Raw genomic sequence first — 57671 nt, forward strand, 5'->3', positions numbered from 1 at the left:
CGACCCACGGAGCAATGCCGGAGAGAGGGCATGCCGAGCCCTAGCGAGGCACCGAGTGGTGGGGCAAAGCCTTTTGCTTCCTTTTTGGCGTTTGAAAAAGGGAGTCGCTGTAAGAGCGAAACCATAAGTGGCCGTTACCGTAACAACGGATATGTACTCAGACAACAATCTCCCAGAGGCTTTGACGCGGCATGGATCAACGTTGGTAGAGGCTCCGAAGGAGGTCGTCACAAGTTGACGGACAGGCTCAGGGTGTGAGGGGGCAAGAAAAATTGATGTGATCTTCTGTAGGAGCCCGGCTTGCCGGCGAAGGCGCCCGAAAGACCGACCCAGTATTCAAGGCCGCCTTCACCGACAATCCGGCTCCTACAAGTGCATGTCAAACGCCGTATGATGCTGGCTTCATTGTCGATAAGGACGTCGCCATGTCACCCAACAAGGCTTGCCCCGTCATCCTCTCCAGCATTGCCGGGCCCCGCATCCTTCTGTTCCGCCATCCCCTGGCAGGCGTGCAACTGGTCAAAGGCACCATCGAGTCCGGTGAAACACCCGCCGAGGCTGCTCTTCGTGAATTGAGCGAGGAGTCCGGCATTGACGACGCCACGGTTGTCAGTGACCTGGGTTGCTGGAACGCCGAACATCTCAAGCAGGTATGGTCATTTCACCTGTGCCAGGCACAGGCGCCGCTGCCGGAGCAATGGACCCACCAAACACTCGATGACCAGGGCCACGCCTTCAGCTTCTTCTGGGCGCCGCTTGATGAATTGCCGATCGCCGATTGTCATCCGCTCTTCCGCCGGGCATTACGGTACCTGACGGTCACGCTTTCGGACTGAAGCACAGGAGAGTTGATGCATGGACACATTCACGATTCGCGAGCTGAAAAGTACAGACGCTCAAGCCTTGCTGGCATTCGAAACCCGCAACCGCGAATGGTTCGAATCGCATATCGATGCGCGCGACCCTTCTTTTTACACATGGCAAGGTGTCGCCGAACATATCGAAGGCTATTTATCCGGTTTTGCCCTCGGCACCTGGCACCCGTTCGTTATTGAAGACAGCAGTGAACGGATCGTAGGGCGGGCAAACTTGAAAGGCATAGACCCATCGACGAGATCTGCAGAGGTGGGCTATCGGATCGGTCGCGACGCTTGCGGCAAGGGACTGGCGACCCAGGCGCTCAAACATCTGATCGAGGAGGCACAGGGGCGTTGGCAACTCACGCAACTGGTGGCTTATGTGTTCAAGGACAATGTAGGCTCGAGAAAAGTACTAGGCCGCTGCGGATTTGTGCTTGAACAACCCTCCAGCAATGAAGCGTCGGAAGCCGAATGCCGATTCGTCCGCGGGCTTGTTCCAGACCCTAATGCACGGTAATCGCCCAGGTGATGAACCCAGCAATGGCCGTGGTACAGGTCAAGGCGATAAGGAAGAGAACGTCGACCAGTTTTTCCAGAAAATGATTACGGTTAAAGTTGCTGGTGCGCAGCGCCCAGTAGGACAGAAGTGTCGTAATCAGATACAGGATGGCGTTCATCGCAAGAAAGTCATCACCCAGGGAGTCTTCACTTCTCAGCGTGGTCACCACCTGGAAAATGCCGATGACCGTAATGCACACGCCCACCATGGCCGCTGAAGCGGTAAAGACATGCACGCAGATATCTTCATTCAAACTGATCGGCGACTTTTTATCGTTCATGTCATGCCCCGTCAGCCAGCGCAGTGACCACCTGTTGCTCTATGTCCTTCTCATCCATCGCTCGCCCGAAATGCTTGAGGTAGCGGCCCTGGCTGTCGAGTAAAAACAGGATGGTCGAGTGGTCCATCATGTACTGGTCCGATTTGTCGCCCGATGGCACTTTCTTGTAATACACGTGGTAGGCATCGGTGATATGGGCGATTTCTTGCGCCGAGCCGGTCAGGCCGACGAAATCGCTGGCGAAGTATTTCACGTAGGCCTTGAGTTTGCCGGGGGTATCACGCTCCGGGTCGATGGTGACGAAGACCGGCCGCACCTTGATGCCTTGCTGTTGTTGCAATTGTCGGCTGATGCGGGCCATCTTCGCGAGGTCCGTAGGGCAGATGGCCGGGCAGGTCATGAAGCCGAAGTAGAGCAGCACCGGCTCGCCGAAGCTGCGCTCGTTGACCCGCTGGCCATTCTGATTGGTCAGCTGAAACGGCCCGCCGATGTCGCTGCGGGTTGCGGCGCCGGTACTGCTTACCAGCCCCACCAACAGCAGGGCCGCTGCCGCGTATAGCCACCTCATCGATCAATACCCTCCGGAATACGTCAGCGCCAGGCCGACAAGTTCGGACATCTGGCCATCCTCTTTCTGGGTGCCGGCGGACAGCCCGAGCTTGATCTGCCCGGTGATGTTGTAGGTCAGGCTCAGCTCGTTCAGGTAATCCTGCCGATCGGCGCCCCCCGTCGATTGGCGATGCTTGTCGGTGCGGGTCGCGCCGAAGGACCAGTCACCGAAATCGAACGTCAGCGATGTGGTGAGGTAGCGGGTGTCGTTGCCCTTGATGCCATCTTCATTGTCGACATCGGCGAATTCGATGAAGGGCACGATATCGAAGTAACGCCCCTCCAGCGTCGGCTCAAGATCCGTACTCGGTTCATAGGCCCAGATGTAGCGGGCGGAAGCGATCTTGATGGTTTCGTCGTCTTCCCCCGGCGGATCGGGTTGCGTCTGGTCCTCGGCCTTTTTGTTGAACATGTAGCCGGCCTGCATTTCCAGATAAGGCACCGCCGGGATCGCAATCCAGTTCACCGTCAGCGCCCAGGAGTCGAGCTTGCCGGTATTGGAGGGGCCACCGTCGCTGCGTTGCAGTTTCTCGCCATGGCGCAGATAGGGGCGACCGAGAAACGAATTGTCCGCGGTGTAGAGGCTCAGGTTGGGCTCGATCATGCCCAGCTTCTGGTCGAAAAAACGGTACGCCACGGTGCCGCCGAGCATGCCGTCGAGGTCGTAGGTGCTGACGTAATCATTGGTGTAGAGGCCCGGCGCCTGATCCTGCGCACGCCCGAACGGCACGTGGAACTTGCCGATCGAGAACGCCGAGTTGGCATTGTTCTGGTAGTAGTTGAGGTCGTTGATCACCAGTCCCACGTCTTCGAAAAAACGCTTTTGCCCGGGCTCGGGCCCGGCGACGGGATTGATCTCGGTGGATAGCTGGATCTGCTGGTCGTGGGTGAAGCGAAAGTAGAACGTGCTGTTGATGTCCGGGTAGGCGTCCGTGCTGTTGCGATTGCCGCCCTGGGGCGAATCGGCATGCACGTGGTCATATTGAAAGGTCGCGTCGTAATCCATGCCAACGTTGGGGTACTGCCCGTCATCGGCCAGCGTCGCCTCGACGCCGCACACCGATCCCAGCAACAACACAGCCAAGCGATAGTTGCTCATGGCGCCCCCCCTTTATTTGATGAGCGGGCTGGACGCTTTCGGGTCCTGTCCGGTGTTGCGCAGGTAGGAGCACAACTGGTTGTTTTCACCGTACAGGCCGCCCAGGGGCTCGAGCTTGACCGCCTGCTCGTAGTCCTCGGGCTTGACCACCTGGATCGCCTGCATCATGCCGCCGTCCTCGTGTTCGAGGATGTGGCAGTGATAGACGAACTTGCCGAGGATCACCGGATCGCGGAAGGGGATGCGTACGGTGATCGACCCCGTGGCGGGAATGAACACGTTGTCCCGATAACCGCTGAACTGCACCGCCTTGCCATTGATCTCGGTGACCTGGAAGTCCACCTGGTGGATATGGAACTGGTGCAGTTCCTGGGACGGGTTGAACAGTCGCCACTCTTCCACATCGCCGAGTTTCACCGTGGTATTGACCCGGTCCAGCTCGAAGCGCGTGCCGTTGATCAGGAACGCATTGGGGTCGGTGTCCGAGTCCTGGAAGGCGAACTGGCGGGTCTTGTTCACCGCGATCTTGCTGAAGTCCTCGGCGGGCGGGTAGGGGCTGGTGATCTGCTTCGTCGCCACCTGTTGACCGCTGGAGCGCAGGACCGCCAGTTTGGCCGAAGGGTAATCATCGCCTGCCGGCCCGGTATTGCCCGAACCCGCTTCAACTTCGTAGGTGCCCGCTGGCGGCCCGACAACCAGCACGCTGAAGCGCGCCGATGGCCCGATCAGCACCTGTTTGGTGTCGACCCGGCGGGTCACGGTATTGCCGTCTCGGGACAGCACCTGCATCGTCTGGCCGTTGATGCGGATGCGGAAGTACTGGTTGGCGGCAATGTTGATGAAGTGCCAGAGCTGGGTTTCGCCCGGCTTGATGTCGATGGTGGGGACTTCCTGGCCGTTGATCGTGCGAATCGACGGGGCGCTGGTGATGATCTCGCTGGCGACTTTACCGGTCAGGGTTTTCTGGAAGTTGCGCAGCACCAGCACCTGTTCCTTGATGCCCTTGAGTTCGGGGAACGGATCGAGCATGCCGTCGACCAGGATCGGCCCGGCAATGCCCGCCGACACCTGGCGCTGGGAACCGCCATGGAAATGACTGTGATACCAATAGGCGCCGGGGCTGTGCTCGGGCGGCAGCTTGACGTTGTATTCCCCCACCTGGTGTGGCCGGGTCACGCGGAAAATATTGTCTCCCTGGTCCAGGGGCGAGACCTGCATGCCATGGAAATGCAGGTTGGTGATTTCGTCCATGCGGTTATCCAGGCGAATCGCCATGGTCCCGCCTGGGCGTGTGCGAATCAGCGGCGAGTCGTATTCGCCGTTGAACACCAGGGACACGTAACGCTCATTGCCCACATTGACCTGCTGCTCGGCCGCCGTCAGCGTGGCGTGGGTCACGCCGCTGGCATCGTAGGTGAACTCGGGATTCTGCCGCAGGGGCGGGGACACAGGTTCAGTGGAGCGCTGGGTCGCACAACCGCTCAATGCCAGAGCGAGCGCGCTCGCGCAGAGTGCAAAGGAACGGACGCTGAGAGCTCTGGGCATGATCGCGACCTTCGTTGGCTTGGCGAGGAACGACCTGTGGGGTCCGCCCGTGCGTTGCCGAAGGTGACCAGGAGATTCACCGGGCAATGCGCAAGGCCACGTCCGGTGTGGCGTTCAGTGTAATTGCGAACCTTTCGCAGTGTAGAACAGGCCGGGTGGCTCGCAAGTTTTTTGGATCCAGCGTCATGCCAAAGCGACAAAATGCACTTATCTGCCAGGAAAATGCCGTCTCAGAGTTGTTTTTCTCTTCTTTATCCAGATGACGATCGTCCTTGTGACGTTCCTTATCCAGTTCCCTGGCTTGCTTATCCGTCTACGCTGGATACAGGCCTGCCACGTAAATTCATCCGCCGGAGCGTGAAGACATGCCCGAACATTTTGCCGCGGTGATTGTGGGTTCCGGTTTCGGCGGATCGGTAATGGCTTACGAATTGGCGAAAGCCGGGATGAAAGTTTGCCTGCTGGAGCGTGGCCAGGCCTTCCCTCCGGGCTCTTTTCCGCGCAGCCCGCGCGAAGTGGCGCGCAATTTCTGGGACCCCAGTGAGCGTCTCTACGGCATGTTTGACCTCTGGTCATTTCGCAAGAGTGAGGCTGTGGTGGCGAGTGGGTTGGGCGGTGGCTCCCTGATTTACGCCAACGTGCTGATTCGCAAACCCGCGGCATGGTTCGAGCGTGACCTGGCGGATGGGACGCGGGGGCCATGGCCCCTGGGCTACACGGCGCTCGAACCGCATTACGATGAAGTCGAGCGGATGCTGGGGGGGCAGGTCTATCCATCAAGCGATCTGCCGAAGCAGGCAACCACCAAGGCCCGAGCTTTCGCCGAGGCCGCTGCCAAGGCGGGGCTCAATCCGTATCACCCCTTGTTGGCCGTGTCGTTTGCCAATCCAGGCGGCCGGCCAGCCATGGGCGAACCCCTCAGGGAGGCCGAGCCAAACCTGCACAATGCACCTCGTTCCACCTGCAGGCACTGCGGTGAATGCGATATCGGCTGTAACCACGGAAGCAAGAACTCACTCGACTTCAACTACCTCAGCGCGGCAATGCGCTTGGGGGCAGAGTGTCGAACGCTGTGCGAAGTACGGAGTATCAGCCCGGTCGATCACAGCGATCCGTCGCTCGGCTACGAGGTCTCTTGCGTTCGACATACGCCTTTGGTTCAGGTGCCTTCGAGTCATTTGCCCCTTGATGTGATCACCTGTGATCGGTTGATACTCTGCGCCGGTACGCTGGGAACAAGCTATCTGCTGCTCAAGAACCACCATCGTTTTCCGCGAATCAGCCACCTGCTTGGCAGCGGATACTCAACCAACGGCGATCTCCTGGCGTTTGTCATGCGCTGCCGCGACGGCACCACCCGCCCGGCGCAACCACGCGTCCTCGACCCTAGCCGCGGCCCGGTGATCACAACGTCCGCGCAAATCGAATTCGGCCCGGGGAAGGGCGGCATGATCCAGGACGCGGGCTATCCGGAGTTCGTCAACTGGTTGGTCGAAGCAAGCGACATGGGTGGGGTCATGCCGCGAGCGCTGCGGTTCGTCATGAACCGTATCCATGCCTGGTGGTCGGCCAACCCGCGCAGCGAGTTCGGCATCGAGATATCGAAGCTGCTGGGGCCGGCGGCGTTGAGTAGCAGCTCCCTCCCGCTGCTGGGCATGGGATGTGACAGGGCAGACGGCCGTCTGAGGCTGCGCAAGGCCCGACGTGGGAACGCGTATCTCGATGTTGACTGGACGTCACGAAACTCGGCTGAGTGCTTCGATACGCTGACCGAATGGTGTCGCAAGATCGCTGTGGAGATGGGCGGCACGCTCGCTTCAAACCCCTTGACCCGGTATCTGCAACGCATCATCACCGTCCACCCGCTCGGTGGTTGTCCGATGGGCAAGGATGCCGACTCGGGGGTGGTCGGTACCGATGGTGAAGTATTCCATTATCCCAATCTCTACATAGCTGACGGCTCGATCATGCCCGGCCCCGTCGGCGCCAATCCCAGCCTCACCATTGCAGCAATGTCGCGCCTGATTGCACTGGGCATCATCGAAAGCTGGAAGGGTTGCAACACCTCGCAGAAGGGGCCTGCGCCATGACCAATGACAGGGCAAAAGAATCGGCCAGGCCGTCACTGCAGTTTACCGAGACCATGAAGGGGTATGCAGGGGCAGGGCAGAAGGACTTTCAAAGTGGCCACGACGCGGGTAAAGGCGTTGCGTCGTCCATCACCTTCACGCTCACGATCGGCATTGAAGACGTCGACCGCTTTATCGACTCGCCTTTGCACCAGGCCGATGCGACTGGCCATGTCGATTGTGACTTGCTGGGCGGTCGTGTGCCTGTAGAGAAGGGACGCTTCAACCTCTTCGTGGACAGTGTCGGTGATCACCTGCGCAAAAAGATGTTGTACCGCTTGTTCGTCCGCAACGGGCAGAACGAGCCGCTGACTATTGCAGGCCATAAAGACATTTTCGATGACCCTGGTCCTGACCTGTGGTCCGACACGACGACCCTCTACGTGTCGATTCTCCAAGGTCACGTCGAACCGGCAGATGACTCCAGGGCGGATGTTGTCGCTGCAGGCGTCATGCACCTGGGCTTACTCGATTTCATCAAGCAGATGGCGACGTTCCGTTGTTTCGCCGCCACCAGGTCCGAGCGCTGGGCAGTGCTGGAACGCTTCGGTCGGTTCTTTCTGGGAAACCTCTGGGACGTGTACGGGCGCCCCGGTTTTTCGCTGGCGAATACCCGGTACGAGCGGGAGATTGCGCTGTTCACCACAGAAGGCGTGCCGGATGCACAGTGCACACACCACGCCATCACCACGGCAGATAAACTCGGGTTGGGAATGCTACGGTTCACACGCGCCGCGTGCGATGACGTGGTGTTGCTGATACATGGGCTGACCTCCTCCAGCGACATGTTCATCATGCCGGAGCACTACAACCTCGTCAGCTATCTGCTCGACCACGGTTTTACCGACGTTTGGACACTCGATGGCCGCATGAGCAACCGCTTGCCCTACAACCTGCTGCGACACCGCCATACGTTGGACGACGTCGCGCTGTTTGATTATCCGCCAGCGCTGGAGCGGATCAGGGAGCAGGTGGGGCAGTCGACACGGATCCATGTCATTTGCCATTGTCTGGGGGCCGTGTCCTTTACCATGAGCCTTTTCGGCAAGGCCGTTTCGGGTGTGAGCAGCGTCGTGGCCAACAGCGCGGCACTGACACCACGGGTACCCAACTGGTCAAGGATCAAGCTGACAGTCGCGCCGTTCGTGACCGAGTACATTTTGGGGATGACCTACCTGGACCCTTTGTTCAGTGAGCGACCAGGGCTGACCATTGGCAAGGTCATGGGCAAAGTCACGAGCTGTTTTCACCGCGAGTGTGATGTACCCGCGTGCCATATGCTGAGTCTCATGTGGGGTGCCGGCAGCCCGGCACTCTACAACCACAAGAACCTCGCAGACATCACCCACCGGCGTGGGGGTGACCTCTATGGCCCGACGAGTGTGCATTACTACCGCCATGTGCTGAAGATGGTGAAAGCGGACAACACCGCGGTGAAGTTTGATCCGTTGAACACTGGGCACAGTACGTTACCCGATAACTACATGACGCATGCCCACGAAATCGAAACACCTGTCCTGTTCATGACGGGCCAGGAAAACCATGTGTTCAGCGATTCCAACATCCTCTGCCATGCCAGGCTCGAGCAGAGGGTTCCAGGCCGCCATCAACTTCGCGTCATTCCAGGGTACGGGCATCAGGACGTGTTCATGGGCATCAATGTCCATCACGATGTCTTTCCCCATATCCTTGAGTTTCTGACTGCCAATGCTCGTCCGGCGCCGGACTCGATGCAACAAGCGGAATTCAGCTCGCCAGTGTGTTATCAGAGCGATTTTCCTGATTATTAGACCCGCAAATCACAGCGGTTCGCTGCTGGCAAAGGTCTGATCGACCAACCGTATGCTGTCACGTCCACCACGCTTGGACTGGTAGAGCGCCGCATCGCCTTGTTCGATCAGTGCCGCCAGGCTGGCTGGCGGATGGTCGAACAGGTTGGCACCGATGCTCAGGGTCACCGCTGCAGGTGTGGCGAACGCCTGTGCGGCAGCGTGGTGAAACTGCTCACGCAGGGCGTTGCCCAGCCCGACGATTTGCTCATTCGATGCGTTGCGCAGCAGGATCACGAATTCGTCACCGCCCAACCGCGCCGCCAGTGCGCCTTCGGGCAGCACCGATCGGATCAGCCCGCTCAGCGTGACCAGAAGACGGTCGCCTGCGGTATGACCGTACAAATCGTTGACCTGTTTGAAGTTGTCGATATCGATCAGCAGCAGGGCCCCGGGACGTGCCGTCGACACGTCATCGAGCAGGCGCGGTGCCCGCACTTCGAGGGCGCGGCGGTTGTACAAAGAGGTCAACGGATCACGTGCGGCCAGCCGGGCGATGCGTTTCTCGCGCCTGTAGCGTTCGGTACCGGTCATGGACAAGGCAATCAGCATGATCGCCATCGCGCCCTCGACCAGGGAAATCTGAATGATCTCGCCACGAAACGCGGCAAGGTCGATCAGTGTGCCGGGAACGATGGCGGTGATCGACTTGGCCAGATAGAACAGCCCATGGACCAGCAGCACATAGCGCAGTTGCACCGCTCCCACGCTCAACGACTTGCCATGGGGGCGCAGGAGGAAGCTGGCCCTGAGCGTCACCAGGGCGACCAGCAGCGAATTGGCCAGCAGCATGACCTTGGACCACGACGGCTCGTCCGGCAACAGCAGCAAGGCTATCCATGCGACGAAGATCAGGTACCAGGCACGCGATAGCCGCGTCTGCGTGAAGCGCGCGACACCCAGCAGGAAACACCAGTGGGCCACCACCAGCAGGCCATTGGCGAACCAGATGCCGACCAGCAGAAGGCCGGCCCCGCGCAGCAAGGCGAGTGTCGACCCCAGGGTGATGGTTGCGAAGCCCGCGCTCCAGAACAGCAGCGAGGGCTCGCGAATGCTCCGCCATTCGATCGCCAGGTACAGCGCGGCAGCGGCTGCGAGGGCGATCGAAATTGTCAACATCGTGGGAGGGTCGAGCGCCATAACCTGTAGAACCTTTCTGATCTGCGGTGAAAGGCGTGATTGTAAATGCTGGGCCGGTTTTTCGCAGATCCCGGTGCATTGAAAAAGGTCGTGCCAGGATTGATATGGCTGCACGCTACTGATTCAGCGAGCCTGCCAATCGCGCAACCATTGCAACCCCTGGCTGGTGTTGCCGCGTGGCCGGTACTCGCAACCCACCCAGCCGCTGTAGCCCAGTTGATCGATCAGCTCGAACAGGTAGGGGTAGTTCAACTCGTTGCGCAGGTCCGGTTCGTGGCGATCCGGCACGCCCGCGATCTGGATATGACCGATGCCGGCGAAATCCCGGCGCAGCTTCGTCGCCACGTCACCCTCGACGACCTGGCAATGGTAGATGTCGAACTGGACCTTGAGATTGTCCTTGCCCACGGCTTTGCAGACGGCCTGGGCCTGATGCTGGTGGTTGAGGAAAAAACCCGGCATGTCGCGGGTGTTGATCGGCTCCAGCAACACGGTGATGCCGACCTTGGCCGCTTGCGTGGCCGCGTGGCTGAGGTTTTCCAGGTAAGTCTCGTGGTGTCGGGCACGGTCTGCTTCGCTCGCCAGCAGCCCGGCCATGACGTGGATGCGGTCATTGCCCAGGATCGCGGCGTATTCCAGGGCCTGGTCGAAACCTGCGCGAAACTCCGCTTCGCGCCCAGGCAAGGACACGATGCCTCTTTCGCCTGCCGCCCAATTGCCGGGCGGTGCATTGAACAGGGCCTGGACCAGACCATTGTCGTCCAGCCGCTGTTTGATTTGTTGCGCGCTGAAGTCGTAGGGGAACAGGTATTCCACCGCCTGGAACCCATCGGTGGCGGCCGCGGCGAAGCGGTCGAGAAAATCGTGTTCCGGGTAGAGCATGCTGAGGTTGGCAGCGAAACGAGGCATGATGACTCCTGAAATCAAAAATATACTGTAGGAGCGAGCCTGCTCGCGAGAAACCTGGGAGCGCCGCGGGGTGTCAGGCTGCCAGTGTTATCGTTGGCGACCATCGCGAGCATGCTCGCTCCTACAGGTGTCGCGCAGTCTTTGTAGGAGCGAGCCTGCTCGCCCGAGAGCGCTGCGGGGTGTCAGGCTGCCAGCGTCATCGTTGGCGACCATCGCGAGCATGCTCGCTCCTACAGGTGTCGCGCAGTCTTTGTAGGAGCGAGCCTGCTCGCGAGAAACCCGAGAGCGCTGCGGGGTGTCAGGCTGCCAGCGTTATCGTTGGCGACCATCGCGAGCATGCTCGCTCCTACAGGTGTCGTGCAGTCTTTGTAGGAGCGAGCCTGCTCGCGAAAAACCTGAGAGCGCTGCGGGGTGTCAGACTTCCAGCGTTATCGTTGTCGTCCATCGCGAGCAGGCTAGCTCCTACAAGGGTAAGGCCTGGAGGGTTACCACTGCACGCCAAACACTTCGCGCAGTTCATCCAGAGCGGCCTGGTCGAGCGGGGCTGGCTTGGGGTTGCTCATCAGCCAGAGGCGCGCCGTTTCTTCCAGCTCCTCCAGCGCATAACTCGCCCGCGACACCGAGCTTTCCCACACCACCGGACCCAGGCGCTCGAGCATCACCCCGCGCACGCTGTTGGCCAGTTGCGCCACTCGCTCGGCCACCTTCGGCGAGCCGGGACGTTCATAGGCGATCAACGGGATGTGCCCGACCTTCATCACCTGATAGGGCGTCAGCGGCGGCAGGATGTCATCCTGCTGCCAGACCCCGGCCAGCGTCAATGCCACCAGGTGCGTGGAGTGAGTGTGCACCACGCCGCCGACACCGGGGTTGCGATCGTAGACCTCACGGTGCAAGGCCAGGGTCTTCGACGGTTTGTCGCCGCTGACCCATTCCCCTGCCAGGTTGACCTTGGAGAGGGCGGCCGGGTCCAGGCGGCCGAGGCACGCGTCCGTGGGCGTGATCAGCCAGCCATCGTCGAGCCGGGCGCTGATGTTGCCGGCACTGCCTACCGTGTAGCCACGGCTGTACAACTGGCCGCCGACGTCACAGATTTCTTCGCGCAGGGCGTTTTCGTTGCTCATGCTTGATCTCCCGCCAGGTGTTTCAGCGCCTTGGCGAAAAAGTCGGGGCCACCGAAGTTGCCGGACTTGAGCGCCAGGGCCAGGGGTTCCCCGGGTGTGCTGACGCAAGCGGGTACGCCCGGGTCAATTTGCGCACCGATCTGCAAGAGCTGGATACCCAGCGCCTGCACCACGGCCCCGGAGGTTTCCCCGCCAGCGACCACGAAGCGCCGCACACCGGCCTGGCGCAGCCCGCTGGCTATCCGGCCCATGGCCTGTTCGACCATATTGCCCGCGCGCTCGGTACCCAACTCTCGCTGTACGGTCTTGACCTCATCCGGGGAGCTGGTGGCGTAGATCAGTACCGTTTCTGCCGTGTCTGCGGCGAAGGCCAGTGCCTGTTCGACGACCGGTTCCCCCGCAGCCAAGGCCAGCGGGTCGATCCGAAAGGCCGGGCGACCTGCCTGCAGCCAGCTCGCCACCTGGCCGTTGGTGGCCTGCGAAGCGCTGCCCGCGAGCACCACTTCGCCGCCGTCGACGTTTGGTACCCGGGCGGCGTCCAGCTCGCGCAGTTTGCCGGCCCGCCGGAAGTTCTCCGGCAAGCCCAGCGCCAGCCCCGAACCGCCCGTCAGCAGGGCTAGACCGGCGCAGGCTTCGCCCAACAGATGCAGGTCGGCATCGGACACGGCATCGGCGATTGCCATGCGCACACCCTCGGCGCGAAGCTGCGTCATGCGGGCGCGAATGCTCTCCACGCCCCTGGACACCGTGTCATGGCGCAGCAGGCCGACTTTGCCCTGGCTCTGCGCTTGCAGCACCCGGACCAGGTTGGCGTCGGTCATCGGTGTCAGCGGGTGATGCTGCATGCCCGACTCGCTGAGCAGTTGGTCCTGGACGAACAAATGCCCGCGAAAGACCGTGCGCCCGTTTTCCGGGAAGGCGGGGCAGGCCAGGGTGAAATCACTGCCCAGCGCGTCCAGCAGGGCTTCACTGACCGGGCCGATGTTGCCGGCGGCGGTAGAGTCGAACGTCGAGCAGTACTTGAAGAAAATCTGTTCGCAGCCACGCTCACGCAACCAGCGCAGCGCTTCGAGCGAGGCCTGCACGGCGTCGGCGGCTGGCACGGTCCGGGACTTCAGGGCGATGACGATCGCGTCGGCATCGAGTCGTTCGGCAACCTCGGCACCGGGTATGCCGATGCTTTGCACGGTGCGCATACCGCCGCGCACCAGCATGTTGGCAAGGTCGGTGGCACCGGTGAAATCGTCAGCGATGCAGCCCAGCAGAGGGCGGGCAGGGGCATTCAACATGTCGAGCTCCTCATTCGGGTTCATCCGGGCAGATATTCGGTCATGTACTGCTTGATCACGGCGCGGAAATCCTCATCCGCGGTGAAGCCCAGGTCCCTGGAATAGGTGGCGCAAAAGGACCCTGGCCACGAACCGACGATGCGCTCGATCGCCGGATTGCGCTCCAGGCTGATCCGCGCGGCCACGTGTTCACCGGCGACCTGGCGCAGGGCATCGATCATCTGTTCGACGGTAATCGACAGGCCCGGCATGTTGATCACCCGACCCTCGGTCATCTGCTCGCCGGCCAGCTCATGACCATGGATCAGGTTGGCTATCGCCTGTGCTGGCGACATCAGCCAGAGCCGCGTATCGAGGGGCACTGGGCACACGCTGGGCAGGCCGTTGAGCGGTTCGCGGATGATGCCGCTGGCAAAGCTTGAAGCGGCCAGGTTGGGTTTGCCCGGGCGCACCACGATGGTCGGCATGCGCAGGCTGCGACCATCGACAAAACCGCGCCGGCTGTAGTCGGCGAGCAGCAGGTCGTTCATGGCCTTTTGCGTGCCATAGGAACTCTGCGGTGCCCACACCTGATCATCACGCACGCGTTCCGGCAGTTGCCCGCCGAATACCGCGACGGAGCTGGTCATCACCCATTTCGGGCTGGTGCCGAGCAGGCGAATGCGTTCGAGCATGTTCTGGGTCGCGGTGAAGTTGATGCGCATGCCCAGTTCGAAGTCGGCCTCCGCCTGGCTGGAAACCACCGCGGCCAAATGGAAGATGCTGTCGGTGCTGGCGTCGATCAGGCTGTCCAGGACTTCAGGGGCGGCGATATCGCCACACACCACCGTTACCCGCGGATCATCGATGCCCTCGAGCGCGACCATGTCGAAGGCGACGATTTGCCCGATCGGCTGGGACTGGCCTGCACGGTCGGTGAGCGAGCCGCGCAGCAGCAAGGCTTCGATCAGACGGCGGCCAAGGAAGCCGGCTGCGCCGGTCACGAGAATTTTCATGAGTTGCTCCAAACGTCAACGGTTGACGAGTTTTCCGGGAATTCTGAAGACCAGCAGGGCGCCCAGGAACAGCGCGCTTGCCATCACATACATGCCGATCGTGGTGCTGTGGGTCGTGTCTTTGAGGAAGCCCATCAGGTACGGCGAGACGAAGCCCGCCAGGTTGCCCCAGGAGTTGATCAGGGCGATGCCGGCGGCCGCGGCGGTGCCGCCGAGGAAGGCCGTTGGCAGGCTCCAGAACAGCGGCAGGGTGCTCATGGCGCCCATGGAGCCCAGGGTCAGGCCGATCATCGAAATGGTGAAGTTGTCGCTCCAGGTGGCGGAGATGAACAGCCCGATACCGCCAAGCACCGCGGTCAGTGCCAGGTGCCAGCGACGCTCGCGCAGCCGGTCGGCGCTGCGCGACACCAGGATCATGGTCATCGCGGCGGCGGCATAAGGGATGGCGGTGAGCATGCCGACCTGCAAGACATCGCTGACGCCGGCCTGGCGGATCAGCGTCGGCAACCAGAAGCCCACGGTGTAGAAGCCGGCGATCATGCAGAAATAGATGGCCGTCAGCAGCCAGATACGCGGCTGCAGGAACACCTCTTTGAGGCTGTGGGTTTGATGGCCAGCGGTTTCGGCGTCGATGCGGGTCTGCAGCAGGGTTTTCTCTTCACGGGTGAGCCAGCCGGCACTGGAGATGCGGTCGCTGAGGCAGAAGATCACCAGGATGCCGACGGCGATCGAAGGCAGCCCTTCAAGGAAGAACAGCCATTGCCAGCCGGCAAACCCATGGTCACCGTTGAAGGCGCTCATGATCCAGCCGGACAGGGGCGCACCGATCAGGCCCGAGAGCGGCACGGCCGTGGCGAACAGGGCATACATCTTGCCGCGGCGATGGGTCGGGAACCAGTAGGACAGGTAGAGGATGACACCCGGGTAGAACCCGGCCTCGGCGATGCCCAGCAGGAAACGCATGATGTAGAAGGACATCGGCGTGCTGACCAGCGCCATGGCCGAGGAGATGATGCCCCAGGTGATCATGATGCGCGCGATCCACAACCGCGCACCGACGCGATGCAGGATCAGGTTGCTGGGAATTTCCACGAGGAAGTAGGCAATGAAGAAAATCCCTGCGCCAAGACCGTAGACGGCTTCGGAAAACTGCAGATCGTCGGACATCTGCAATTTGGCGAAACCCACGTTCACCCGATCCAGATAGGCGACGAGGTAGCACAGCAGCAACAACGGCAGGATCCGCCACGCGGCTTTGCGATACGCCAGGTCCTCGAAGCGATCGGCGGGCGCGATGGCACCGGTTTGAATCACTGATTCAGTCATGTGTTTCCCCCATCCTTATTTTTGTAGTGGGTGACGTTGTTTTTATCGGACTTACATGAAGATCGGTTTTTTATCATAATACGTCATACGAATTCAAGGCGTAGAATCCAAAGAGGACGACGGGTCTAAAATGCAGTACCGTTCACCGATTTGAGCCCAGAGATGCCTATGCCCACTCCTGACAAATCCCCCTGTTCCGCCGAGGCGCTGGCCGTTTTGAAGGACTCCGCCAAGGGCACGCTGTCCGATCAGGTGACGGCGGCCCTGAAGGCCTACATCGCCAATGGCGAAGTGCTGCCGGGCGCGCGCCTGCCCACCGAGCCCGTGCTCTCGGAGCGATTCGGGGTGAGCAGGACGGTCATCCGCGAGGCGATCTCGCGCCTCAAGTCAGCCGGCCTGGTCGAGGTTCGCCAAGGCAGCGGTACCGTCGTCAGCGAAGGCGCGCACATCAAGGCGTTCACCATCGACCTGGACGTCAGCGGCTCGATCGAGGCGGTATTGAGGGTCACCGAATTGCGCCGCGGTATCGAAGGGGAGGCGGCGGCACTGGCGGCCCAGCGGCATTCGCCGGCGCAACTGGAGGCCATCCACCAGGCGCTCAAGGCCATCGATGCCGCCGAGCAGGCGGGGCGCGATGGCGTCGAGGAAGACCTGGCGTTCCATCACTCCATTTCCAGGGCAACGGGCAATCCGCTGTACCCGTCACTGCACGAGTTCATCGCGCAGTACATCAAGGAAGCGATCCGCATCACCCGCTCCAACGAGGAACGCCGCCACGACCTGGCCAGGACGGTGCATGTCGAACACTCTGCCGTATACGAGGCCATCGCCGCACGCGACCCTGAAGGCGCACGCCATGCCGCGCTCAACCACATCAACAATGCGGTCGAGCGGCTCAAGAGCGCCGATCCTGCGTTCTGGCAGAATCCTGGGGCGAGAACCTCGTAGCATCGCGCGCGCCGGGCATCGCCGCTGACCTGTAGGAGCCAGGCTTGCCGGCGAAGGCGTCCTGCCCGCCGACGTGGCTCCATGGGTTTTTCTGTAGGCCTGTAGGAGCTGCCGAGTGCAACGAGGCTGCGATCTTTTGATCTTGAAAAATCAACATCGAAAGATCGTCCGAACGCGGCCCGAGCCTGCGGCAGCTCCTACAGTGTTATCCGACACGGTTAACCCCGGTATACCTATACAGAAACGCCCTACACCATCCTCAGAAACGTCCTATTCCCAGCTTCCTGCAAATTCCCCAATGCTTTCACCCCTCAGGACCCGGGTGAACGCCAAACCCTTCCTGCACATCCCCCACAGACCAGGAAGGCCTGACCATGAGCACCCAACCGCGCCTTTTCTTCGACCACAGCCACCATAAACTCTGGGTCCACAACCTCGAAACCCACCTCGACGTCCTCACCTTCCACGGCGAAGAACGCCTCAGCCAACCTTTCACCTACCACGTGCAATTCACCAGCACCGAGCAGGATCTCGCAGCCGAACACCTGCTGGGCAAGGCCGCTCGCTTCAGCTTGTACGCCGCCAAACAACCCCCGGTCATCAAAGGCCTGCCCACCCCGGAAATCAAAGCACTGCGCACCCTCAACGGCGTGGTCACCGCCTTCAAACGCCTGTCTGCCTCCGTCGACGAAGCTCGCTACGAGCTCACCCTGCAACCGCGTCTGGCCCTGCTCGAGCGCGGCCGGCAATACCGCATTTACCAGGATCAGTCGGTGCCGGAGATTGTCAAAAGCATCCTGTGCAGCCGCCACGATTTCGAGTACCAGGACTACCTCTTCAACCTGACGCGTGAGTACCCCCGGCGCGAACAGGTGATGCAGTACGGCGAAAGCGACTTGGCCTTCATCCAGCGGTTGCTGGCCGAAGTGGGCATCTGGTACCGCTTCACCAGCCACGAACGCCTGCAGATCGATGTGGTGAATTTCTGCGACGGCCAGCGCGGCTACCAGTTCGACGTCGAGCTGCCGTACTTCCCGCCCGCCGGGCTCAGCAGCAGCGATGAAGACGGCGTGTGGGACCTGCAAACCCGCCACCAGGTGGTGGAAAAACACGTCAACATCCGCGCCTACCACCCCCGTGACGCAAACGCCCAGCTCGACGCCGACGTCGACCAGACCCGCGGCGCGAAAATCACCTACGGCGAGGCCTACCACTACGCCGAGCCCTACCGCGTGCTCGGTGGCGCCTACGATCAGCACGAAGACCTGGAAAGCGAAAGCGGCTACTTCTACGCGCGCCTGCGCCACGAGCGCTACCTCAACGAGCAGATCCTGCTGAGCGGCACCAGCAGCAGCGCCACCCTCGCGCCGGGCCAGGTGCTGACCATCGAAGGCGGCGCCCCCCAGGCCTTCAAACCGCGTTGCGCGATCATCGGCGTGCGCACCCACGCCGCCCGCGATGCCAGCTTCGAGTGCCATTTCGAAGCCATGCCCTATTCAGAAACCTTGTGCTTCCGCCCGCCACTGCCGGCTAAACCCCAAATCGCCGGCACCGTCCCGGCCCGCGTCACCAGCGGCAAAGCCCACGATCAATACGCCGAAATCGACGTCGAAGGCCGCTACAAGGTCAACTTCCTGTTCGACCGCGACCCCTGGAAACTCGGCGAGGAAAGCATGTGGCTGCGCCAGGCACGCGCCTACGCCGGCGACACTCACGGCCTGCACCTGCCGCTGATCTGCGGCACCGAAGTGGCCATCGCCTTCGAACAAGGCGACCCCGACCGCCCCTACATCGCCCACGCCCTGCACGACAGCGAACACCCGGACCATGTGACCCTGCGCAAACGCGACTACACCCGCAACGTGCTGCGCACCCCGGCCAACAACAAGTTGCGCATGGAAGATCGACGGGGGCAGGAGCACGTCAAGCTCAGTACTGAGTATGGCGGCAAGAGTCAGCTGAATTTGGGGCATCTGGTGGATGCCAAGAAGGAGAAACGTGGGGAAGGGTTTGAGCTGCGCACGGATGATTGGGGGAGTATTCGTGCGGGCAAGGGGGTGTTCATCAGTGCCGACGAACAGCCCAAGGCCCAAGCTCAAGTGCTGGAAATGAGCCCCGCCCTCGATCGTCTACAACAGGCCGGCGAACAACTGCAAAAACTCTCGGTCGATGCCCAGGCCGCCCACGCCGATCCGGCGGACGTCAGCGCACAACTGAACCTGCTGCGCCAGGATCTGGAGCAACTCAAGGCCGCGGTCCTGCTGCTCAGCGCGCCCCAGGGCATCGCCCTCACCAGTGGCCGACACCTGCAACTCGCAGCGCAGGACAACCTGATGCTCAACGCCGGTGGCGAGGCAAATATCAGCGTGGTCAAGCGCCTGTTCATCGGTGTGGGCCAGGGCTTGAGCCTGTTCGTGCGCAAGCTCGGGATCAAGCTGATTGCCAATCAGGGCGCGGTACAGATTCAGGCGCAGAACGACAGGCTGGAACTGCTGGCACGCCTTGGCCTGGACATCACCAGCACCGAAGACGAGATCCGCATCACCGCCAAAAAGAAAATCAGTCTGAATGGTGGTGGCAGCTACCTCACCCTGGATGGCGGCGGCATCGAATCGGGTACGGCGGGGGACCACAAGGCCAAGTCCGCGCATTTTGACTATCAGGGTGGCGCCACGCAAACAACGGAAATGCCCGTGTTACCGCAACTGAACGACTACGCCACCAAACGTTCGTCCCCGAGCAAAATTTCCGGCTGACCACGGCATCATCACAAGGAATGGATCACCATGCTTGGCTACATTTTTGAGGTTATCAAGGACGAGATCAGCTATCGACGCGAGTGGGCCCGACGCGCTGCTTTGCCGCCCCCAGCACGCGAAACCAAGCCCAGTCCTGCCGAACCTTCACTCGGCATGCGCATCCTCTCTCCACCCACGGGACCGACATCCTCGACGGCGCCATTAAACAACTGGAGTCACCCTTTCGGCGACCGCGGCAACCCCTTGCAGCAGTTGACCCAACTGGCCGATGCGCAAGCCGGTTACTACCCGTTGGGTCGCAATGGCATGTGGCATGGTGGCGTGCATCTGGATGGCGGGACCACCGGTCCCGACGCGCTGTCTCAAGTGCGTTGTCTGGCCGATGGTGAGGTCGTGGCCTACCGCGTTCCGGAACACACGCCGCTGAGTACATTTTTTCCAGAGGCCGGGGGCACCCTTGAAGCGCCGTTTGCTGCCGGACTCGTGTTGGTTCGGCATCGCCTGCAAGCGCCGAAGATTGATGGCAGCAGCGACGATCCGCCCAGCCTGACCTTCTTCAGCCTGTACATGCACCTGGAAGATTGGGCGCGTTATCTAACTGACCCTGCACTGCCACGCCCAAACTTCTGGCCTGAGAATCCAGTTCTTCGTGTCAAACCAGACGTGCCCGACAGAATGCCGGGGCATCCGGAACAGCGTGGCGCGAATGTTCGGCACAATAATCATCAAGGCCAGGTGATCGACTTTTTGCCGGTCGGCACGCCGGTGACGATTAGCGGTAACGGCGACTTCCGCAAACTGGAAAACAGCTGTGGCCCGTCGTCACTGCTTGATGAGGAAGGTGCGTTACTAGGGTATGTTTCATTTAGCCTTCTTGCGCCGATTGCCGCAGGCCGTTATCGGGTCAATGTGATCCGCGATCCACTCATCGTCCGTGAGGAGCCGGACGTGCGTAGCGCGAAAATTGGCGAGCTGCAAAAGAACACTGAAGTAACCATCAGTGGCGAAGGTGAATTCCGCAAGCTGGAGAGCATCGCCCACTACATTTCGTTCAAGTCGTTGCAGAGTGAGCGCAAACCACTGGTGTTCGACGGCGTGGTGGTGCTCGACCAGCCTGCGCCCATCAAGGCCGGCGAACTGATCGGACATCTCGGCCGCTATCAGGAATGCGACGAAACTGCTCCACAGCAAAAGCTGCACCTGGAGGTCTTTAGCAATGATGATGTGCAAGCGTTCTTCGCCGCCAGCCGTGCCTGGGCCCAGCGCTTGCCGGATACAAACAAGACCTGGCTGAAGCTGGCCAAGGGCACACCCGTGGCGGCGCATCAAGATCGCATTAGCTCCAGCCTATTTCCCATCTGGAACCACGACAATCCCCGCAGCGATTCCGACCTGCTGGTGCCCAAAAGTCTGCTCGACGGCTTGCCGTCCGAGCGGAAAATCCAGGTGCCCACCGCTGCCAGCGGCAAAACCTACAACTGGTACCGTCTCGATGACCTGCTCCATGACGCGGATGGCAAACCACTGAACGGCTGGGTGCGTGAGGAAGTGGGTGTCACGCCCTGGGTCAGTCCCTGGTCCTGGGAGGGGCACGAAGTTCTCTACAACTACGCGCTGCCGCAATTGAGTCTGTCCTATCTGCTGAGTGTCACGGGCGTGCTCGGTGAAGAGTCGAAGGACCGCCTGCGCGAGCGGGCACAAAAGTGGGACAAGGGGCGGATGCAAACGCGCCTGTACGAAATCATCGACCGAGACCGCAACGGCAAAATGACCGCTGACGAATTGCAAGGGGCGTTGCGGGTGCCCGCGCTTGCACAGGCACTGGCGCAGTTGGTGATCTTCAGCGAAAGCGAATGGAATTACCGGCAGAGCAAGTGGGATGCACTGGATGAGGTGTTGGGGCATACCAATTCGGCACCGATCTTGAATTGGGTGGCGGAGAAACAGCGAATCAAGCAGTTGAGTTGGTGGGGTGAGGTGGCGGGGAAAGTTGGGTTGCCTAAGGAAGGGATGGTGTTTCATTTTCATCCGGTGGGGTTGCTGAGTAATTTCACCAAAATAGGCAGGCTAATTAATGTGGAAGACTTTTTGCGGCAGTATGAGCAAGTACACACGATGTTTCTACCTGGAACACCGTCCCTTACCAGTCAGTCAAGAAAGAATCTGGAAAAAATAATAATAGCCATCAATGATTTTTACGAGTTGGCCCCGCAAGGCACAAATATATATGAAGTGTCTTACATGCTTGCCACAGTTAGGCATGAGGCATACCACTTTACAACAAGAGAATTTTTTAGCGAAAAGCCGGAGGTGGGCAGCTATTCTTACTTCAATAAATACGACCCGGTTCTAGCGCAAAGTGCGGATTTGAGAGAGCGGGCCAAGGCGAATGGAAATGTTGAAGAAGGTGATGGGTATAAATATAGAGGGCGTGGATGTGTACATTTAACCTGGAAAAATAATTATAGAAAATTCTCGAAGTTATTGTCCTTTGATTTTGTTTCAAATCCCGATGCTGCGGCAAAATTTGAATACTCCATTCCGATAATGATTGTGGGTATGAGTCGAGGGCTGTTTACGGGGAGGAAGTTGGCTGACTATCTAAACTCAAAAAAGGTAGATTATGTGTCTTCGAGGAAAATAATAAATGGGAATGATGAGGATGTGTTAATTGCGTCTTATGCCAAAAGGTTTGAAACTATACTTGAGCGTACGTCGAGTTTGCGTGTGGAGTTCTTATGATACTTAAGAGAGGGTTGATAATCGTTTCGTTATTTTTGGGGCAATTCTGTTTTGGTGTAAGTGCGGAAGAAGTAGTGGTTGGAGTAAAGGCTGGGAGTATTGTATTTCATGAGAAAGGTAGTGAGGTGGTTTATGAGGGCGTTGTTGGTGATAAGGATGGGTTTCATCGTAAGCTCATAAGTATAAATGGTATGCCGGCATTGTGGGTTAGTTCTAGGTATGACTATTACTATACTTTAATTGCGATTGATGGTGGGTTGGTAATAGATTGTGCTTATTTTGATGGGCGGAATGTGTATAACGGGGTGAGAGCTTCTGCGGGAGTGTGCGGGTTGAATGCTCCGCTGAGTGAGAATTATGAAGAGATTGCGCAGGGATATTCTAACGAATGGCGGAAGAGTCTTTATTCGTTTGATACAAGTCCTGTTTACGAAAAGCGGCAGGCTAGCAGTTTTTTTCTGACAAAAATTGGTGATGTTGTAATTTATGATCGTTATCCTTCGCAAAGTGCGCTAGAGAATGCAACGCCACAAAAATATATTAAAACCAATGTTGGTTGTTATGATTTTAAGGCGGAAGTTGGGTTTTTGGTTTTTTTAAACAAGGGTGGGGAATCCCCTAAATATCTTGATGTTCTTCGTTCGGTAGATCCTATAAAGCTGGATCGGATGAGCGAAAGCGATTTAGCGCATCTTGCTAAAAATAAGTGTAGTTAAGTTGATTGCTAATAAGATTGGTTGGTCTGTTATATGTTTTTATATGAAGAGCGTGGGGGGTGATGATTTGTGAGGTTGTGGCTTTTCATGTGTCGCTTTATTTTTTTTGTTGGGCGGAAGTAGTGCCAGATAATTTTCTGATTCACGGAAAAATAAATAAATGAAAAGATGGGGGCTAAGTGAGTTTTCATCAAAAATATTTCTTCGGGTTAATGGTTTTTTTCATGGGTGTCGATCCCCTGTGCAATATCGCATTGGCCATTGAAACAGCTCCAGTAGTAAAAGTGGAAAGTCGATCACCTCTTTCTGTTTCATTGCTAGAGCGAGGAGTAAAACACAATATTTCAATTTCAAAAAAAATAAATGATGAGATTGAAGGGGTATACACTGATCTACACCTGCAAGATCTTAATGGCGATGGTGTACATGAGGTTGTGGCGACACTGGAGAATCATGGGGGAGTAAATCAGTGTTCAAAAGCCTATGTAGTAAATCTGAGCGATTACTCACTGGATAACCTGGTTTTCGATAGTGGCCCATTGTGCAATTATAAAATCTACCACAAATATTTGATTAGCTCTTACAGAGAAGGCGCAATCTGGAGAGAAGACGTCTACAAAATTGAAGGGCGTACAGCACAAGTGGTTTTTGCGGATAGCTGTATAGGATGCGGCGAGGTTGTAAGGAGGAAGTACGACTTGCGCGGAAATTATTTTCAATATCTTGCGCGTGATAGCAGGGACTTTGAAAAGCGCAGCCCAATACTAGCGATTGTTTCTTCGATGAGGGCTGAAGTTTTTAGTAGTCCCGTAGTCTTATCCAGAAAATACTTGACGCGTGGAGATAAAGTGATAGTCATTCAAGTGGATGATTCAAGGTCAGACATCTCTTGGGTTAAATTCAGGTATGAAGGAGAGATAATTACTGATGGGTGGGTTAAGTGTGATGATATTGACTATTGCAATAGTCTGTAATGTTAGGTAGTGAGTGGCTGATCTGCAGTGTATATAAGTAGTCTGTCAGGATAACTAATTATTACGATTATTTTTTTACAAAAGATTGATTTCGGAGTGCTTACAGCTCATTGAGAAGAAAAGGCAACCACTTTGGGAGGGATTTAAAATGCGATTGCTGGGATTGATTGTGTATTGTGTTGGTTTTTTTTGGATTTTTACTGTTATTGCCGCAGAGAGATATCTTGCGTGTAAAGACAACAGCATTCCAGTCGTCTTTGACGGTCATTTATGCACCGGTGGATGCGTATTGATTTCCTCGTTGCCTGAAGCGGGAGCGAATTAGTCATGCCCGTCAGACTGGATAAAGTACCTCCACTCGCACTGCGTCCCGCACGACCTGGTTTTTTGCGTTGGCTCGGCTTGTTGGTGCTGTGTTTGTTCCTGGGTGTGGTCGGGGGCGTAGTCTTGGGTGATGAAACCTTGCCCCATTGGCCTGTTGATTTCTGGGGTTTGGCCGTAGGTATACCGATCTTCGGTTGGTGTGCGCTGGGTTTCTTTCGAGTGGCGTTGTATATCGGCCAACAAGGGGTTGCCGATGGTTGGGATGAAGCGCGTGAGGAAGATCTGATTCGTAAAATTCGTCAGGGTCGGCGCTCTCAGCAAGTGTTGAGTGTGAGCCTGTACACCGCTTTTCGATATCCAGAAGACCAGCCAGATGCGCAGTTGAATAAGTTGAGCGGCGGAACCGAAACTTTGAAGTCTCAACCGACCCGATTAGACGAAGCACCATTACGCCATAGTCGTTTGCATAGTGGTGCGGATGAATCGTCCAGCGATTTGCTGATGCGTGTGCTGACGCAGGTACTGACCGACTTGGCGCAAACCCTGGCTCAAGTGCCTGACGACAGGCCATTGGCTTTGTTGTTGGAGGTCGACAGTAGCTTTTCGGAGGATTTGTTGTGCCGAATGTGGCAACAGGCCTGGGCTGAGTCTGGTATTCGCCAATCAACGGTACCCGTCGAGGGCTGCGGATTGGCCGCCGTTGATCGTTGGCTCGACCAGCACATTCGCGATCAGGCAATGCTGATGGTTGTAGCGTTACAGCTTGCGCCGCAGCAACCCGAAGACACGGCAGAGGTCGCTGTGGGCTTGCTGCTAGGCAATCGCCTGACGCAGTCCACCCTGGCGCCGATCGCCTACCTCCATCGTCCTGAGCAGGAACGCCAGCCTACCGACGCCGATTTGCTCTACGCCACGCGCCAGGCCCTCGACTGGGTACCGCTGGAAGGGCAGGCAGTCGAGCAGGTCTGGCAGGTGGGTATTGCTGCACAGCGGACTGCCGCTATGGCGTCCGTGCTGCTCGAAACTCCGATACCGGTCGAGTCGGCGCAAGGTGTGCGCAACCTCGATGCATCGATTGGGAATCCGGGAAAGGCCGCACCTTGGTTGGCCATTGCGGCCGCGACACAAACGATTGAACGCGGCGGCGGTCCGCAATTCATTTTCAGTGGCGGCGATGACGCAGCCGCACTCTGGTGCACGGTGTTAATGCCGGTGCCACCCCTTTCGAAATAGGAAATCTCGAATGCAGTTTCGACGCTCTGTACGGATAAGTGTGCTGGTCGGTGTGCTGTTGCTCACCGGTATGGTCTTGGGCGTGCTGGTCTGGCGTCATCCTGAGTGGTTGGGTATTGCATCTGGCAGTGCCCGGCAAACCTTCTGGCTTTCGGTGATATCGGCCACTACCTTCATCGTGGTGATGTTCCTGGGTGGTTACCAATTTTTGGGACGTCAGACGGGGCATTCAAATTATCCTCGGCTCGACGCGGACGATGTTCGCCAGTCAGCGCAAACGGTCACTGAAGAGTCCGATGATACGCAGGCAGCTCGAACCCTTGCGGCGCTCAAAGTTTACTTGCGTGAAAACCATGGCCATTTTTGGCGCCACAAAGTCCGCCTGCTGCTGGTCGTCGGCGAACCCGATCAGATCACCGCCATCGCTCCCGGCCTGGACAAAAAACAATCGCTCGCAGGTCACGACACCATCCTGCTCTGGGGCGGCAGCGTGCAGTCCAAACTGGATGAATCGTGGCGCACGCACTGGCATGGTTTGAGCCGCTGGCGTTCTCTCGACGGCGTGATCTGGGCCCTGAACAAACCGCAAAGCACTGACGCCAGCGCCATGGACAACGGCATCCGTCACCTGCAAGACCTGGCGCGCCAGCTACGCTGGCAATTACCGCTGCACCTGTGGCAGGTCTGCGACAGTCGATGGAAGCAGGACAAACGCCCGACCCAAGCGGTCGGTTGCTTGCTGCCGTCACAGGTGACGCCACTGGCCGTGGAAAGCGCTCTGCAAGATCTGCTGGAGCCCCTGCGCGACAGCGGCTGGGCACAGATCTACGACGCCAATCATCATGATTTCCTGCTGCGCCTGTCCCGCGATCTACAGGCCGAGGGCATCACCCGTTGGCGTCAGGCACTGGCGCCGTTGTTCCGCGTGTTCGCCCGGGGCGTGCCATTGCGCGGGTTGTGGTTCAGCCTGCCGCTGCCGGACGGTACAGGCACCCAAGAAAAAACGGACAACCTTTGGCACGCCACACCGCCCTGGCAAGGCTTGCTCGCTGACAAAGCGGCTCACCCTCGCCGCCTCGGTTGGGGCGCCTCGCGAGTCGCTTATTCACTGGCGCTGGGACTGGCGCTGATCTGGGGCGCAGGCCTGTTGCTGTCCTTCGCCAGCAACCGCGTGCACATCGCCCAGGTGCAGAGCTCGCTGGTGTCACTCGAACAGGCGCAGAGTCCCGAGGAACAACTGCTGGCGTTCAACGAGCTGACTCGTGAACTGGGGCGTCTGGATTACCGCGCCGAACACGGCACGCCCTGGTATCAGCGTTTCGGCCTGAATCAAAACGAGCACCTGCTGGCAACCTTGTGGCCGCGTTACACGCAGGCCAACAACCGCCTGCTGCGTGACCCGGCAGCCGCCCATCTGCAGCAGCAACTCAATGCCCTTCTCAAGCTGGCCCCGAACAGCCCCGAGCGCGCCAAGCGTGCGCAAGCTGCCTACGTGCAACTCAAGGCCTACCTGATGCTGGCGCGCCCGGAAAAAGCCGACGCGACGTTCCTCGTCCAGGCCTTGAGCGAAGCGCAACCGCTGCGCGCCGGTACCTCCCCGGGTCTCTGGCAAACCCTGGCGCCGACCCTGTGGCAATTTTACGCCGAGCAACTGGCAGCGCATCCCGACTGGCGCATCGAGCCCGACCCCAAGCTGGTGGCCCAGGTCCGCCAGGTGCTACTCGGCCAATTGGGCCAACGCAATGCCGAAGCCAGCCTGTACCAAACCGTGCTCGATGACGCCGCCAACCATTACCCAGCGTTGAGTCTGCGGCAGATGGTCGGCGACACCGATGCCCAGGCGCTGTTCTCCACGCCCAAGCAGGTGCCGGGCGTGTTCACCCGCCAGGCCTGGGAAGGGCAGGTGCGCAAGTCCATCGACACTATCGCCGAAGCACGCCGCGAAGAAATCGACTGGGTGCTCAGCGACCAGCCGACCGACATCGCCGCCGAGTTGACCCCGGACCAACTGCGCCAACAATTGACCGAGCGTTACTTCCAGGACTACGCCAACGCCTGGTTGGGTTTTCTCAACAGCCTGCGCTGGCAATCGGTCGACAGCCTCGGCGAGGTGATCGATCAACTGGCGCTGATGAGTGATGCGCGCCAGTCGCCCTTGATCGCGCTGATGAACACCTTGGCGTATCAGGGGCAGGCCGGCGCGCGGGGTCAGGCGCTTGGCGATTCGTTGGTCAAGTCGGCGCAGAAGTTGCTCGCCCAGGACACGCTGCCGCTGATCGACCAGCAAGCACACAGCACTGCGCTGCACGCCAGTTTCGGTCCGTTGCTGGCCCTGCTCGGCAAGGACGCCGAAGGCCAGAGCGACGACGAGCGCTTGAGCCTGCATGCCTTCCTCAACCGCGTGACCCGGGTGCGTTTGAAGTTGCAGCAGGTGAGCAACGCGACCAACCCGCAGGCGATGACCCAGGCCCTGGCCCAGAGCGTGTTTCAGGGCAAGCAGGTCGATCTCACCGACACCCAGTCCTACGGCAGCCTGGTCGCCGCCAGCCTCGGCGCGGAGTGGGACGGTGTCGGCCAGACCCTGTTCGTGCAGCCCCTGGAGCAGGCCTGGCAACGGGTCCTGCAACCGTCGGCGGCGGGCCTCAACAGCCATTGGCAACGGGCGATCGTCAGCGATTGGCAGGGCGCCTTCGCCGGGCGCTACCCCTTCGCGGCCACCGCCAGCGATGCTTCGTTGCCGATGCTGGGGCAGATGATTCGCGCCGATTCCGGGCGCATCGAGCAGTTTTTGCAGCAGCAACTGGGCGGGGTGTTGCGCAAGGAGGGCAGTCGCTGGGTGGCCGATTCCCGGCACAGCCAGGGCCTGCGTTTCAACCCGCAGTTTCTCAGCGCGATCAACCAGCTCAGCCACCTCGCCGACGTGCTCTACACCGATGGCGGCATGGGCATGAGTTTCGAGCTGCAGGGCAAACCGGTGCGCGACGTGGTGCAAACCACCTTCATCCTCAATGGCCAGAAACATCACTACTTCAACCAGAAAGAGAGCTGGCAACGCTTCGCCTGGCCAGGCTTCACCAGCCATCCGGGCACCAGCCTGAGCTGGACCAGTGTCATGACCGGCGAGCGGTTGTTCGGCGATTACGAAGGCACCTGGGGCCTGATCCGCCTGCTGGAACAAGCCCGGGTCACGCCCTTGAACGACAGCGCCAGCCACTACCGCGTGCAACTCAAGGCGCCGGATGGCCTGGACCTGACCTGGAACCTGCGCACCGAACTGGGGGCGGGGCCGTTGGCGTTGCTCAAGTTGCGGGGCTTCAAATTGCCGACGCAGATTTTTTTGGGTAAGGGTGAAAAAGCGCCGCTGTAATTCAGGAGGGCAGGCGCTGGTTTGTTGGAGGGGCGGCGGTGGTGTGTCAGGTTTCCAGCGTTATCGTTGACGACCATCGCGAGCATGCTCGCTCCTACAAGGGGGGCGTGCAATAAAAAACCAGCCACTGCCCCAGCTGCATTGATCACAGTATCCTGTACAAACCCCTCATCGTTTCACTTGCGAGCGTCAACCCTTGAAGAGTCAAGCATTACTGGTTGGGGTGGACATGGGCACCTCCAGTACCCGTGTCGTGGTCGTTGACCAGGACGGCTGTCAGCGAGGGGCGGCGAGTCGGCCCGCGCGCTTGGCGAATCCGGCGCGACAGGTGTTCGAGCAGTGTCCGGACGAGATGTATGCGTCGGTGTTGCTGGCCATCGGTGATGTCATGGCTCAGGCATCGATCAATGCCGGTGACATCGCTGGTATCGCGATCTGCGGGCAAATGGCCGGGATCTCGACCATCGGCCGCCACTGGGAAGCCACAACGCCCTACGATTCCTGGCTCGATATGCGTTGCGCCAACCAGGTGCAACGGCTCAAGGCTTTCGAGCCATCGATCATTGAACAGGCGGGTGGCCCGGTCAGTGCCAACCATGCCGCGAAATGGCTGTACTGGCGTGACGAACAGCCCCGGGTCTATCGCAAGATCCGCAAGATCATCATGCCGGCGGCCTACGTCGCAGGGCGCATGGCGGCGCTGGACGCCGATGCGGCGTTCATGGATGACACCTACCTTGGCTTCAACAGTTTTGCCGACAACCAGGCGATGCAATGGAACACGGCGCTGCTCGATGAATTTCAGCTGGAGGTCGATCGGCTCCCCAGGTTGGTGAAGCCCTGGGATCGCATCGGCTCGGTGTGTGCAAAGGCGGCGCGCGAATGCGGGCTGTTGGCGGGCACGCCGGTGTTTGCCGGGTGCGCGGATATCGCTGCGTCCCTGCTCGGGACCGGATCATTCGAACCTGGGCAACTGTTCGACATTGCCGGTACCGGCTCGGTGCTGGCGACCTTGCTTGACCATTACGCGGTGGACGCGCAACACCGGACCCTGACGACGTTCCGTCACTGCATCCCCGGGCTGTTTTATTCGATGGCCTACGTCGGTGGCGCCGGCATCACGCTCAAGGCATTCGGCCTGACGGACGCCGAATGCCAGCAACTGCAAGCGCGGGCCGGGGCTGCGTTGTCCGAGCGCGACAAACTGCTGTTCATGCCCCACCTCGGGGGGCGCCATGCGCCGTTCGATGCCGCGCTGGCCGGCGCGTTTGTCGGCCTCGACTGGCGCCACGACCGCACCGACCAGTACCGAGCGATGCTCGAGTCGATCGCCTATGAATACGCGCGTTTTGCGCAATGCATGCGGGACATGCAGGTCGATTTCGGCAGCGGGGGTGTGATCAGCCTGGGCGGAGGGGCGAACAGTCAGCTGTTCCGGCAGATCAAGGCTGACGTGCTGGGGTTGCCTTATCGCAAACTGCCCGGCGCCGAATATGGTGTGCTGGGCGCCGCGCTAGTGGCGGGACAGGGTGCGGGGGTGTTTGCCGATCTCAAGCAGACGGCCATCGACTGGCAACGACCGGACGAGTGCGTGGCCTTGCCGGACGCGTCCCGGCAGGCGTTTTATGCCGGCATGCGCAAGGCGTACGAGCACATGCTCGGTAATCTCAAACCGGTGATGGCCGATCTGCAGGCGGTGCCGTTGGCATGAGGGTCATGGCATGCTGTGTTCGAGGCGGCGCACAGGCGAGCTCAGGATGTGCCGGGCTGGCATGTCCAGGTTCTTGAAGTACTGGACGGCAAAATCAACGAAGGATTTGACCCGCGCCGGCAGCTTCTTCCCGCCTTCGGTGAGCACATGGAACCCGGTGGTCGCACATTGATAGTCCTCGAGCAGCGGGACCAGCCGTTGCGCCTGAATGTCATCAGCCACTTCCCAGACTGACTTCCAGATAATCCCCAGTCCCTGTACCGCCCACTGGCGCAGGGTAAAGCCGTCGTTGGCCAGCCGATTGCCCTTGACCTGGATCGTGCTCGACAGGCCGTTGTGCATGAACTTCCAGCGATCGAGCGCGAAGTCCGCGCGCAGTTGCACCAGGCAGTTGTGCTGGTGCAGGTCCTCGGGCACCAGCGGTTTCGGGTGCCGCTGCAGATACTCAGGCGAACAGCAAACCATCGGCCGGTCCACGCCCAGGGAGCGGGCAATCAATGAGCTGTCTGGAAGATCGCCGAAACGGATCGCAATGTCCGAACCCGATTCGACGAAGTCGAGAATCCGGTCGGTGAAAAACAGGCGGATGCTGACGTGGGGATTTTCGCCAATGAAGGCATCCACCAGTTGACTGACCCATTGCCGGCCGAGGTCGGTAGGGCAGGTCAGGCCGATGGTCCCGAGCAAGTCGCTGTGGCCATTCTTGATGATGTTGTCGAGGGCATCGACCTCTTCGAGGATCTTCAGCGCATTCTCAAACAGCAATTGGCCTTCGGCGGTCGGGCTGAGGCTGCGGGTGTTGCGCTTGAGCAAGCGCAAGCCATAGAACTCTTCCATCGCCTTGAGGCGACCGCTCATGGCCGCTGGCGACAGGCCCATTTGCCGGCCGGCCGTGGAAAGGGAGCCTGTCTGCACCACCAGGCGAAACAGCCGCATGTCCTGTAATCGATCGACCATGATGATTCAACTCGCGAAGGGTATTTTCTGATTGTTCAGAAAGTATCGATCGATTCTTCACTTAGTACAACTAATCAAGTGTGCGTGTGTTTTGTGGGTCAACTAACAAACTGCTCTGGAATGGGCGTTTGCGTCGATATGTGAACTTGATTCAAATGAGTTTGTTGTTGGCTTCACCTTACGGGAAACTTGAAAAGTCAATTTTTTAAAAGTGAATAGAAAAGTACAGGGGATTGTTAATAATGAATGCCTGAGCTTGTGAGTCACCCAAAAAAGAGGGTTTAAGTATGCACGTTCAATATCAAGAGGCAGCCCCTTCGATCGACCTGGCCGGCCCATTCAAAATGGCAATGGGGCGTTTCGCTTCTTCCATAACCCTGATCACCACACTCGACGATGACGGCCAGCCCCACGGCCTGGCGGCCACCGCTTTTTCCTCGGTGTCGATGGACCCGGCCTCGGCCCTGATCTGCATCAATCGCAGCGCCAGCGCCTCGCCGATCATCAAGCGCTCCGGGCTGTTCTGCGTGAACATGCTGCAAAGCCAGCACGAACCGATCTGCAAGATCTTCAGCCAGCCCGACCTGCGCGAACGCCGCTTCGTCGTGGGCGACTGGCGTACCGGGGTGCACGGCATTCGCTACCTTGCCGATGCCCAGGCGGCCATCTTCTGTGAAGTGGTGCAGGAGATTGAACACGGTACCCACACCGTGATGATCGGCAATGTGATCGATGTCATTACCCAACCGTTAGAGGAACCGCTGCTGTACATGGGAGGGCGATACCGGCAACTGGGTGATTAATCGGCAAGTCGTGTAGTGCTCGGTCTTATAACAATTAGATAAGAAGTGGATGTGGGTATGAACAATCAGTTGTTGGTCAAGTCAAGACTCGCCGGATCGATTCCAAAGTGGATCGGCCTGGAAACTAACGTGGCCGGTCCGATGGTCGGGCTCTTGTTGTTGTGTGCGGTACTAACAGTCTTTACCGATAGTTTCTTGACCTTGAGCAACCTGCTCAATGTGCTCGATCAGGTGACCGTGCTGGGCATCATGGCGCTGGGCATGACCCTGGTGATTCTCATCGGTGGTATCGACCTGTCTGTCGGCGCGGTGCTGGCCGTGGCGATCATGGTCATGAGCTGGCTCGAGCAGGTGCTGGGGTTGCCGATGTGGGTGGCCATGCTCGGGGCCATGGCCGTCGGTGCGGCTTGCGGATCGACCACGGCCTTGCTGGTGGTCAGGGCCGGTCTGCCTTCGTTCATTGCGACCCTGGCGATGATGTCCATCGCTCGCGGCCTGGCCTACATGGTCACCGACGGCGCGCAAGTCAGCGGCTTCCCGGAATGGTTCAGCAACCTCTCGGTGATTCGTTACGGCGGTGTGTTGTCGCTGACCGTGAGCTGCTTTGCCGTGTTGGCGCTGGTGTTCTGGTTCGTCCTCAAGTTCACGGTGGCCGGGCGCAGCCTGTATGCCATCGGTGGCAGCGCCAAGGTGGCCAAGCTCGCCGGTATCCGGGTCAAGGGCTACACCAGCGCGGTGTACATCATTTCCGGAATTTGCGCGGCCCTGGGCGGCGTCATCATGACTTCGCGGCTGGATACCGCCGGAGCGGGTGCGGGCGTCGGCTATGAGCTGGACGTGATCGCCGCGGTGGTGATCGGCGGCGGCAGCCTCAAGGGCGGCGCGGGCAGCGTGGTTGGCACCCTCATTGGTGTGCTGATCATCGGTGTGTTGCGCAATGGCCTGAACCTGGCCGGCATTTCCCCCTTCGTCCAGCAAGTGGTGATCGGCGCCGTGATCGCCTTCGCCGTGATGCTCGATCTGCTCAAGCGCAAGGCCGACTGACCCCAGGCCCTCGAACAAAAAAAGCCCTCGTGCCCAATCCAGAACAACAAGGATAAAAACATGAAACTGCCTGCTTTTTCAGTGCGTCTGCTGTGGTTGCCGCTGCTCGGCTGCCTGATGTCGTCCGGTGTGAACGCCCAGGTCAAACCCGTGGATCAGATCACCGTCGGGATGTCGATCCCGAGCCTGCAATGGGTGTTCTACCTGATGGTCCGCGATGGCGTGATGGAACAGGCCAAGAACCTTGGGATCAACAATGTGCTGGTCGCTGATGCCCAGGCCGATCCGGCGAGGCAGGTCAGCCAGATCCAGGACATGTTGAGCAAAGGCATCGATGTGCTGCTCTACACCGCCACCGGCAGCGCCGCTTCGGCCGTACCGGTGCGGCTGGCGCGGCAGCAGGGGGTGCCGGTGATCTGCATCGACAATTTCCCGAAAAACGTCGAGTGCGATGCCTATATCTCCACCGACAACCTGGCGGCGGCGGGCGAGCTGGCCCGGCAAATGATCAAGTTGACTGGCGGCAAGGCCGAGATCGGCCTGCTCCAGGGCACCTTGGGCGACTCGACCGAAGTGGCCCGGGCCAAAGGCCTGGACGCGGTGTTGTCCGAGGCGCCGGAGATGAAAATCGTCGACCGCAAGCCGACCGACTGGCTGCAGGACACCGGCTTCAAGGTGGCCCAGGACATGCTGCAGAAAAACCCGAAAATCAACGTTTTCATCGGTCGATCCGATGCGCCGGCACTGGGTGCCGCCCAGGCGGTCAAGGTCGCCAATATCGATCACAAGGTCTGGGTCTTCGGTTATGACGGCCTGCCCTCGGCCCTGGAAGCCATTCGCGACGGCAAGCTGGACATGACCATCACCCAGCAAGCCGTGGAAATGGGGCGTACGGCGTTGCGCACCGCGGTCGACCTGCAGCAAGGCAAGCCGGTGACCAAGACTCAACTGCTGCCGGCCTTCGTCACCACCCGCGAAAATGTGGCGACCTTTCTTGAGCAGCACCCTTGAGACCGGCGAAGGAGGGTAACGACATGAATGCGATCCAGACCGGCCAGGCACCGCTGTTTCGGGCCAGCAACATCGGCAAGTCATTCAACTCGGTCAGAGTGCTGGAAGACATCAGCCTGGATATCGGCTACGGAGAAGTGGTGGCGCTTCTAGGGGAGAACGGCGCGGGCAAGTCGACCTTTTCCTCCATCGTCGCCGGCGCCTTGACGCCGTCCAAAGGCACGATGTTCCTCGCAGGCGAACCCTACGCGCCGAACGGACCCGGGGCGGCCATGGCCCTGGGCATCAACATGATCCATCAGGAGATTCATCTGCTGCCGGACTTGAGCGTGGCGGAAAATGTCTTCCTCGGTCACCTGCCCACCCGCGACGGCATGATCGACCGCAAGGCCATGCACCGTGAAACCGAGAAACAACTGCGGCGCCTGGGCCTGGACATTTCCCCGCAAACCCCGGTGCGACAACTGAAGATCGCCGCCCAGCAACTGGTGGAAATCGCCCGTGCCCTGACGCTCAACTCGCGCTTGCTGATCCTCGACGAGCCGACGGCTGCCCTGGGCAAGGACGAAACCGACCTGCTGTTCAAACAGATCGAGGAGCTGAAAAAGGAGGGCGTGTCCTTCATCTACATCAGCCACCGCATGGATGAGATTGCGCGGATCGCCGACAAGGTCGTGGTGATGCGCGACGGGCACCTGATCGCCCGTCACGACAGTGGCTCGGCGGATGTCAGCGTGCTGGTGTCGCAGATGGTGGGGCGGCCGATCGAGCGCTTGTTCCCGGAGTTGCCGCTGCCAGGGGACACGGAGGTGCTGCGCGTCGAGCAGCTGTCGGACAAGGCCGGGCGCTTTCACGATGTGTCGTTTTCGGTCAAGGCCGGGGAGATCTTCGGGATTGCCGGCATTGTCGGCGCCGGTCGCACCGAGCTGGTCCAGGCGATTGCCGGGTTGAGCGCGTTGAGCCAGGGCAAGGTGATGCTGGGTGATCGGCCGCTGCCGGCCAACAATGTGCAGGCGGCGATCCATGCCGGTGTGGTGCTGATACCCGAAGACCGCAAATCCGAAGGCGTGGTGCTCAGCCAGACCATTGCCGAGAACCTGACCTACTGCAACCTGGACAGCCTCAGTTCCTGCGGGATCATGGCCAACCAGCGGGTCGCCGCTTTTGCCCGTGAGCGTATTGCGACGCTGGGGATCAAGGGCGTGGCGGGGCAGATGCTCGACAAGTTGTCCGGTGGCAACCAGCAGAAAGTGGTGATCGCCAAATGGATCGCCCGCCATCCGAAAGTGATCATTCTCGACGAGCCGACCCGGGGCATCGACATGGGCGCCCGCGCGGCGATTTATGAACTGATCATCGACCTTGCGAAAACCGGGGTCTCGGTGATCGTCGTCAGCTCCGATCTGGAAGAAGTCATCGGTCTCTCCCATCGCGTCATGGTCATGGCCCGCGGCTGCTCCCAGGGCATCCTGCATCGGCCGCAGATTGCCCCCGACAGCATCATGACCCTGGCGACCGCGTGATGACCGACAGCCAACGAGGAGGTTGCAACATGTCTACTCCGTATCAGGCACGGCCTTACCGGCCGTTCGCGCATCTGCTGGATTTGTCCGGCAAGACCGCCGTCGTCACTGGCGGCGGCAGCGGCATCGGCCTGGCTATCAGTCGGCGCCTGGTCGAAGCGGGTGCCAAGGTATTGATTGGCAGCCTGGCGCCGGAGCGCAGCGGTGAACTGGTCGAGGCCGGATTCGCCGTTGAGTTTCTGCCCACCGATGTCAGCCAGCCGGCCGATATCCAGCGCCTGGCGGACATGGCCGTCGAGCGCTTCGGCCGCCTGGATATCTGGATCAACAACGCGGGCGTCTATCCGCTCAAGCCCATCGACGAGGTCGATGCGGACTTCTGGGACAGGCTCCACGCCATCAACACGCGCGGGGTGTTTCTCGGTGCGCAGGCGGCACAGCGGCAGATGCGTCGGCAGCAAAGCGCCGGGGCGATCGTCAACCTGTCGTCGATCTGCGGCCACCGGTCCATGGCCAATCACTGTACCTACGACGCTTCGAAAGGCGCGGTACTGGCCATGACCCGCAGCCTGGCCAAGGACTTGAGCGCCTTCGACATTCGGGTCAACTCGATCTCGCCGGGGCTGACGGCGACCCCGGGCAACCTGGAGCCGGAACTGCTGGAGCAGCACCGGCAGAACAACGTGCTGGACAACATCCCCCTGGGCCGGGCAGCAGAGCCCTGGGAAATTGCCGATGCCGTGCTGTACCTGGTTTCGCCATTGTCCTCCTACGTGACGGGCACTGACTTGCTGGTGGATGGCGGGTGGCTGCTGCAGGGAAGTTGACGCGTAACTGAACCCACCGAGGGCCGATGGCGTGCGTTGAAGCAACGCTCGGCCAGCCCCGGATATTGAACCCCTTTGCTTGAACGTTGCGACTTGCAGCGCCGGCACTGGCACGCCTGCGAAACGAGCGCTCGTCATGAAAACGCTGTGTTGCAACACCCCTGTTCGCAACACAGCGGTCACTGAAAACAGCAGGAGAACGACATGAAACTCGCCATGTTCATGCAGCCGCTTCACCACAAGGGCTGGGATTATCACGAGATGTACGACCAGGACATTGCCTGTGCCGTCCACGCCGATAGCGTCGGTTTCGATGAACTGTGGGTGGGTGAACATACCTCCCAGCGCACCGAGCCGATCACCAACGCGCTGCAATTTCTGTCCACCCTGATACCGCTGACCCGGCGCATGAAGTTGTGCACCGGTGTACTCAACTTGCCCCATCATTTCCCGGCGCGTATCGCTGCCGATGCGGCGATGTTCGATCACATGTCCAAGGGGCGTTTCATCATGGGCATCGGCCCGGGCGGGCTGGCCTCCGACTTCGAGGTGTACGGCAGCAACGGCAAGGACCGTGGGCAGATGATGGTCGAGTGCTACGAGATGATCCGGGCGATCTGGAACTCGGGCGCACCTTATGAGTTTTCGACCGAACATTATCAAGTCAGCCTCAAGGACTCGGTCCATCACGAACTGCAGATCGGCTACATGCCGACCCCGTTCCAGAAACCGTTCCCGCGCGTCGCGACCACGGCCATGAGTCCGTTCTCCGGTACCGCCAAACTGGCAGGCGCCAGGGACTGGGACTTGATGTCCGCCAACTTCAACCCGACGGCAACCGTGGCCTCCCATTGGCAAGCCTACTGCCAGGGCGCGGAAAGTGCCGGAATCAAGGCCGACGCCAACAACTGGCGGGTGGCCCGTTCGGTGTTCGTCGCCGACTCCCAGGCCCAAGCCGAGGACTACCTGGCCATGGAGAGCTGCACCTTGCGGCGCTACTTCGACTACATGATCGATAACCTGGCCAGTAACCACTACACCAAGATCTTCAAGACCCGCCCCGACATGACCGACGAGGAAGTGACGGTCGATCACTGCATCAAGGAAATGGTGATCTACGGTGACGTGAATTCGGTCACCGAGCAACTGGTCGCGTTCAGCGAGCAGACCGGGCCGTTCGGCACCTTGATGACCACCTTCCATGAGTGGGACGACGCAGCGCTGTGGCGGCGCTCCATGGAGCTGACCGCGCAGCAGGTCATGCCACGCCTCAATGACTACATGACGCCACGCTTGAAAGCGCAGTGATCACCTGCGCTGGGCCCGGCCACATCGCGGATGTGGTCGAAACTCTGGTAATGCCCCTGGACACGACACATGACTGATTTGACGACGCAACACTTGCGCGAAAATGCACAGCGCGACTTTCAATTGACCGCCGAGGAGCTGGCCCGGCTGCGGGAAAAAGCCCAGTTCATTCGCCTGGAAACCATTCGCCTGATCGAAATCGCCAAGGTCGGCCACTACACCTCGGTGTTCTCCGCCGCCGAGCTGTTCGCCGCCCTGTATTACGACGTGATGGACCTGCGGTTCGCCGAGCCGAAATGGCCCGATCGCGACCGCTTCATGATGGGCAAGGGGCATGCGGCGGTCGGCTTGTTCCCGGTGCTGGTGGAGTGGGGGTTCTTCGAGAAGGAGATCCTCGACAACTACACGCGCCTGGGCAACCCGCTGGGCGATCACCCGGACATGCGCAAGGTCCCGGGGGTGGATTTTTCTTCCGGCTCCATCGGCCATGCCTTGTCCGGCGGTCTGGGCATGGCCCTGGCCGGGCGGATGCTGGGCAAGTCGTTCACCACTTACGTGATGCTCGGCGACGGCGAAATGCAGGAAGGCCAGGTGTGGGAGGCGGCGCTGGGCGCGGCTCACCACAAGGTCCACAACCTGGTGGCGATCATCGACCGCAATGGCTATCAGCTCGATGGCAACGTGGATGACGTGATCGGCATCGAGCCACTGGCGGACAAGTGGATCGCCTTCGGCTGGGAAACCCATGTGGTCGATGGCCATGACCTGGCGGCGGTGACCAGTCTGCTTCGTCGTCTCAAGGCCGACACCACGCGCACCCGACCGGTGTGCGTCATCGCCAATACGGTCAAGGGCAAAGGCGTTTCCTACATGGAAACCGAGCCGGGATGGCACCTGGGTTATCTCGACCCGCAAGACGCACAACGCGCTATCGACGAAATCAAAAGCAAGGTGATCTAAGCCATGAATACCGCACCTCTGTCGAACAACTCCTGGCAGTACCGGGCACTGAACAGCCAGACACCCAGCCTGAATGCCTTGTCCGATGCGCTGATCGAACTGGTCGAGCGCGGCGAGCCGGTGGTCGCTGGCACCGCTGACCTGCAGTACTCCAACGGGTTGTCGACATTCGCCGAACGGCATCCCGAGCGTTTCGTGCAGTTCGGTATTTCCGAACAGAACATGGTGTCTGCCGCCGCCGGAATGGCGGCGGTGGGCATGAAACCTTTCGTGGCGACCTTTGCGTCTTTCCTGCCGTTGCTGTGCTGTGAGCAGATCCGCATGGACGTGGCCTATTCGGCACTGCCGGTGCGCCTGATAGGCCACCACGCCGGCATCTCCCTGGGCTTCTATGGCACCTCGCACCACGCCACCGAGGACCTGGCGATCATGCGTTCGATCGCCGACATCACGGTGGTCGCGCCGGCCGATGGCAATCAGCTCAAGGCGGCGATCCTGGCTTCGGCCAACTACCCGCAACCGATCTACTTCCGTATTCAGCGCGGACGGGACCCGGTGGTCTACGACAGCGTCCCGGACTTTGTCTTCGGCAAGGCCACGGTGCACCTGACGGGCGATGAACTGACCATCATCGCCACCGGTTCCACGGTACATCCGGCTCTCGAAGCCGCGCGGGCCTTGAATGCCGCCGGACGTTCGGTGGGCGTGATCGACATGACCACCATCAAGCCACTGGACCGCGAGGCGGTGCTGACCGCTGCGCGCAACAGCCGGGCGATTCTCACCGTGGAGGAGCACAACATCATTGGCGGATTGGGCGGGGCCGTGTGCGAAGTCATCGCCGAGGAGGGCGTCGGCGTCAAAGTGCGGCGCCATGGTCTCTACGACGAGTACAGCCTGATTGCGCCGCCGACTCACCTGTATCGGCATTATCGGCTGGATGCGGCGGGGATCGAAAGCGTGGCGCTGGAGGTGTTGGGTTAAGTCCATATACCCCTGACTGTGTTATCCGTTTTTAGGCTTCATGGGCCTGGCGTGCGATGGGGGGCTTCATTGATGAAGGCCCTGGTCGCACGTTTTTTTTTGCCTGGGATTTTTTGTGGGGAGTGTTTTGGTTTTGGGCCTGATGGGCATGGGGGTTGAGTACATATCCATTGCTGCGGTAACGGCCACTTATGGTTTCGCCCTTACGGCGACTCACTTTTTCAAACGCCGGAGTGCCGGCCCAGCAAAAAGTAAGCAAAAGGCTTTGCCCCACCACTCGGTGCCTCGCTTAGGCTCGGCATGCCCTCACTCCGGCATCGCTCCGTGGGTCGCCGCGATGGGCCATCCTTGGCCCAGCGCGGCTAAACCGGCGTCCTGCCGGTTTACCCACTGCGCAATGCCTGCGTTCGGCCAGCGTGGTTAACGGGGCGCCCCAGATCAAAAACAAACGCGAGGCGGCCTTAAAGCCGACCTGATCGGGAGCCGTACGCGTTCCCCCTGTAGGAGCCAGGCTTGCCGGCGAACCAGGCGCTGCGGTGTGTCTGTTGTACCACGTTATCGTTCTTCGCCGGCAAGCCTGGCTCCTACAAGGGATTGGGGGTATCCGCAAGTTCAGGTCGGCTTTAAGGCCGCCTTGCTTTCGCGTTTGATCTTGATTTGGCTTTTGATTTTCTTGCCCCATCGAGAGGCCGAGTGGAGGTTCTGCGCAGTGGGTAAACCGGCATGGATGCCGGTTTAGCCGCGCTGGGCCATGGATGGCCCAGCGCGGCGGGCCCTGTAGGAGCGAGCCTGCTCGCGAAAAACCTGAGAGCACCACGGGGTGTCAGGCTCCACGCGTCATCGTTGACCTCCATCGCGAGCAGGCTCGCTCCTACAGGCTTTTCCAAGTGACTCGCTGTAAGAGCGAAACCCTAGGTGGCCGTTACCGCAGGAATGGATATGTACTCAGTCAACAAAATCCCCATTGGCCGTCAGGACGCCTTCGCCGGCAAGCCGGGCTCCTACAGTAAGAGCGAAACCCCAGGTGGCCGTTACCGCAGGAATGGATATGTACTCAGTCAACAAAATCCCCATTGGCCGTCAGGACGCCTTCGCCGGCAAGCCGGGCTCCTACAGTAAGAGCGAAACCCCAGGTGGCCGTTACCGCAGGAATGGATATGTACTCAGTCAACAAACAGCTGCGCGAATATCACCACTGCACACCACTGTTCTCAATCCACTCCAGAATCGACTCACGCTTGGGCTTCCACCCCAACAACACGCGGGCGTTCACGGCGCGCACGCGGCTGTTGGAGCCAATAGCGAAGCGCGCCCAATCACCCAACAACGCAATCGCCTCATCCGCAGGCCAACTGCGGATCTCGCCACCGAAACCCAGTGACTTGCTGATGGCAGTGGCGATTTCGAGGAAGGATGCTTCGCCGTTTTCGGCAAAGAACAGCGAGGCGGACGGGGCTTTCTCGATGGCCAGGCGATACAACTCCGCCAGATCCTCGATGTGCACGTTGGACCAGCGATGCACGCCGGCACCCATGTACGCGCCGGCGCCGTATTTGCGTGATTGGGCGAACAGCTTGGGCAGTTGGTCGCTTTTGGACGGCATCCCCAAGGATTCGCCGTAGATCATGGTCGGGCAGAACACGATGCTGCGAATGCCCTGTTCAACGCCGGCGCGACGCACGATCTGGTTGATCTCGACCCGGTCCTTGCGGATGTCCATCGGGGTGAAAGGCGTCTCGTCGGTGAAGATCTCGGCGCGTTCATAAGCACCGCGTGCGTCGTCACCAACCACGCTTGAGCCCGACGTGTGCAGCAATACCTTTCCACTGCCGCTCAATGCCTTGATAAAGGTTTGCACCGAAGCCAGGTGGTCCGAGTTCGCGGCGTTGACCACCGCATCGGCCCAACGTGCCTGTTCAGCGAGAATAAAGGCGTCATCCAGGGTGCCGAGCACCGGGCTGATACCCAGGGCCTGCAAGGCACTGCGCTGCTCCGGGTTGCGCAGCAGGCCCCGGACTTCATGACCCGCATCCACCAGGTATTTGGCCACGGAGCCGCCGATGTAGCCGGTCACGCCGGTAACGAAAATCTTCAATGTCTTGTCCTCGTCGCTTATGTGATTGCCGCCCTTTGCCGAGCATTGGGCGGGTATTCCAGTTTCAGGAACGCTTCACCATACGATTGGCGCCGCATATGAGCTAGACTGCTTGAAGGATAATCATCTGTGAATTCAGTTCGTGATAAACATCAAAGACATCAATCGATCCGGCGAGATGGAAGTCTTCACCCGGGTCGTCAACGCCGGCACCTTCTCCGAAGCCGCGAGGCAGCTGGACATGTCACCCTCGGCCGTCAGCAAATTGATCGCACGCATGGAGGCCCGGCTCGGCGCGCGCTTGCTGCACCGTTCGACCCGGCGCCTGGAACTCACCGCCGAGGGCGAGCGCTTCAACAGTGAATGCCTGCGTATCCTTGAGCTGATCGATTGCGCCGAGCGCGATATCGCCAACGTCACCAAACCCAGCGGGCTGATCCAGGTCAACGCCAACCTGCCATTTGGCCTGCATTGCCTGCTGCCGCTGTTGCCCGATTTTCTCGCGGCGTATCCGGACATCACCCTTAACGTCGAACTTACCGACACGGTGGTCGATCTGCTCGAGCGCCGCGCCGATATCGCGATCCGTACCGGCCCGATGAAGGAGTCGAGCCTGGTGCAGCGCCGCCTGGGCGAGAGCCGGATGATCACCGTGGCGTCACCCGGTTACATCGCGCGATGTGGTCAACCTAAAGACCTCGACGAGTTGCAACGGCATAACCGCCTCAGCTTCGGTTTTCATCGACACTCCCAGGCCTGGGTGTTTCGCGGCGCCGACGGCCAGCGCATCGAGATCGAGCCCAAGGGCAATGTCTTGCTCAGCGATGGCGAGAGCATGCGTCGCTCGGCACTGGCGGGCCTGGGGATCGCCCGCCTGGCGAACTTTCACATCCACGACGATCTGCAGGCAGGAAGCCTGGTGCCGGTGCTGCAGGCGTACGACAGCGGGGAAACCGAGGCGATTCATGCCGTGTTCATTGGCCCCGGCCAGCAGTTGCCGCATCGCGTGCGGGTGTTTATCGACTTCCTGCTGGACAAGGTCAGCGCGCAGTTGGCGAATGGCCGGGTGTGAGGCGCTTTCAGCCGTTGGCTAAATCAGTCTTCAGCAATCCTTGAAAATCGTCGGACCGGGGCTGGGGCATGATGGCGCGCACAACGACAAAAGAAGGCTGCACCCATGGATTACCAACTGACTGGAAAAACCGCGCTGATCACCGGTGGCGCGACGGGCATTGGCAAGGCCATCGCCCGGCGTTTCATCCTTGAAGGCGCCCGCGTGGTCATCAGCGGGCTCAATGACGAGGAGGTCGGTGCGGCGCTGCAAGAACTGGGCGAGGGCAGCAGCGGCATGGTTGCCGACTTGACCGACAACGCCGCCGCCGAACGCTTGGCGGCCCTGGCCAGTGAGGCGGGGCCGATCGATTTCCTGATCAACAACGTAGGCATCTTCGAGGTGCGCGACTTTTTTGCAACCGACGACGCCCAGTGGCTTCATTATTTCAACGTCAATGTCATGAGTGGTGTGCGCATGACGCGCCTGGTGATGAAGGCCATGCTTGAGCGCGGTGAGGGTTCGATCGTGTTCATCAGCAGTGAATCGGCGGTCAAGCCACAGCCGTGGATGGTGCATTACGGTGCGATGAAAACCTGCGTGCTGGGTATTTCCAGGGCGTTGGCAGAGTTGACCAAAGGCACGGCCGTGCGCGTCAATTCGATACTGCCAGGGCCGACCGCCACCGAGGCGGTCAAGCGCTATCACCGGGAAATCGCCGGGCAAAAGGGCATCACCGCGCAGCAGGTGGTCGAGGATTACTTCGACGAAACCGAACCGACTTCACTGATCCGGCGCATGATCGACCCCGACGAAGTAGCCTGCAGCGTTCTGCACCTGGCGGCGTCACCGGCGCTCAATGGCATGGCGATGCGCATCGAAGGCGGGACCATACGCTCGATCCTGTAGGCCGTTGGGCGTCGTTTACAGCAGGCTCCACGACACCCCGACATACACCGCCATACCTTCACCCGGCGTCGACCGCGCTGCGTCCAGCCCTTTGTCGTCGTAGCCCGGCGTGACGGTGGCGGCGTAGTGCTTGTCGGTCAGGTTGCGCATGTCGACCCACGTCTGCCAGTCACCCTTGGGCGCGTTGTAGCCCAGGGTCGCGCCGAACAGCGCGTAGGGATCGGCGTAGTAGCTGTTGGCGTAATCGACCGCCACCTTGGACACCCATTGCGTGTTGAGCGCGGCGAAGAAGCCCTGGGGCCAGTCGTAGCGCAGTTCGCCCTGATAGTAGTGCATCGGCAGGCCCGGCAGGCGGTTGTCGCCGAAGCGCTCGTCGTCCTGGTAGTGGAAGTCACTGAAGGTGTAGCTCTGGCGCAGGCTCAGTTGACCGCCATCGTCGCCGGACCACAGGTTGCTCAGCAGGCTGGCTTCCACGCCCTGGTGCACGGTAGGGCTGGCATTGAGCTCGTAGGGCGTGGTGGTGTTGGCATCCGGCAACACCGAGAGCAATTCGTGGCGCACCTGGGCGTAGTACCAGGCCAGGCTCCATTGGCCCATCGCGCTGTCGCCGCGACCGCCGAGCTCCAGGGTGGTCGCGGTCTGGTTCTGCAGCTCGACTGGATCACGCTGGGTGCCGGTGGCGGGGCCGCTGCCGGCCGGGAATCGAATGTTGGAGCTGTAGATCAGCGACCAGGGGTGCGGCGCCTCGACCGAGCGGCTGAGGTTGCCGAACAGTTGCAGGTCGGGTGTCAGTTGGTAGCGCAGGCCAAGGCGCGGGGCATAGTCCCAGTCGCCCTGACTGGTCTTGCCACCGCCTTGCGGGTAAGTCACCGCGCTTTCGCGGCGGGTGTAGATGGCTGCCAGGCCCGTGGTCAGCCACAGGTCGTCGGCGATCTCCAGGTTATTGCCCACATGCAGGACGCTGTCCGAACCCTGGTAGGTGAAGTTACGCATGGGTGTGCCTGGCGCATAACCGGCCGTGTTGCCAGTGGGGATGCGCACCTGCTCGCTGGCGCCGGCGTTGGGCAGGTGTTTGGTCACGCGCAGGCCCAGCGTGCTTTGGCTCTGCAGGCCCCAAAGGGTGTCGCGACGCTTGTAGTCGAGGGTGCCGCTGACATCCGTGTACGCCACCTTCAGGCGGTTGGGACCCTCGCGCAAGTCCATGGGATAGTCATGGTAGGCGAGACCGGCCTGGATGCTCGAATCGTCATCGATGAACCAGGTGGTCTTGTTGCCGATGAAGGTGCTGCCCGGCTGCTCACGGCGATCGTCGCGCGCCACGTAGGCGGGGTTGGCCGCGCGCGGGTCGTGCTCGATGGAGTGCTTGGTGACCCGGCCGGCGAGGTCGTTGTCGGTCTGGCGGTAGCGCAGGTAGAAGCGCGTTTCCAGGTTCGGGTTGAAGCGATAGCCGAAGTTGGCGATGACGCCCTGGCTCTCGCTGGCGGTGTGCTCCTGATAACCGTCCGCGCGTGCGTCGGTCAGGGCCAGGTAGTAGTCAAAGTCGCCCAGTACCTGCCCGGAGCTGACTTGGCGTTGCTGATAACCGTGGCTGCCCGTGGCATAGCGCACCTGCAAGCGCGGTGCGTTGTAGCCGGTATGGCTGACGTAATCGATGGCCCCGCCCAAGGCGAGGGCACCGCGGTCGAAACCGTTGGCGCCACGCAGCACTTCCACATGGTCAAGCCATAGCGGCTCCAGCAGCTCGTAGGGCGTGCCGCCGGGGCCGGTCAGCGGCAGGCCGTCGAGCATGGCGTACAGGCCCGAGGCATGGGCGCCCGGCGCACGGTTGATGCCCGATCCGCGAATCGAGATCTTCACCCCTTCGTTTCCCGCCGACTGGGCATAGATGCCTGGCTGATAGGCCAGCACATCCTGATTACTCGCCACCCGGCCCTGCAAGGGGCGGCGCATGTCGACCACGTTGGTGCCGCCGGGCACCTGGTCGAGCCGCGCCTTGGCGTCCTCGATCCCCTGGTCTTCGTCACTCTGGTCCTCGGCCCCGATCAGCACTTGCCCCAACTCCAGGCCCTGGGCCTCGGCCATCGCCGGACAAACAAGGGCCAGGCCCAGCAACGCGGCGGACAGGGAATTGGGCGAGGGCATTGAGAAAACTCCAGACAGGGGAAAACGGGCAGTGAAGTCTGCGACGCAGGAAAGAACGAAGGGAACACATCACGAATTTGCTATTTTGCCAGGAACAGGCTCATCGGCAGGGGCGAGCCTGCCGTGAAATTGCGACCGCCGATGTCTGCGCGCCAAGCACTTCAAGCGGGCCTGCGCTGATCAGTCGAAGTTCGGCAACTCGACCCCTGGGATCACACGCCCCAGTTTGACCGCCTGGCCATGCAGCACCTGCATGAGCTGCGCGGCAGACTGGGACAGCGGCTCGAACCGCGAGTAGACGAAACTGATATCGAAGTGAATCGCCTCAACCAGCGGTACCACGACCAGGCCGCTGTCCTGGGCCACGAACTCATCGATGATGGTCAGGCCCATGCCTTGCTTGACCAGGGCCACCGCTTCGTTGGCATTGGTGAAGTTGAGCATCGAGTGCAGGTTCAGGCCCTGGCGTTCGATCTCTTCGGCCAGCAATCGGCCAAAGGGCATGTCGGGGCGAAACAGCAACAACGGCTGGTCGACCAACTCGTGCAGTGACAATGAAGTGCTGCCGGCCAAGGGGTGATCAGCCGGCATCACGCAGACCATGCGTGCGCGCATGAAGGCCAGCGAGTGCAGGTGGTCGTGGATCAGCGGCAGGGCGGAAATGGCCAGGTCGACTTTCTTCGAGAGGATCTGGTTGGGCATGTCGCCCATCAACGTCGTTTGCCATTCGATGTTCAGCGCCGGCATTTCCCGCTTGAGTCGGGCCAGGGCGACCGGGATGACCACCGTCGACAGCGATGCACTGCAGCAGATGCGCAACTGGCGGTTCGGGCCGCTGGCCAGGGCCCGGGCACATTCGTTGACCGCCAGCGCGGCCTGGTAGACACGCTCGACTTCGCGGTAAAGGGTCAGCGCCTCGGCGGTGGGCACCAGGCGATTGTTGATGCGCTGGAACAGGCGGTAGACCAGCCGGCTCTCGATATAGGCGATCAGCTTGCTGACCGCCGGCTGCGACACGTAGAGCATTTTCGCCGCACCGCTGATCGAGCCGGTGAGCATCACCGCCCGGAACACTTCCATGTGCCGCAGCTTGAACACCATCGAGGTGGCGTCGGGGCCTTCGCCGTTGGGCATGGGTCATTAACCTTTGGTTATTGTTCGAGCGATCTGTGTATGAGCGCTATTCACCGCCTGGCCGTATCGTCACTGCAACGCATCGCCCAAAGCGGCGAAACAATAACAAAGTTCAGTGAGCAAGCGCAGTGACGCTTGGCAGGAGCAGCCTTGAGCATCTACGACGAACCCAAGATCGATTGCCATAACCACCTGTTCGACCCCGTGCGGTTTCCCTATCGCGCCGACACCATCTATGCACCCTCCGGGCAGGAGGTCGCGACCCTGGAGCAGTTCGGTCGGGTGATGGACGCCTATGGCGTGCAACACGCTTTGCTGGTGGGGCCAACCAGCGGCTACCGCACGGACAACCGTTGCCTGCTGCATGCACTGGCGCAAGGCGAGGGCCGTTTCAAGGGCATCGCCGTGGTCGAGCATGCCATCGGCCTGGACGAACTGGCAGCGCTCAAGGAACAGGGTGTGGTGGGCGTCGCCTTCAATCCGGCGCTGGAAGGTTTGGCCAGCATGAATGGCGTGGCAGGGCTCTTCGGCCGGCTGGCCGAGCTGGACCTGTTCGCCCAGATCCAGGTGCAGGGCAACCAACTGGTCGAGCTGATGGGCTTGATCGAATCGACTGCGCCACGGTTGCTCATCGACCACTGCGGCCGCCCCGAGGCCCGAGCAGGTGTCGGCCAGCCAGGGTTCCAGGCACTACTGGGCCTGGCCGGCAGCGGCCGGGCCTGCGTGAAAATTTCCGGCATGCATAAGTTCGCCGCCCACGATCATTTTCAGGAGCAAGCCGGTGCATACGTACGTGAACTGCTTCAGGCCTTTGGCCCGGATGCTTGTGTGTGGGGCTCGGACTGGCCGTTCATTCGCGAGCAATCGCGCCTGGACTACGGGCCGCTGCTCAAGTTGGCGGAGCAGTTGATGGCCGATGCCAGTGTGCGCAGGAAGGTGATGTGGGACACGCCGCGCCGACTGTTCGGTTTCGGCGAGCGTTGAATCCGCCCCCGGGCGGGCTGTGCTGGCGCAATACCCCCGATAACAACAAGGAACAAAAACAATGACGACCGACAATCGATTCGTAGCGGCAACGCTCGCCTGTCCGGCGGCGGAAACCGTCAGGACCCGCACCCGGTTCATGATCCTGGCGCTGATTTCCGGTGGCACCATGATCAACTACCTGGACCGCAGCGTGATGGGCATCGCCGCGCCCAGCATCAGTGCCGACCTGGGCCTGAACGCGGTCATGATGGGGTTGATCTTTTCCGCATTTTCCTGGACCTACGCCGCCGCGCAGATTCCTGGCGGCATCCTGATCGACCGCTTGGGCACCAAGTTCACCTACTGGCTGGCGCTGACCCTATGGTCGGTGTTCACCGGCCTGCAGGGCCTCGCCCAGGGCTTTCTTTCGCTGCTGGGCTTTCGCTTGCTGGTGGGCGCCACCGAGGCACCGTGCTTTCCCACCAACAGTCGGGTGGTCGCGACCTGGTTCCCGCAAAGCGAGCGGGCGCGGGCGACCGGCATCTATACCTTCGCCGAGTACGTCGGGCTGGCGTTCCTCACGCCGCTGCTGTTCTGGGTGCTGCACGCCTATGGCTGGCGTGTGTTGCTGGTGGCCGTGGGCATCCTCGGTGTTCTGTATGGCCTGGTGTGGTGGCGCAAGTACCACGAGCCCCATGAATCGACCACGGCCAATCAGGCCGAGCTTGACTACATTGCCGCCGGCGGCGGGGTGGTCGATGGCGGGCAGAAGGCCACGCGCTTTCGTTGGTCGCAGATTCCTGCGTTGCTCAAGCATCGCAATATGCTGGGGATCTGCCTGGGGCAGTTTGCCTGCAACTCGACGAACGTGTTTTTCCTGACCTGGTTCCCGACCTACCTGGTCACCGAGCGGCACATGCCCTGGCTCAAGGTGGGTTGGGTCGCGGTGCTGCCATTCATTGCCGCTTCCCTCGGCACCCTGGCCGGTGGCTGGCTGTCGGACGCCTTGTTGCGTCGCGGCTACTCGCTGAATGTCGCGCGTAAATTGCCGGTGATTGCGGGTCTGTTGACCGCATCGGTGATCGTGCTGGCCAACTACGTGGACTCCGACGCGCTGGTGATCGCCATTCTCTGTGTGGCCTATTTCGCCCAGGGCATGTCCGCACTGGCCTGGATGATCGTGTCCGACATCGCCCCCAAAGGCCTGCTCGGCCTGAGCGGCGGCGTGTTCAACCTGTTCGCCAATGCGGCCGGCATCGTGACCCCGCTGACCATCGGCGTGATTGTCACCACCACGGGCTCGTTCGTCTGGGCCCTGGCGTTCGTGTCCTCGATCACCGTGCTGGGCGCGCTGTGTTACCTGTTCATGGTCCGCGATCTGCGCCGCCTGCCTGAAATCCAATCCGTACAACAAGGAGCAAATTGATGACTCGATACCTGGAAGGCCAGACGGCCATCGTCACCGGCGGCATGCGTGGCATCGGCCTGGGCATCGCCCGTCGCTTGCACAGCGCTGGTGCGCAGATCGTCATCTGGGACCTGGCGGTCGATGGCTGGGACAGCGTTGCCAACGGCTTTGAGCCGGTGTTGCGCCAAGCCGTCAACGTCGCCTCGCTGGCGTCCGTGGAGGCGGCTTTCAAGGAGGTGGTCGCCCAACAGGGGCGCGTCGACATCCTGGTCAACAATGCCGGGATCAACGGGCCGGTGCTGCCTTCCTGGGAATACCCGCCAGAGGCCTGGGACCAGGTCATCGCCATCGACCTGACGGGGGTGTTCTATTGCTGCCGCACCGTCATCCCGCATATGCGCGAGCGTGGCTACGGACGCATCGTCAACGTCGCCTCGATGGCTGGCAAGGACGGCGTGCAATACATCTCCGGTTATTCGGCGGCGAAGGCCGGTGTCATCGCGTTTACCAAGGCGGCGGCCAAGGAATTGGCCCAGGACGGCGTGCTGCTCAATTGCATTGCCCCGGCCATGGTGGAAACCGGGCTGATGGCGGAGATGACGCCCGAGCACATCGCCGCGAGCAAGGCCAAGATCCCCATGGGGCGTTTCCTGCAAATCGTGGAGATCGCCAACATGGTGACCTGGATCGCCGGGCCCGAGTGCAGCTTCACCACGGGGTTTGTCTTCGACCTCAGCGGCGGCAGGGCCACCTATTGAGCGGCCTCGGTGTAGCGCACCTGACTGCGCTGGAACTGGCGCCCAACGCTTTGGTACGCGAGGCGGCACGCGCCGGTTTCAGTTCAGTCGGGCTGCGACTGCACCCGGCCATGGCGGGTGGCATCGCCTACCCGCTGTTGCCGGGCAGCCAGGCGCTGCGACAGTTGAAGACTGCGCTGGATGCCGAGGGCGTGGCGGTCAACGAGATCGAATTCGTCGAGCTCACGCCGCAGGTGGACGTCGCCGGGCTTGCGTCGCTGCTGGAGTCCGGGGCGCAACTGGGGGCGCGTTGCCTCACGGTATCGGGGGACGATCCGGAGTTTTCGCGGCTCACGGATAACTTTGCCGCCCTGTGCCAGTTGGCAGCCCGTTATGGCTTGCGTGTCGATCTGGAGTTCATGCGCTGGCGTCACATTGCCAACCTGCAACAGGCCGTCGCGTTGATCGCGGCGGCGGGCCAGGCCAATGGCGGCGTGCTGCTCGATACGTTGCACCTGTTCCGCTCCGGCGGCGACGCCGCTGCCGTGGCTGAACTGGACCGGCGCTATATCCATGGAGTGCAATGGTGCGACGCGCCGGCGCAGGCACCCACGGGAGAGGGCATCCTCCGCGAAGCCCGCGAGGGTCGCTTGGCGGCGGGGCAGGGGCAACTGGCCTTGGCGGGATTGCTCGAGGTGCTGGCGCCTGAGGTGCATTGGAGTGTGGAGGTGCCGTGCCAGGCGATGGGCGCGCCTGAGCGGTTGGCGCAGGCGTTCACGATGACCCGGGCGTGGTTGGACGGTCATCACAACCCACTACTGTAGGAGCCAGGCTTGCCGGCGAACCAGACGCCGGGGTGTATCTGCTGCACCGCGTCATCGTTCTTCGCGGGCAAGCCTCGCTCCTACAGGCGAACCAGACGCCGCGGTGTATCTGCTGGACCGCGTCATCGTTCTTCGCCGGCAAGCCTGGCTCCTACGGGTGAATCATGTTCCGCGGTGTGTCAGGCAGGTCGCTTCAGCGCTTGTCCAACGCCGCTTCCGCCGCCGCGATTTCAGCCTGGCGCTTGACGATCATGTCGCCCACCGGCGGTCCCTGGAAGCGTCGCGCTTCGAAGCCGAACCAGACGATGGCCGTCAACACCAGGAAGCCGATGGTGATGTACAGCGCCCAGTCGTTCGGTGGCTGGATGCCGATGACGAAGATGATCACCATCGACAGGACCGAGAGCAGGGCGAACACCGTGTACCAGAAGCGCCCCATGTTCCACGGTCCCATGGTCGGCCACTTCGAGGTCCCGTAGGCAAACAGGCCCAGCACGATGGGAATGACGAAGGAGAAGAACAGGAAGATCACCGTGCAGGAGACCACGATGGTGTAGACCGGCGTCTCGCCAATCGATATCACCGACGATCCCCAGACGAACAGCACCGCCAGTGTGGCTCCGGTCCAGATGGCTGCCACCGGGCTGCGAAAGGTCGGTGAAACCGAGGCCAGCGCTTTCGAGCAAGGCAGGCCACCGTCGCGGGAGAACGCGAAGATCATGCGCGAAACCGAGGTCACGGTCGCCAGGCCGCAGAGCACCTGCGAGATGAAAATCGCCACGTACAACCCGTCCTTGAGCAGCGGGTTGACCTGGGTGTTCATGGCCCAGAAGAACACGCTCCAGCCTTGCTTGGCCGCTTCGTCCATGCTCGGCAGCATCAGCACGAACGCACTGAGCATCACCCAGCCGAACAACAGCGACCAGACCACCGACATGACCATGCCCCGGGGCACCGACATGGCCGCGTTGCGGGTTTCCTCCGAGGTGTGGGCGGAGGCGTCGTAGCCGGTGATGGTGTAGATCGGCAGCAACAGGCCGAGCATGAAGATCCAGCCGTTGGAGACTTCCGGCCAGACGCCGCCACCCGCTGCGCCGGAGTAGTTGCCGAAGGTCACCAGCCGCGAGAACTCGAAACTGGGGGCGGAGATCAGGCAGACGATGGTCAGCGCCAGTGCGGTGGCGAAGATCAGGTAGCCGGAGAAATCGGTGAGCTTGGCGGTCAGGCCGATCCCCAGGTGATTGCACAGGGCCTGGAGACCGGTGAGGATCGCCAGGAAAATCACCCGTGTCGTAGTGGTGTCTTCCATGCCTAGCGTGGGGCCGAAGGCGCCGAAAAAGAAGTAATAGGTGCCGACGTTGATCGCCCCGAGCACCGTGACCAGCCCCAGCAGGTTGAACCAGGCCGTGAGCCAGCCGGTGAACCGGTTGCCGAGGATCGAGCCCCAGTGATACAGGCCGCCAGCGGTGGGGTAGGCCGAGGAAATCTGCGCCATGGCCAAGGCGAACACCCCGGAAATCAGGCAACCGATCGGCCAGCCGATGCCGATCGACGCACCGCCGGCGCCCGAGGTGCCCTGGGCGAGTGAGTTGATGCCGCCGGAGAGGATGCAGATGATCGAAAAGGAAATCGCGAAGTTGGAGAAAACCCCCATTCGTCGCGAGAGCTGCTGGGCATAGCCCATGCTGTGCAGCACCTTGACGTCATCGTCATGCGCGTCGGTGCCGGGCTGGCTTGCTGGGTTCATTGATGTGTGCCCCTTCAGGTTTTGATACGCAGCCACCCGGCGCTCCGGATGGATTGGCTTTCAACCCCTTGTCGTACTGCTCCTGTTTGCAACTGGTGAAACCTTTCCATTTGACCCTTGTAGGAGCCGAGCTTGCTCGCGATGGACGTCAACGATAACGCGGAGTGTCAGGTTTCCCGCGTAACCGTTAACGTCCATCGCGAGCAAGCTCGGCTCCTACAAACAACGCGGGGTGTCAGGTTTCCCGCGTAATCATTGACGTCCATCGCGAGCAGGCTCGCTCCTACAGAAGGCGGCCATGGAACGCCGCGTCGAAAATTTCCGCCACGCCGGCCCGGGTCAGGGGCAACGGGTTGCCTCCGGCCGACGGGTCGACCACTGCCATGTCGGCGATCAGGTCGGCCTGCTTGTCATCCACTCCCAGCTCGAACAGCGTATGCGGCACGGCGATGTCCTTGCGCAATTTGAGGACGAAGGCCAGGAAGCTGTCGAAACCCGGGGAGGGCAGGTGCAGGTACGCGGCCAGGCGCGTGATGCGTTCCTCGATGGCCGGGCGATTGAATTTCAGCACATAGGGCATCAGGGTGGCGTTGGTCATGCCGTGGTGGGTGTCGTACAGCGCGCCGATCGGGTGCGCGAGGGCGTGCATCCCGCCCAGGCCTTTCTGGAACGCGGTGGCGCCCATCGCCGCCGCTGCCAGCATTTGCCCACGTGCGTCGAGGTCCGAAGGGGTGTGTACCGCACGCACCAGGGCATTGCTCACCAGGCGCATGCCTTCGACCGCGATGCCGTCGGCCATGGGGTGGAAGCCGGGGGCACAGTACGACTCCAGGCAGTGCGCCAGGGCGTCCATGCCCGTGCCGGCGGTGACTTTGGCCGGCATGCCGACGGTCAGGGCCGGGTCGCTGATGACCACCCGCGGCATCATTTTCGGGTGGAAGATGATGCGCTTGGTGTGGGTGCGATCGTCGATGATCACCGCCGCGCGGCCCACTTCAGAGCCTGTGCCCGCGGTGGTCGGCACCGCGATGACCGGGGCGATGCGGCTTTCATCGGCGCGGGTCCAGTAGTCGCCGATGTCTTCGAAATCCCAGACCGGGCGGGTCTGGCCACTCATGAAGGCGATGAGCTTGCCCATGTCCAGGCCGCTGCCGCCGCCAAAGGCCACCACGCCATCGTGGTTACCCGCACGCCAGGCGTCGAGCCCGCCTGCCAGGTTGGCTTCGACCGGATTGGGCTTGAGGTCGCAAAACAGCGCAGCGCCCAGCCCGGCATTACGTAAAGCGTCCAGCGCAGAGGTGGTGATCGACGCGCGCCCCAGGCCGCTGTCGGTGACCAGCAGCGGGCGCTGGATACCCTGGCTGCGACAGGCCTCGGCCAGTTCCGCGATGCGGCCGACACCGAAGCGGATGCTCGTGGGGTAGTTCCAGTTTCCAGTCAGGCTCATGGTTCAGGTCTCGTGGCGCAGATGGAAGGATTTGGCGCGGGTCAGGTGTTCATAACCCAGGGCCGACAGCGTGACGCCGCGCCCACTGTTCTTGACCCCGGTCCAGGCCAGGGCCGGGTCCAGGTAATCGCAGCGATTCATGAACAGGGTGCCGGTGTCGATCGCCTCGCCCAGGCGTTCGGCGGCGGCCAGGTCCCGGGTCCAGATCGACGCACTGAGGCCGAACTCGCTGTCGTTCATCAAGGCCACGGCCTCGTCGTCGCAGGCGACCGGCATGATGCCGACCACCGGGCCGAAGCTTTCATCGCGCATGACCGACATTTGATGATTGACCTCGACCAGCACTTGCGGGGCGAGGTAGGCGCTGCCCGGCGCGTCGGCGGCAAATGCCCGCGGGTCGATCAGCGCCTTCGCGCCTTGGGCCTGCGCATCGGCAATCTGATCGCGGACGAAGTCCGCCGCGCCCGGGCTCACCATCGGGCCGAGCGTGGTGGCTTCGTCCAGCGGGTTGCCCAGCACGTACTGGCGGGTCAGTTCGGCGAAGCGTTCGACAAACGCCGGGTAGATGTTCTGATCGACGTAGATGCGCTCCACGGCGCAGCAGCTCTGTCCGGAGTTGAAGAAACTGCCGTCCACCAGGTTTTCCACCGCATGCTCGAGGTTGGCGTCTGCCCGGACATAGGCCGGGTCCTTGCCGCCAAGCTCCAGGCCCACGCGCAGGAAACCGTCGACCGCCGAGCGTTGCATTTCCAGGCCGGCCGCCACCGAGCCGGTGAAGTTCACCTGCTGCACCTGGTCGGAGCCGATGACCACGCCGGTATGAATGTGACTGAGCAACAGGTTCTGGAACAGCCCTTCCGGCAGATTGGCGTGGCGCATGGCCTGGGCAAAACGCTCGCCCACCAGCAGCGTTTGCGAAGCGTGCTTGAGGATCACGCTGTTGCCGGCCATCAGTGCCGGAATAATCGTGTTGACCGCCGTCAGGTAGGGGTAATTCCACGGTGCGACCACCAGCACGGTGCCCATGGGTTCACGCTTGATATACCGGCGAAAACCCGCGACCGGATCGGCTTCGAGCGCCGCCAAGGCTTGCGGCGCAATGGCGATCATGTGCCGGGCACGCTCTTCGAAACCGCGCAGTTCGCCAGCGCCATAGCGCACCGGGCGGCCCATTTGCCAGGCCAGTTCCGGGACGATTTCATCCTTCATGGCCAGCATCGCGTCCACTGCGGCGCTGCAAAACGCCGCGCGTTCGCTCAATGGCCGGCGCTTCCATTGCGCCTGGGCGTGGGCGGCCGCCGCCAGCGCCTGCTCGATCTGCACGATATCGGCGTACTGACGCTCGGCGACGAGTCGGCCATCGACCGGCGAGATGAGTTGAACAATGTTGGTCATGGTGCTCTCAATAGCGCTCGAAGCCGCGCTGCAGTTCCCAGTCGGTGATTCGCCGGTCGTACTCTTTCTGTTCCCATTCGGCGGTATGCACGTAGTGGTCGATCACCTCGTCGCCGAAGGCCTCGCGCAACATGCTCGACTTCTGCAAGGCGGCACTGGCCTCGCGCAAGGTCTTGGAGACCTCAGGCAAATGTTCGTCCACGTAGGCATCGCCCTCGAAGGGCGCGGCGAGTTCGAGCTTTTCATCGATGCCCGCCAGCCCCGCAGCAATCAGCGCGGCGAAGGCCAGGTAAGGGTTGAGATCGGCACCGCCGATACGGCATTCGATACGAATCGATTTGCTGCCTTCGGCGCACAAGCGAAAGCCTGCGGTGCGATTGTCCCGGCTCCACACCGCGCGGGTAGGGGCGAAGGTGCCGGCCTGGAAGCGCTTGTAGGAGTTGATGTAGGGCGCGAGAAAACAGGTGATGTCGTTGGCGTACTTGAGCTGCCCGGCGACCCAGGCGCGCATCAGTTTCGACATGCCGAACTCGGCCTTGGCGTCGAAGAACAGCGGCTTCTTGGCGTTCTTGTCCCACAGCGAATTGTGGATGTGGCTGCTGGAACCGGCGGCGTCATAGCGCCACTTGGCCATGAAGGTGATCGCCTTGCCCTGCAGTTGGGCGATCTCCTTGCACGCGTGCTTGATGATGACGTGATGGTCGGCCATGGTCATGGCGTCGGCGTAGCGGATGTTGATTTCTTCCTGGCCCGGCCCCCATTCACCCTTGGAGTTTTCCACCGGGATGCCGCTGGCCTGCAGGTGCTTGCGAATCGCCCGCAGCACCGGCTCTTCGCGGGTGGTCTGCAGGATGTTGTAATCCTCGATGTAGTGCCCGGCGGTTTTCGGCTTGTAGTAATTGCGCTTGTGGATGGCCTCGTAGCTTTCGTCGAACAGGTAGAACTCCAGTTCCGAGGCGAACATGCCGGTGTAGCCGCGCTCACGCAGGCGCTCGACCTGTTTTTTCAGGATCGCCCGCGGGCTGTGGGGCAGGTCCTGGCGATGGTGATGGTCCAGCACGTCGCACAGCACCAGCGCCGTGCACTCAAGCCAGGGCACCTTGCGCAAGGTGCGCATGTCGGGCTTGAGCACAAAGTCGCCGTAGCCTTTGCTCCAGCTGGCGGCGGCATAGCCCGGCACCGGCTCCATGTCGATGTCGTCGGCCAGCAGGTAATTGCAGCAGTGGGTTTCTTCATGGCCGCTGTCGATGAAAAACTCGACCTGGAAGCGCTTGCCCACCAGGCGGCCCTGCATGTCGACCATGCACACCAGTACGGTATCGATCTCGCCAGAGACGGCAGCACGCTTGAGTTGGTCAAAACTGAGTAACGGCTCGGTCATCACGGCAATCCTGCGCAAGTTGTTTTGGCCTGTCTGAGATAGCTGTTGCAGACGCTCTCCAGAAAAACCAACAACTGCCGCCGCGAGCATCGTAGGCAATAAGCTGAGCGTAAGCTTAGCCTACTGTCGCTTTTCGCAAGTTTTTGCTGCGCAGGGTGTGTGACCCTCTACAGTCGTTGAACGGCGACTTGCAAACCCTTGCAGAGGAGGTGCGGCATGCAACGATTTACGGGTGGTTGCCTGTGCGGCAATGTGCGGATCGTGGCGACGGGGCAGCCCTATCGGGTCGGCCTCTGTCACTGCCTGGACTGCCGCAAGCACCACGGGGCGCTCTTTCACGCCTCGGCGATTTTTCCTGAGGACGCGGTGACGATCGAGGGCGAACCCCGGGATTATGCCGGGCGCTATTTCTGTCCGCGCTGTGGCTCGTCGGTGTTTGCCCGTACCGCCGATGAAATCGAAGTGAACCTGGGCTCACTCGATGCCCCTGACCAGTTGAAGCCAACCTATGAAAGCTGGACGGTGCGGCGTGAGTCCTGGTTGCCGGCGTT

Annotated in this window: 45 protein-coding genes and 2 pseudogenes (1 of these 47 running past the window's edge); 27 read left to right on the top strand and 20 right to left on the bottom strand. The window is 60.8% G+C overall.

Annotated elements, in window-relative coordinates:
• The first annotated feature begins 425 nt into the window (after nucleotides 1-425).
• The gene (locus tag HFK74_RS17990; RefSeq protein WP_180204609.1) at nucleotides 426-836 is read left to right on the top strand and encodes an NUDIX domain-containing protein; all 411 of its coding nucleotides are present in this window, start codon (nucleotides 426-428) and stop codon (nucleotides 834-836) included.
• Nucleotides 837-855: 19 nt separating this feature from the next.
• The gene (locus HFK74_RS17995; protein WP_180204610.1) at nucleotides 856-1377 is read left to right on the top strand and encodes a GNAT family N-acetyltransferase; all 522 of its coding nucleotides are present in this window, start codon (nucleotides 856-858) and stop codon (nucleotides 1375-1377) included.
• On the opposite strand, the gene HFK74_RS18000 is transcribed toward HFK74_RS17995, so the two are convergent.
• The 4 genes from HFK74_RS18000 to HFK74_RS18015 are packed head-to-tail and all read right to left on the bottom strand — an operon-like array spanning nucleotide 1364 to nucleotide 4952.
• Nucleotides 1364-1699: a hypothetical protein gene (locus HFK74_RS18000; RefSeq protein WP_180204611.1), complete on the bottom strand. Its 336-nt coding sequence runs from the start codon at nucleotides 1697-1699 to the stop codon at nucleotides 1364-1366. The genes HFK74_RS17995 and HFK74_RS18000 overlap by 14 nt on opposite strands.
• 1 nt (nucleotide 1700) lies before the next feature.
• Nucleotides 1701-2267, bottom strand: a complete 567-nt coding sequence (locus tag HFK74_RS18005; RefSeq protein ID WP_180204612.1) for an SCO family protein — start codon at nucleotides 2265-2267, stop codon at nucleotides 1701-1703.
• Nucleotides 2268-2270: 3 nt separating this feature from the next.
• Complete coding sequence (locus HFK74_RS18010) at nucleotides 2271-3407, bottom strand: hypothetical protein (protein ID WP_180204613.1); 1137 nt, start codon at nucleotides 3405-3407, stop codon at nucleotides 2271-2273.
• 12 nt (nucleotides 3408-3419) lie between these two features.
• Entirely contained in the window at nucleotides 3420-4952 is a 1533-nt protein-coding gene (locus HFK74_RS18015; RefSeq protein WP_180204614.1) for a multicopper oxidase family protein, read from the bottom strand.
• Nucleotides 4953-5317: 365 nt separating this feature from the next.
• Here HFK74_RS18015 and HFK74_RS18020 point away from each other — a divergent pair, with 365 nt between their 5' ends.
• Both HFK74_RS18020 and HFK74_RS18025 read left to right on the top strand, forming a co-directional pair.
• Entirely contained in the window at nucleotides 5318-7042 is a 1725-nt protein-coding gene (locus HFK74_RS18020) for a GMC oxidoreductase (RefSeq protein WP_180204615.1), read from the top strand.
• Complete coding sequence (locus HFK74_RS18025; RefSeq protein WP_180204616.1) at nucleotides 7039-8871, top strand: alpha/beta fold hydrolase; 1833 nt, start codon at nucleotides 7039-7041, stop codon at nucleotides 8869-8871. Before HFK74_RS18020 ends, HFK74_RS18025 begins: the two co-directional genes overlap by 4 nt.
• A gap of 9 nt (nucleotides 8872-8880) precedes the next feature.
• On the opposite strand, the gene HFK74_RS18030 is transcribed toward HFK74_RS18025, so the two are convergent.
• The 8 genes and pseudogenes from HFK74_RS18030 to HFK74_RS18055 all read right to left on the bottom strand — a co-directional run bounded on the left by HFK74_RS18030 (nucleotide 8881) and on the right by HFK74_RS18055 (nucleotide 15693).
• The gene (locus HFK74_RS18030) at nucleotides 8881-10050 is read right to left on the bottom strand and encodes a GGDEF domain-containing protein (RefSeq protein WP_180204617.1); all 1170 of its coding nucleotides are present in this window, start codon (nucleotides 10048-10050) and stop codon (nucleotides 8881-8883) included.
• Between the two features lie 123 nt (nucleotides 10051-10173).
• Nucleotides 10174-10959: a 2-oxo-tetronate isomerase gene (gene otnI, locus HFK74_RS18035; protein WP_180204618.1), complete on the bottom strand. Its 786-nt coding sequence runs from the start codon at nucleotides 10957-10959 to the stop codon at nucleotides 10174-10176.
• A 20-nt stretch (nucleotides 10960-10979) separates the two neighbouring features.
• Nucleotides 10980-11072, bottom strand: a pseudogene (locus HFK74_RS33195) (outer membrane lipoprotein carrier protein LolA); the annotation flags it as partial.
• A gap of 138 nt (nucleotides 11073-11210) precedes the next feature.
• Nucleotides 11211-11288, bottom strand: a pseudogene (locus HFK74_RS33200) (YqgE/AlgH family protein); the annotation flags it as partial.
• Nucleotides 11289-11444: 156 nt separating this feature from the next.
• Entirely contained in the window at nucleotides 11445-12083 is a 639-nt protein-coding gene (locus HFK74_RS18040; protein ID WP_180204619.1) for an aldolase, read from the bottom strand.
• Nucleotides 12080-13372 carry a 3-oxo-tetronate kinase gene (gene otnK / locus HFK74_RS18045; RefSeq protein WP_180204620.1) on the bottom strand — a complete coding sequence of 431 codons (1293 nt, stop codon included), beginning with the start codon at nucleotides 13370-13372 and terminating at the stop codon, nucleotides 12080-12082. Before otnK ends, HFK74_RS18040 begins: the two co-directional genes overlap by 4 nt.
• Before the next feature lie 20 nt (nucleotides 13373-13392).
• Entirely contained in the window at nucleotides 13393-14367 is a 975-nt protein-coding gene (gene denD / locus HFK74_RS18050; protein ID WP_180204621.1) for a D-erythronate dehydrogenase, read from the bottom strand.
• 15 nt (nucleotides 14368-14382) lie between these two features.
• Nucleotides 14383-15693 (bottom strand): MFS transporter, encoded by a 1311-nt coding sequence (locus HFK74_RS18055; protein WP_020796424.1) that lies wholly within the window; start codon nucleotides 15691-15693, stop codon nucleotides 14383-14385.
• A 162-nt stretch (nucleotides 15694-15855) separates the two neighbouring features.
• Here HFK74_RS18055 and HFK74_RS18060 point away from each other — a divergent pair, with 162 nt between their 5' ends.
• From HFK74_RS18060 to HFK74_RS18095, 8 genes are all read left to right on the top strand, one after another.
• Entirely contained in the window at nucleotides 15856-16641 is a 786-nt protein-coding gene (locus HFK74_RS18060) for a FadR/GntR family transcriptional regulator (RefSeq protein ID WP_033043139.1), read from the top strand.
• A 374-nt stretch (nucleotides 16642-17015) separates the two neighbouring features.
• Nucleotides 17016-19397, top strand: a complete 2382-nt coding sequence (locus tag HFK74_RS18065; RefSeq protein WP_180204622.1) for a type VI secretion system Vgr family protein — start codon at nucleotides 17016-17018, stop codon at nucleotides 19395-19397.
• 30 nt (nucleotides 19398-19427) lie between these two features.
• Nucleotides 19428-22142, top strand: a complete 2715-nt coding sequence (locus HFK74_RS18070) for a hypothetical protein (RefSeq protein WP_180204623.1) — start codon at nucleotides 19428-19430, stop codon at nucleotides 22140-22142.
• Complete coding sequence (locus tag HFK74_RS18075) at nucleotides 22139-22858, top strand: hypothetical protein (protein WP_180204624.1); 720 nt, start codon at nucleotides 22139-22141, stop codon at nucleotides 22856-22858. Before HFK74_RS18070 ends, HFK74_RS18075 begins: the two co-directional genes overlap by 4 nt.
• Before the next feature lie 179 nt (nucleotides 22859-23037).
• Nucleotides 23038-23832, top strand: a complete 795-nt coding sequence (locus tag HFK74_RS18080) for a hypothetical protein (RefSeq protein WP_180204625.1) — start codon at nucleotides 23038-23040, stop codon at nucleotides 23830-23832.
• 327 nt (nucleotides 23833-24159) lie between these two features.
• Complete coding sequence (locus tag HFK74_RS18085) at nucleotides 24160-25389, top strand: hypothetical protein (protein ID WP_180204626.1); 1230 nt, start codon at nucleotides 24160-24162, stop codon at nucleotides 25387-25389.
• Between the two features lie 10 nt (nucleotides 25390-25399).
• Nucleotides 25400-28756: an ImcF-related family protein gene (locus HFK74_RS18090; RefSeq protein WP_180204627.1), complete on the top strand. Its 3357-nt coding sequence runs from the start codon at nucleotides 25400-25402 to the stop codon at nucleotides 28754-28756.
• Nucleotides 28757-28979: 223 nt separating this feature from the next.
• A complete protein-coding gene (locus HFK74_RS18095; RefSeq protein ID WP_368738166.1) occupies nucleotides 28980-30467 on the top strand; it encodes an FGGY-family carbohydrate kinase in 1488 nt (495 codons plus the stop codon).
• A gap of 3 nt (nucleotides 30468-30470) precedes the next feature.
• Here the strand turns inward: HFK74_RS18095 and HFK74_RS18100 are convergent, their stop codons facing one another.
• On the bottom strand, nucleotides 30471-31424 hold the full coding sequence (locus HFK74_RS18100; protein WP_257230354.1) for a LysR family transcriptional regulator: 954 nt from the start codon (nucleotides 31422-31424) through the stop codon (nucleotides 30471-30473).
• Between the two features lie 287 nt (nucleotides 31425-31711).
• On the opposite strand from HFK74_RS18100, the gene HFK74_RS18105 reads away from it, so the two are divergent.
• The 8 genes from HFK74_RS18105 to HFK74_RS18140 all read left to right on the top strand — a co-directional run bounded on the left by HFK74_RS18105 (nucleotide 31712) and on the right by HFK74_RS18140 (nucleotide 39884).
• Nucleotides 31712-32227 (top strand): flavin reductase family protein, encoded by a 516-nt coding sequence (locus tag HFK74_RS18105; protein WP_180204629.1) that lies wholly within the window; start codon nucleotides 31712-31714, stop codon nucleotides 32225-32227.
• A 57-nt stretch (nucleotides 32228-32284) separates the two neighbouring features.
• Nucleotides 32285-33271, top strand: coding sequence for an ABC transporter permease (locus HFK74_RS18110; protein ID WP_180204630.1), 987 nt, complete (start codon nucleotides 32285-32287; stop codon nucleotides 33269-33271).
• Nucleotides 33272-33331: 60 nt separating this feature from the next.
• Nucleotides 33332-34282 carry a sugar ABC transporter substrate-binding protein gene (locus HFK74_RS18115; protein WP_180204631.1) on the top strand — a complete coding sequence of 317 codons (951 nt, stop codon included), beginning with the start codon at nucleotides 33332-33334 and terminating at the stop codon, nucleotides 34280-34282.
• Between the two features lie 23 nt (nucleotides 34283-34305).
• The gene (locus tag HFK74_RS18120) at nucleotides 34306-35805 is read left to right on the top strand and encodes a sugar ABC transporter ATP-binding protein (RefSeq protein ID WP_180204632.1); all 1500 of its coding nucleotides are present in this window, start codon (nucleotides 34306-34308) and stop codon (nucleotides 35803-35805) included.
• A gap of 29 nt (nucleotides 35806-35834) precedes the next feature.
• Nucleotides 35835-36632, top strand: coding sequence for an SDR family NAD(P)-dependent oxidoreductase (locus HFK74_RS18125; protein WP_180204633.1), 798 nt, complete (start codon nucleotides 35835-35837; stop codon nucleotides 36630-36632).
• Between the two features lie 204 nt (nucleotides 36633-36836).
• Nucleotides 36837-37940, top strand: coding sequence for an LLM class flavin-dependent oxidoreductase (locus HFK74_RS18130; RefSeq protein ID WP_008063235.1), 1104 nt, complete (start codon nucleotides 36837-36839; stop codon nucleotides 37938-37940).
• A gap of 69 nt (nucleotides 37941-38009) precedes the next feature.
• On the top strand, nucleotides 38010-38900 hold the full coding sequence (locus HFK74_RS18135) for a transketolase (protein WP_180204634.1): 891 nt from the start codon (nucleotides 38010-38012) through the stop codon (nucleotides 38898-38900).
• 3 nt (nucleotides 38901-38903) lie between these two features.
• A complete protein-coding gene (locus HFK74_RS18140; RefSeq protein WP_180204635.1) occupies nucleotides 38904-39884 on the top strand; it encodes a transketolase family protein in 981 nt (326 codons plus the stop codon).
• Nucleotides 39885-41073: 1189 nt separating this feature from the next.
• On the opposite strand, the gene HFK74_RS18145 is transcribed toward HFK74_RS18140, so the two are convergent.
• The gene (locus HFK74_RS18145; RefSeq protein WP_180204636.1) at nucleotides 41074-41979 is read right to left on the bottom strand and encodes an NAD-dependent epimerase/dehydratase family protein; all 906 of its coding nucleotides are present in this window, start codon (nucleotides 41977-41979) and stop codon (nucleotides 41074-41076) included.
• 142 nt (nucleotides 41980-42121) lie between these two features.
• Between HFK74_RS18145 and HFK74_RS18150 the strand changes: the two genes are divergently transcribed.
• Complete coding sequence (locus HFK74_RS18150) at nucleotides 42122-43051, top strand: LysR family transcriptional regulator (RefSeq protein WP_180204637.1); 930 nt, start codon at nucleotides 42122-42124, stop codon at nucleotides 43049-43051.
• Nucleotides 43052-43156: 105 nt separating this feature from the next.
• Nucleotides 43157-43939, top strand: coding sequence for an SDR family NAD(P)-dependent oxidoreductase (locus tag HFK74_RS18155; RefSeq protein ID WP_180204638.1), 783 nt, complete (start codon nucleotides 43157-43159; stop codon nucleotides 43937-43939).
• 15 nt (nucleotides 43940-43954) lie between these two features.
• On the opposite strand, the gene HFK74_RS18160 is transcribed toward HFK74_RS18155, so the two are convergent.
• Together HFK74_RS18160 and HFK74_RS18165 are read right to left on the bottom strand one after the other, a co-directional pair.
• A complete protein-coding gene (locus HFK74_RS18160; protein WP_180204639.1) occupies nucleotides 43955-46081 on the bottom strand; it encodes a TonB-dependent receptor in 2127 nt (708 codons plus the stop codon).
• A 180-nt stretch (nucleotides 46082-46261) separates the two neighbouring features.
• The gene (locus tag HFK74_RS18165; protein ID WP_180204640.1) at nucleotides 46262-47215 is read right to left on the bottom strand and encodes a LysR family transcriptional regulator; all 954 of its coding nucleotides are present in this window, start codon (nucleotides 47213-47215) and stop codon (nucleotides 46262-46264) included.
• Nucleotides 47216-47365: 150 nt separating this feature from the next.
• Between HFK74_RS18165 and HFK74_RS18170 the strand changes: the two genes are divergently transcribed.
• The 4 genes from HFK74_RS18170 (at nucleotide 47366) to HFK74_RS18185 (ending at nucleotide 51150) form a co-directional block, all read left to right on the top strand.
• Nucleotides 47366-48199 carry an amidohydrolase gene (locus HFK74_RS18170; protein ID WP_180204641.1) on the top strand — a complete coding sequence of 278 codons (834 nt, stop codon included), beginning with the start codon at nucleotides 47366-47368 and terminating at the stop codon, nucleotides 48197-48199.
• A gap of 61 nt (nucleotides 48200-48260) precedes the next feature.
• Nucleotides 48261-49607 (top strand): MFS transporter, encoded by a 1347-nt coding sequence (locus HFK74_RS18175; RefSeq protein ID WP_180204642.1) that lies wholly within the window; start codon nucleotides 48261-48263, stop codon nucleotides 49605-49607.
• Nucleotides 49607-50347 carry an SDR family NAD(P)-dependent oxidoreductase gene (locus tag HFK74_RS18180; RefSeq protein WP_180204643.1) on the top strand — a complete coding sequence of 247 codons (741 nt, stop codon included), beginning with the start codon at nucleotides 49607-49609 and terminating at the stop codon, nucleotides 50345-50347. Before HFK74_RS18175 ends, HFK74_RS18180 begins: the two co-directional genes overlap by 1 nt.
• Entirely contained in the window at nucleotides 50344-51150 is an 807-nt protein-coding gene (locus tag HFK74_RS18185) for a sugar phosphate isomerase/epimerase (protein WP_180204644.1), read from the top strand. The genes HFK74_RS18180 and HFK74_RS18185 overlap by 4 nt, the downstream gene beginning before the upstream one ends.
• A gap of 193 nt (nucleotides 51151-51343) precedes the next feature.
• On the opposite strand, the gene HFK74_RS18190 is transcribed toward HFK74_RS18185, so the two are convergent.
• The 4 genes from HFK74_RS18190 to HFK74_RS18205 all read right to left on the bottom strand — a co-directional run bounded on the left by HFK74_RS18190 (nucleotide 51344) and on the right by HFK74_RS18205 (nucleotide 57120).
• Nucleotides 51344-52897 (bottom strand): amino acid permease, encoded by a 1554-nt coding sequence (locus tag HFK74_RS18190; protein ID WP_180204645.1) that lies wholly within the window; start codon nucleotides 52895-52897, stop codon nucleotides 51344-51346.
• Between the two features lie 283 nt (nucleotides 52898-53180).
• Nucleotides 53181-54344 carry an iron-containing alcohol dehydrogenase gene (locus HFK74_RS18195; RefSeq protein WP_180204646.1) on the bottom strand — a complete coding sequence of 388 codons (1164 nt, stop codon included), beginning with the start codon at nucleotides 54342-54344 and terminating at the stop codon, nucleotides 53181-53183.
• 3 nt (nucleotides 54345-54347) lie between these two features.
• Complete coding sequence (locus HFK74_RS18200; protein ID WP_180204647.1) at nucleotides 54348-55739, bottom strand: aldehyde dehydrogenase family protein; 1392 nt, start codon at nucleotides 55737-55739, stop codon at nucleotides 54348-54350.
• A 7-nt stretch (nucleotides 55740-55746) separates the two neighbouring features.
• The gene (locus tag HFK74_RS18205) at nucleotides 55747-57120 is read right to left on the bottom strand and encodes a glutamine synthetase family protein (RefSeq protein ID WP_180204648.1); all 1374 of its coding nucleotides are present in this window, start codon (nucleotides 57118-57120) and stop codon (nucleotides 55747-55749) included.
• Between the two features lie 216 nt (nucleotides 57121-57336).
• Here HFK74_RS18205 and HFK74_RS18210 point away from each other — a divergent pair, with 216 nt between their 5' ends.
• Nucleotides 57337-57671 carry the 5' portion of a GFA family protein gene (locus HFK74_RS18210; RefSeq protein WP_180204649.1) on the top strand. It continues 58 nt past the right edge of the window, so the window shows 335 of its 393 coding nt (coding positions 1-335); its start codon is at nucleotides 57337-57339; the stop codon falls past the right edge of the window.

This window comes from Pseudomonas sp. SbOxS1 (assembly GCF_013416725.1).
GTDB lineage: Bacteria > Pseudomonadota > Gammaproteobacteria > Pseudomonadales > Pseudomonadaceae > Aquipseudomonas.

Bases quoted from the DNA above. Each gene is read 5' to 3' on its own strand.
- HFK74_RS18205 (WP_180204648.1), bottom strand. From the start codon at position 57,120: ATGACCGAGCCGTTACTCAGTTTTGACCAACTCAAGCGTGCTGCCGTC.
- HFK74_RS18195 (WP_180204646.1), bottom strand. From the start codon at position 54,344: ATGAGCCTGACTGGAAACTGGAACTACCCCACGAGCATCCGCTTCGGT.
- HFK74_RS18060 (WP_033043139.1), top strand. From the start codon at position 15,856: ATGCCTATGCCCACTCCTGACAAATCCCCCTGTTCCGCCGAGGCGCTG.
- HFK74_RS18155 (WP_180204638.1), top strand. From the start codon at position 43,157: ATGGATTACCAACTGACTGGAAAAACCGCGCTGATCACCGGTGGCGCG.
- HFK74_RS18005 (WP_180204612.1), bottom strand. From the start codon at position 2,267: ATGAGGTGGCTATACGCGGCAGCGGCCCTGCTGTTGGTGGGGCTGGTA.
- HFK74_RS17990 (WP_180204609.1), top strand. From the start codon at position 426: ATGTCACCCAACAAGGCTTGCCCCGTCATCCTCTCCAGCATTGCCGGG.
- HFK74_RS18200 (WP_180204647.1), bottom strand. From the start codon at position 55,739: ATGACCAACATTGTTCAACTCATCTCGCCGGTCGATGGCCGACTCGTC.
- HFK74_RS18040 (WP_180204619.1), bottom strand. From the start codon at position 12,083: ATGAGCAACGAAAACGCCCTGCGCGAAGAAATCTGTGACGTCGGCGGC.
- HFK74_RS18075 (WP_180204624.1), top strand. From the start codon at position 22,139: ATGATACTTAAGAGAGGGTTGATAATCGTTTCGTTATTTTTGGGGCAA.
- HFK74_RS18130 (WP_008063235.1), top strand. From the start codon at position 36,837: ATGAAACTCGCCATGTTCATGCAGCCGCTTCACCACAAGGGCTGGGAT.
- denD (WP_180204621.1), bottom strand. From the start codon at position 14,367: ATGAAAATTCTCGTGACCGGCGCAGCCGGCTTCCTTGGCCGCCGTCTG.
- HFK74_RS18085 (WP_180204626.1), top strand. From the start codon at position 24,160: ATGCCCGTCAGACTGGATAAAGTACCTCCACTCGCACTGCGTCCCGCA.
- HFK74_RS18015 (WP_180204614.1), bottom strand. From the start codon at position 4,952: ATGCCCAGAGCTCTCAGCGTCCGTTCCTTTGCACTCTGCGCGAGCGCG.
- HFK74_RS17995 (WP_180204610.1), top strand. From the start codon at position 856: ATGGACACATTCACGATTCGCGAGCTGAAAAGTACAGACGCTCAAGCC.
- HFK74_RS18180 (WP_180204643.1), top strand. From the start codon at position 49,607: ATGACTCGATACCTGGAAGGCCAGACGGCCATCGTCACCGGCGGCATG.
- HFK74_RS18090 (WP_180204627.1), top strand. From the start codon at position 25,400: ATGCAGTTTCGACGCTCTGTACGGATAAGTGTGCTGGTCGGTGTGCTG.
- HFK74_RS18070 (WP_180204623.1), top strand. From the start codon at position 19,428: ATGCTTGGCTACATTTTTGAGGTTATCAAGGACGAGATCAGCTATCGA.
- HFK74_RS18140 (WP_180204635.1), top strand. From the start codon at position 38,904: ATGAATACCGCACCTCTGTCGAACAACTCCTGGCAGTACCGGGCACTG.
- HFK74_RS18030 (WP_180204617.1), bottom strand. From the start codon at position 10,050: ATGGCGCTCGACCCTCCCACGATGTTGACAATTTCGATCGCCCTCGCA.
- HFK74_RS18025 (WP_180204616.1), top strand. From the start codon at position 7,039: ATGACCAATGACAGGGCAAAAGAATCGGCCAGGCCGTCACTGCAGTTT.
- HFK74_RS18020 (WP_180204615.1), top strand. From the start codon at position 5,318: ATGCCCGAACATTTTGCCGCGGTGATTGTGGGTTCCGGTTTCGGCGGA.
- HFK74_RS18160 (WP_180204639.1), bottom strand. From the start codon at position 46,081: ATGCCCTCGCCCAATTCCCTGTCCGCCGCGTTGCTGGGCCTGGCCCTT.
- HFK74_RS18175 (WP_180204642.1), top strand. From the start codon at position 48,261: ATGACGACCGACAATCGATTCGTAGCGGCAACGCTCGCCTGTCCGGCG.
- HFK74_RS18110 (WP_180204630.1), top strand. From the start codon at position 32,285: ATGAACAATCAGTTGTTGGTCAAGTCAAGACTCGCCGGATCGATTCCA.
- otnI (WP_180204618.1), bottom strand. From the start codon at position 10,959: ATGCCTCGTTTCGCTGCCAACCTCAGCATGCTCTACCCGGAACACGAT.
- HFK74_RS18125 (WP_180204633.1), top strand. From the start codon at position 35,835: ATGTCTACTCCGTATCAGGCACGGCCTTACCGGCCGTTCGCGCATCTG.
- HFK74_RS18100 (WP_257230354.1), bottom strand. From the start codon at position 31,424: ATGGTCGATCGATTACAGGACATGCGGCTGTTTCGCCTGGTGGTGCAG.
- HFK74_RS18065 (WP_180204622.1), top strand. From the start codon at position 17,016: ATGAGCACCCAACCGCGCCTTTTCTTCGACCACAGCCACCATAAACTC.
- HFK74_RS18055 (WP_020796424.1), bottom strand. From the start codon at position 15,693: ATGACTGAATCAGTGATTCAAACCGGTGCCATCGCGCCCGCCGATCGC.
- HFK74_RS18115 (WP_180204631.1), top strand. From the start codon at position 33,332: ATGAAACTGCCTGCTTTTTCAGTGCGTCTGCTGTGGTTGCCGCTGCTC.
- HFK74_RS18135 (WP_180204634.1), top strand. From the start codon at position 38,010: ATGACTGATTTGACGACGCAACACTTGCGCGAAAATGCACAGCGCGAC.
- HFK74_RS18120 (WP_180204632.1), top strand. From the start codon at position 34,306: ATGAATGCGATCCAGACCGGCCAGGCACCGCTGTTTCGGGCCAGCAAC.
- otnK (WP_180204620.1), bottom strand. From the start codon at position 13,372: ATGTTGAATGCCCCTGCCCGCCCTCTGCTGGGCTGCATCGCTGACGAT.
- HFK74_RS18190 (WP_180204645.1), bottom strand. From the start codon at position 52,897: ATGAACCCAGCAAGCCAGCCCGGCACCGACGCGCATGACGATGACGTC.
- HFK74_RS18000 (WP_180204611.1), bottom strand. From the start codon at position 1,699: ATGAACGATAAAAAGTCGCCGATCAGTTTGAATGAAGATATCTGCGTG.
- HFK74_RS18165 (WP_180204640.1), bottom strand. From the start codon at position 47,215: ATGCCCAACGGCGAAGGCCCCGACGCCACCTCGATGGTGTTCAAGCTG.
- HFK74_RS18105 (WP_180204629.1), top strand. From the start codon at position 31,712: ATGCACGTTCAATATCAAGAGGCAGCCCCTTCGATCGACCTGGCCGGC.
- HFK74_RS18010 (WP_180204613.1), bottom strand. From the start codon at position 3,407: ATGAGCAACTATCGCTTGGCTGTGTTGTTGCTGGGATCGGTGTGCGGC.